Raw genomic sequence first — 56,605 nt, forward strand, 5'->3', positions numbered from 1 at the left:
TGCGGCCGCGCGGCTATCGCAGCCCGCGATGAGCGAGCAGGAGCGCAAATTCGACCCCGCAAAGGCGACGTCCTTCTTCACCGGGCGCGGGCATTCGGGCTGGCTGGGATTGAAATATTCCGACCATGGCGACGACTGGGTCGAACTCGAGCTTCCCTGGCGCGAGGATTTGCTCGGGGAGGAAGGCCAGCGCGTGCTCGCCTCGGGCCCGATCCTCAGCCTGATGGACATGGCGAGCGGCATGGCGATCTGGCGCGCGATGGACGAATTCACCGCCATCGCCACGCTCGACCTGCGGGTCGATTACGTCCGCCCCGCGCGCGAGGGCGCGAGCGTGTTCGGCCGCTCGCAATGCTATCGCGTCACCCGCAGCGCCGCCTTCGTCCGCGGCCTGGCGCATGATGGCGACGCCGACGATCCGGTGGCGCACATCCAGGCGGTCTTCATGAAGATCGCACCCACGGCGAGGCTCTGAGATGGCGGACCATCCCGAAATCGACGCACTCACCCCCTACGCCCGTTCGCTCGGCATCACGCTCGACCGCTGGGAGGATGGCACGCCAACCCTTTCGGTACCGTTCGACGAGACGGTCGAGGGCCGGCCCGACCATTATCACGGAGGGGCAACCGGCGGGTTGCTCGAGACCGCGGGCTATGCAGCGCTGCGCGCCGAGCTCGCGCGCCAGGATCGCGCCGCGATGCTCAAGCCGATCAACATCACCGTGCAATATCTCGCCGCGGGCAAGAGCCGCACGAGCTATGCGCAGGGGCGGATCACCAAGCTCGGCAGGCGCAGCGCCAACATCACCGTCGAAGCGTGGCAGGACGACCGCAGCCGTCCGATCGCCACCGCGGTGATGAACGTCTTCATGGCCGAGCCGGAAGGCTAGTTGCGCGGCTCCTGCGCCGCGGCCTCCTCGCGGCGATTGCGCGCTTCCGCCCGCCGTTCGTCAGCGCGCCGGCGGGCCTCCTCGATCGCCGCCTGGTCGACCACCACACCCCCGTCACCGATGGAAATGTCGAGCGGCACACCGTCGATCTCGGTCGAAAGCACCGCCTCGCCGTCGCGGATGCGGAGGCGCGAATTGCCGTCGCCCAGCGGGATGTCCTCGAGGTCGGGTACGTCGAGCGGCTCGATCGGGCCGCCCGGATCGTCCTGCTCGCGCGGCTCGGGACGGCTCGGCGCGGCTTTCACGTTCATCGCGCGGTTCATGAAGTCGCGCCAGATCCGCGCAGGCATCCCGCCCCCGCTGATCGCGCCCTTGAGCGGCGAGTTGTCGTCATTGCCGATCCACACGCCGACCACCAGGTCGCCCGCATAGCCGACGAAGAGCGCATCGCGATTGTCCTGCGTCGTGCCGGTCTTGCCGAAATTCGGGCCGCGCAGCATGGCCGCACGACCGGTGCCGTTGTTGATCGCCGAACGCAGCATCCTCTCCATGGACCGCTGGGTCGAGGAGGAGAAGCTCGAGGGCCCGTCCCACAGATTCTCGAAGAAGCCGCGCTCGGGCCTGGCGAAGGCGTGCGGCTCGATCGGGTATTCGTTGGCGGCCACCGCGGCATAGGCCGAGGTCAGTTCGAGCAGCGACATGGTCGAAGTGCCCAGCGCCAGGCTCGGGTCGCCCTCGGCGAGCGGCGAGGTGACGCCGAGATCGCGCGCGGTGGCGATGACCTTGTCGCTCCCGACTTCGCCGAGCAGGCGGACCGCGGCAACATTGCTCGATCGCGCGAAGGCTTGCTCGAGCGTGAGGCTCTCCGAATAGCGCCCGCCCGAATTCTTGGGGCGATAGCTGCCTTCGGTGATTTCGGTATTGGCGATCAGGTCGTCGGGGCTCCACCCGGCGCGCAGCGCCGCGAGATAGACGAACAGCTTGAAGGTCGAACCCGGCTGGCGGCGCGCCTGCGTCGCGCGGTTGAAGGGCGATTGCGCGTAATCCTTGCCGCCGATCATCGCCACCACCTCGCCATTGCGCCGCATGGCGACGAGCGCGACCTGCGCCCCGCCCAGCGGCGCGCCCTGCGTCACCTGGCGGGCGATGTTCTGCAGGCGGGCATCGAGCGTGGTGGTCAGCGTCTGCCTGGCATAGCCCGCCTCTGTCTGGTCGCGCGCCTCGGGCAGCGCCCAGTCCGCGAAATAGGTTCCGGTCGGCAGATCGTTGCGCGTGCGCACGTCGAGCGCAGGCGGCCTCATCGCGCGCGCCTCGGCCTCGGTCAGGTAGCCCGCGGCGACCATCGACTGGATCACGATCGCCATGCGCTTGCTCGCCCGGTCGTAATGCTGTGTCGGGGCATAGGCGCTGGGCGCCTGCAGCAGCCCCGCGAGCATGGCTGCCTGGTTGGGTTTGAGGTTCTCGGGCTTGCGGTAGAAATAGTGCAGGCTCGCAGCGCGCAGGCCGTAGACGTTGTCGCCGAAATAGGCGTTCGAGAGATAGCGGCTGAGGATCTCGTCCTTGGTCAGCCAGGCCTCCAGCCAGAAGGCGATCAGCGCCTCGCGCGCCTTTCGCGTCAGCGTCCGCTCGGGCGTAAGGAAGGTGAACTTGGCGAGCTGCTGGGTGATCGTGCTGCCCCCGCCCGTGCCGGTGAACGCGGCGCGGGCGATGCCGCGCGGATCGACGCCCCAGTGCGAGTAGAAGCGCCGGTCCTCGGTTGCGAGGAAGGCCTCGACCACATGCGGCGGAAGCTTCGCCACCTCGACCGGTTCGTCGGTGATCGCGCCGTTGCGTGCGATCGGCGTGCCGTCGGCGGCAAGCAGGGTGATCTGCGGTGCGGCGATGGGCTCGAGCGATTTCGAGAGCGGCGCGGTGATCGCCAGCCAGGCGAACAGCGCCATGAACAGGCCGAGCACGCCCGCGACCAGGCGGACCGCCCACCAGCGCTTGCGCCGTCCGCGCCAGTATTCGCGCTGCCAGAAGCGCAGGCGCTTGCGCTCCTCGGCCTCCAGCGCGGTGTCGAGCCGGTCGAGACGGTCGTCCCAATCGTCGTAGTCGAGCGCCTCGTGCGTCGCGTAATAGCCGCGATGCGCGGGGAAGTCCGCCTGCGGTTCGCTCTTGCGCCGGAAGGAATCGAAAACGCCCATTGCCTACTGTGTTAACGGAACAACACAGCTATGCATAGGGGACGTCCGATGATCCCTGCTTTACGAGGCTTTGCCGACCACGCTCTCGGGCAGGTCTTCGCCGAACACGCGCTGGTAGTATTCGGCCACCAGCATGCGTTCTTCCTCGTCGCACTTGTTGAGGAAGCTGAGGCGGAAGGCGAAGCCGACATCCTTGAAGATGGCGTAGTTCTGCGCCCAGGTGATCACCGTTCGCGGACTCATCACCGTGCTGATGTCGCCATTGATGAAGCCCTGGCGCGAAAGGTCGGCGACCTTGATCATGTCGGCGAGAATCTTGGGATCGATGTCGGGGTTCTTCGCCTCGACGATCTTCTGCTCGGTTTCGGCGGGCAGGTAGTTGAGGCCAACGACGATGTTCCAGCGGTCCATCTGGCCCTGGTTGATCTGCTGCGTCCCGTGATAGAGCCCGCTCGTATCGCCGAGGCCGACCGTGTTGGCGGTGGCGAAGAGGCGGAAGCCGGCATCGGGCCGGATCACGCGGTTCTGGTCGAGCAGGGTCAGCTTGCCCTGCTGTTCGAGAACGCGCTGGATCACGAACATAACGTCGGGGCGGCCGGCGTCGTATTCGTCGAACACCAGCGCCACCGGGTGCTGCAGCGCCCACGGCAGCAGGCCTTCGCGGAATTCGGTGACCTGCAACCCGTCGCGCAGCACGATCGCGTCGCGCCCGACGAGGTCGATACGGCTGATATGCGCATCGAGGTTGATCCGCACGCAGGGCCAGTTGAGACGCGCGGCGACCTGTTCGATATGCGTCGACTTGCCGGTGCCGTGATAGCCCTGCACCATGACGCGGCGATTGTGGGCAAAGCCCGCGAGGATCGCGAGCGTGGTGTCCGGGTCGAAGACATAGGCCTCGTCGAGATCGGGGGTGCGTTCGTCCGGCTTGCTGAAGGCGGGCACCTGCCAGTCGATATCGATCCCGAAAGTCTCGCGCACGTCGACGGTGGTGTCGGGCGCGGGAAGCACGGTTTTGGCGGAAGCGTCGAAGGTCTTGTCGGTCATATCGTTCATCGCGTCTGGCGGGTTAGACGGATGGATAGGTAGCTGCAAGCAACGAAATCGCTGGGCCGGTCAAGCCCGGCTCGACTCGCCGTTCGCGCGGTCGCATAGTCGGCACCGATGCTGCCGCCGACGCCGCTGTCCGAACGCTTTCGCCGCAAGCTCGTCGAGCGGGTGCGCGGCGTGTTCAACGACGTCCAGAACGGACAGCAGCCCGTCCCTCCCTCCGACGAGGCGCTGTTCGAACGCGACAGCCCGATCCGCATGGTCCATGCCGATATCGTGGCGATGATGGTCGGCGGGATCCGCGGCCTGCTGCTACAGATGCTCCACCCCCATGCGCTGCAGGGCGTGCTCGACCATTCGAATTTCCGCAGCGACATGCACGGGCGCCTGCGCCGCACCGCGCGGTTCATCGCGGTCACGACCTTCGGCCATAGGGACGACGCGCAGCAAGCGATCGCGCGGGTCAACCGGATCCACGCCGCCGTCGGCGGAGTATTGCCCGACGGCACGCCCTACTCGGCCTCCGATCCGCGCGTCCTCGCCTGGGTCCACGTCGCCGAAGCGACCAGCTTCCTCGCCGCCTATCTGCGCCATGTGCGACCCGAAATGCCGGGCAGCGAGCAGGACGAATATTACCGCCAGTTCGCCACCATCGCCCATGCGCTCGGCGCTGACCCCATCCCGACCGATCGCAGCGAAGCCGAGGCGATTTTCCACGAGTTGCGCCGCGACCTGTCGGGTTCTCCGGCAGCGCGCGAGATTGCCAACCTCGTCCTCAACCAGCGCCCGGCAGGCGCACCGCCAGCGGTGCAGACCCTGCTCGGGGCGGAAGCTGTCGCGCTGCTGCCGTCCTTCGCCCGCCCGATGCTCGGCCTCGAACGCCCCGGCCTGACGGGCATTCCGGCGCGTGCGGCGACCTGGGGCATGGGCAAGACGCTGCGCTGGGCCTTTCGCCAGAACTGATCGTTTCGACGGCGCGCCCGCACCCTTCGCCGCATCCGCCTTGTCTACATACCGACCGGTTGGTATGCCGCCTCTCGTGATACCGAATCGACCCTTCCGCCCCGCCCCACAGAATGCGCGCGATCGCCTGCTCGAGGCGGGCGTGAAGCTGATCCGCACGCAGGGCTTCGCCGCCACGTCGGTCGGCGAATTGTGCGCCGAGGCGGGCGTAACCAAGGGCGCGTTCTTCCATCATTTCGAATCGAAGGAAGCGCTGGGCGCGGAGCTTGCCGCATATTGGAGCCGGTCGACCTCGGGCTTCTTCACCGATGCGCCGTTCCGGCAGATCGAGGATCCGGTCGAGCGCATCCTCGGCTATCTCGACCTCCGCCTCGCGCTCATCGGCGGGCCGACCGAGGGGTTCAGCTGCGTCGCGGGCACGATGATCCAGGAGAGCTTCCGGACCAGCGAGCCGATCCGTGCCGCCTGCCGCGACAGCATCCTCGGCAATGCCGACCTGTTCGTCGCCGATTTCGCCGAAGCGATCGAAACATACGGCGTCGAGGCGGACGCCAGGAGCCTGTCGCTGCACATGCAGGTGGTGATCCAGGGCGCCTTCATCCTCGCGAAGACGCAGGACAGCGACGATGCCGCAGCCGCCATGGCGCGCGACAGCCTGATCCATCTCAAGCACTACATTTCGCTGCTGTTCGAAAAGGAAACGGTCCAATGAGCCAGATGATCTTCGTGAACCTGCCGGTGGCCGATCTCGCCCGCTCGAAGGCCTTCTACGAGGCGATCGGCTTCACCAACGAACCCAAGTTCACCGACGAAACCGCCGCCGGCATGATGCTGAGCGAGGCGATCCACGTCATGCTGCTGACGCATGACAAGTGGAAGGGATTCACCAGCAAGGCGATTCCCGATGCGAAGAAGTCCGCGCAGATGATGCTGTGCCTCAGCCGCGAGAGCCGCGAGGCTGTCGACGCCATCATCGCCGATGTCGCCGAGGCGGGCGGCAATACCGATTGCGATCCGCCGCAGGACTACGGCTTCATGTACGGCCGCAGCTTCGAAGACCCCGACGGCCACAATTGGGAAGTCATGTGGATGGACCCGGTCGCAGTCGAGAAGGGTCCCGAGGCCTTCATGGAAGCGGCGGCGGAATAGGCCGATGTCGATGATCGATCCGGATGCCGAAATCGAGATCAGCGGCTACCGCTGGGTGCCCGGTTTCGCGCAGGGCTTCGTCCGCGACCTGCGCCCGCGCTGGGCCTGCGAGGAGGCCGGTATCCCCTATCGCGAACGCCTGGCCAATGTGGCCGACAAGCCTGCGTGGCTGGTCGAGGGCCAGCCCTGGAGCCAGGTTCCGATCATGCGCCATGGCGAGATCGCGATGTTCGAAAGCGGCGCGACCCTGCTCCACCTCGGCGAGATGAGCGAGACCCTGCTGCCGCGCGATCCGCAGCGACGCGCCAGCGCGATCTCCTGGCTCTTCGCCGCCTTCAATACGGTCGAGCCGCCGATCTTCGAACACGGCAATATCTCGTTCTTCGCCAAGGACGAGGAATGGGCCAGGCTGCGCCGCCCCTCGCTCGAGGAATTCCTCGGTCGGCGGCTCGCCCCGCTCGAACGGCGCCTGTCGCAAAGCGACTGGCTCGGCGAGGCCTTCACCATCGCCGATATCGCCATGGTCACGACGCTGCGCGCGCTTTCGGGCAGCCGGGTAATGGACGCCCACCCCGCAATCACCGCCTATGTCGCGCGCGGCGAGACCCGTCCCGGGTTCAAGCAGGCGATGGCCGACCAGTTGGCTGCTTTCGCGCGCCATGCGGACAATACCGAATGAGATAACAGCCGAGGAGAGAGGCGATGTATGTGAACGGATTCGTGGTTCCCGTCCCCGAAGGCAACAAGGATGCCTATCGCGAGGTGGCGGCGAAATTCTGGCCGATCGCCAGGGACTATGGCTGCACCGGCCATTTCGAGGCCTGGGAAGCCGACGTGAAGGACGGCCAGCACACCGACTTTCGCCGCGCCGTCGACCTCCAGCCCGGCGAGAAGGTGGTATTCAGCTGGATGACCTGGCCCGACAAGGCCTCCGCCGACGCGGCGCATGAGAAGATGATGGCCGACGAGCGCATGGCAACCGAGTTCGGCGCCCCCGACGGCAGCGACATGCCCTTCGACGGCAAGCGCATGATCATCGGCGGGTTCGAAGTCATGTTCAGCGAGGAGGCCTGAGCCATGTCCGACGATCGCGGTGCCTTCATCTGGTACGAACTCATGACCACCGATCCCGAAGGCGCAAAGGCCTTCTACGACGAGGTGGTGGGCTGGTCGCTCTCGACCGGTCACGCAGGCGACGATTCCTACGGCTTCATCACGCGCAGCGATGGCGGAATGAATGGCGGCGTCCTGCGATTGGCAAAGGACATGACCGATCACGGGATGCGGCCATGCTGGATCGGTTACATCCACGTCCCCGATGTCGATGCCGCCGTGAGCGCGATCGAGGCCGCCGGCGGCAAGACGCTGATGCCCGCAACCGACAACGAGATGGCGGGTCGCTTCGCCATGGTGGCCGATCCCGACGGGTCGATGTTCTACGTCATGACGCCCAAGCCACCCCCCGGCAATCCCGACGCGAAGAGCGACGTCTTTTCGGTCGACCAGGCACAGCACGTGCGCTGGAACGAGTTGTGGGCCTCCGACCCGCAAGCGGCCGTGTCCTTCTATCGCGAGCAGTTCGGCTGGACGCAGGAAGGCGCCATGCCGATGGGCGATTTGGGCGACTATCTCTTCATCCAGCACGACGGCGTCGGGATCGGCGCGATCGCGCCCGTCATGCCGGGTGGCCAGGGCCCGCGCTGGAACATCTACATCGGCGTCGACGATATCGATCGCGCGATGACCGCCGTGACTGGCGGCGGCGGGTCCCTGCTCGGAGACGCGCAACAAATTCCAGGTGGCGAATGGTCGGCCCACTGCCGCGACCCACAGGGGGCGGATTTCGGCCTCGTCGGTCCCCGAAAATAGGAGTCTTGGCAAAATAGTGCGAGAATGTTCTAATTATGTTCTCATATGGGGAGACACCGCATGGCCGACTATACCTTCTTCACCAACCCGATGAGCCGCGGCCAGATCGTGCGCTGGGCGCTTCACGAAGCCGGCGCCGACTACGAGACCGAGTTCGTCGAATGGCAGGACAAGCAGCCCGCCTTCCTCGAGGCCAACCCGATCGGAAAGGTCCCGACGATCGTCCACCACCATGGCGACCATAGTCACGTCGTCACCGAAGCGGCGGCGATCTGCCATTACCTCGCCGAAATGCACCCCGACGCGGGCCTGCTGCCGCGGGCGCACGAGAAGGCCGACTATTTCCGCTATTTCTTCTTCGCGGCAGGACCGGTCGAGCAGGCGGTCACCGCCAATGCGATGGGCTGGCAGGTGCCCGAGGAGCGCACCGGCATGGCGGGCTTCGGCACCTACGACCGCGCAATGGACACATTCGAGCAGATGTTCTCAGACCGCGATTTCGTCTGTGGCGATCGCTTCACCATGGCCGACGTCTATGTCGGCAGCCAGGTCGACTGGGGCCTAAGCTTCGGCTCGATCCCCACGCGCCCGGCCTTCGAGGCCTATGCCGCGCGCCTGCGCGAGCGCCCCGCCTACAAGAAGGCGAAAGCCATAGACATGAAGCTGATCGAGGAGAGCCAGAATGGTTGAGAAGCTGACCACCGTGCTGTGGTACGATGGCGACGCCGAAGAAGCCGCGCGGTTCTATGCCGAGACCTTCCCCGACAGCGAGGTGGGAGAAATCTTCCGCGCCCCGGCCGACTTCCCCAGCGGCAAGAAGGGCGATGCGCTGACGGTCGAGTTCACCGTGCTCGGCCGCACCTTTTCCGGCCTCAACGGAGGCGACATGTTCAAGCCCAACGAGAGCGTCAGCTTCATGGTCGTGACCGAGGACCAGGAGGAGACCGACCGCTACTGGGATGCCATCGTGGGCAATGGCGGCCAGGAAAGCGCCTGTGGCTGGTGCAGGGACAAATGGGGCTTCAGCTGGCAGATCACCCCGCGCACGCTGCTCGAATCGCAAATGGCGGGCGGTGACGAGGCCCGGCGTGCCTTCGAGGCCATGATGGGCATGGGCAAGATCGACGTCGCGGCGATCGACGCCGCGCGCGCGGGGAACTGAGCCGGTGGCGCGCAGCATCATCGGGGCGGCCTTCGTTTCGCTCGACGGAGTCATGCAGGCTCCAGGCGGGATCGATGAGGATCGCAGCGGCGGCTTCGAGCATGGTGCGTGGCTGGCGCCGGTGGGCGACGAGGCGCTCGAGCAGGCGCTCGGCGCGCTGTTCGATGGCGAGTTCGACCTCCTGCTGGGCCGCCGCACCTACGATATTTTCGCCGCCTACTGGCCATACGCTTCGATGGACAATCCCATCGCCGCCAAATTCGCCGAATGCGACAAATTCGTGCTGACCGGGCGCGACGCCCCGCTCGACTGGGCGGGCAGCCACCGGCTTGCCTCGGTCGACGAGATAGCCGCGCTCAAGGCGGGCGACGGTCGCGACCTGATCGTCCAGGGGAGCTCGACGCTCTATCCGCAGCTGCTCGAACGCGGGCTGATCGACAGGCTGGTCCTGATGATTGCCCCGGTCCTGCTGGGCAGCGGCAAGCGACTGTTCGGCGACGACACGCCGCCGCGCACGCTGAGCCTCGTCTCACAGGTGACCGGCTCGAACGGAATGAACGTGGCCACCTACGAACCCGCGGGCCCGGTGGAACACGCACCCGCCGGTCCCGAAATCACCAGCGATGCCGAACTCGCGCGGCGGGCCGAAGTCGCCAAGGGAACCTGGTGATGCTTGATCTCCACGGACATCTGTTTTCTTCCTACACCTGGAAGGCGCTTATCGCGCTCTACGCCAACGAGACGCCCTTCACTTTCGTCGAGATGGAGGGCGACAAGCCGCTGCACCAGCAGTTCTGCGGCAAGGTCCACCCCGGCGGCCACATCCCCGTGCTGGTCGACGACGGTAATATCGTGGTCGAGGCAACCAGCATCGTCGAGCATCTTGCCGTCCACCATCCCGGCCCTGCCCCGCTGATACCGGCGCATCCGGCCGAGGCAGTGGTCGCGCGCATGATGGACCGGGTGTTCGACAATTACGTGATGGGCAATATGCAGCGTTTCGTCTCGAGCTGGTTCATCAGCCGGGACCGGCCCGAACAAGGCCTGCGCGAGACGCCCGATGCCGGCGAACAGGACGCCGCCCGCATGCGCCTCTACCAGGCCTACGACTGGCTCGAGGACTGGCTCGGCTCCAACAGGCTACCACCACACATCAGCCTGGTGAGCTGCGCCGCCGCACCGAGCCTGTTCTACGCCGACTGGATCGAGCCGATCGGTGCCAGCCGCCCGCGCCTTGCGGCGTTGCGCACCGAATTGCTCGCGCTTCCCGAGGTCGCGCGCTGCATCGACGATGCCCGACCCTATCGCGAATACTTCCCCCCCGGCGCGCCCGACCGCGATTGACGGAGAGCACCATGAACGAACTGAGCATTACCCGCTTCATCGACGCACCCCCGGCAAAGGTCTGGGAGGCCATGACCGAGCGGCAGGAGGAGTGGTTCTGCCCCGCGCCCTGGCGCGCGGAGGTGGTGACGCAGGAACGCCGCCCCGGCGGACGCTGCGACATGGTGTTCAAGGGACCGGACGGCGAGGAAATGCCGCAGAACGGAATCTACCTCGCCTGGGACGAAGGGAGGCGCTTCGTGACGACCGACGCCCTTACCGCCGATTTCGAGCCCGCCGGCCCCTTCATGGTCGGCAGTTGGGAGGTCGCGCCCGAAGGCAAGGGCACCCGCTACACCGCCACCGCGCGACACTGGACCGAGGAGGCCAAGAAGCAGCACGAGGACATGGGCTTCGAGCAAGGCTGGGGTGCCTGCGCCGACACGCTCGCCAAGTTGTGCGAGGAGTGATAGCCTCGCGCGTCGAGGGAGGGTTTATCCATGCGTGACGGCGGCTGCACCTGCGGCAAGGTGCGCTATCGCCTGACCGAGGACCCGATCGTGGTCCATTGCTGCCACTGCCGGTGGTGCCAGCGCGAGACCGGTGCATCCTTCGCGCTCAACGCCGTGATCGAGGCCGACAGGGTCGAACAGTTACAGGGCGAACCCGAATGCATCGACACGCCCTCCGAAAGCGGGCGCGGTCAGCCGATCTTCCGCTGTCCGTCGTGCAAGGTCGCGCTGTGGAGCCACTATGGCGCGGTGAAGGACAAGGCCGACTTCATCCGCGTCGGCACGCTCGACGATCCCGACCGCTGCCCTCCCGACGTGCATATCTTCACGCGGAGCAAGCAGCCCTGGGTGGTCATCCCGGAGGGGGCCGAGGCCTATCCGGTATTCTATTCGGGCGAGGACGTCGTCCGGATCTACGGCGAAGACGGTGCGCGGCGCTGGCGCGCGCTCAAGGACGGGTGACGGGATGAGGCGCTGGATCTACGCAACATTGGTCTGCGGAACGCTCGACATCGTCTATGCCTTCATCGCCTCGGCCACGCTCAAGGGGCGCGACCCGGTCACCGTGCTGCAAGGCGTCGCCACGGGCCCGTTCGGCGATGCGGCAGCCTCGTGGGGCCTTGGCGGGGCCGCATTGGGGGCCCTGACGCATTACGCCATCATGGCGGCGATGGTCGCCATCGGCTTCACACTCCATGCCCGCAAGCCCTTCACGACGATGCCGTGGTGGCTGGCGGGCAGCATCTACGGGCTGGCCTTGTGGTTCGTGATGTACGGCATCGTCCTGCCCATGCGCTTCGGCGCGCCTTTCCCCAACCCGGACCCGGTCGCGCTGGTGGTGTGGGGTCTGCCACACTGGCTCTGCGTCGCCTGGCCGCTCGCCTGGCTGACGCGTCGGCCGACCTAGGCGATCGCGCGCGACTTCCTGAGCGTCTGATAGGCTTCGACCACCCGGTTGAGCCGGCCTTCATACTGCCGGTCGCCGCCATTGCGGTCGGGGTGGTAGCGCCGCACGAGTTCCGAATACCGGCGGCGCAAGCGGGTGCGGTCGGTATCGAGCCCCAGCCCCATCGTCTCGAGCGCCTCCGCCTCCTCCTTCGAGAAGCGCCCGTCCATCGCCATTTCCGCTTCGCGCCGGGCGCGGCTCTTGATCCCCGCCGCGCGCGCCGAGATCGCCTCGAGCGGATCGTCGTAATCCGCCCAGCGCGGCATTCCGTCGACACCGCCGGTGGGACGAAAACTGGGACTTTCGGTGCGCCAGCCCGATCCGGGGGCCTGCGCGTGATAGATCTCTTCCGCGCTCATCCCCTCGAACCAGTCGTAGCCGGAGTTGAATTCGCGGACGTGGTCGAGGCACAGCCAGCGCCACTCGCCGGGGCCGTCGAACCCGTGCCCCTGCATGCCCGGAGCACGGAATTCTCCGGGCTCTTCGCAGGCGGGATGCGCGCAAATCCGGCCGGTGTTGTCAAATCTCCCGTGAAACTTAGTCTGGCGCATTCGGTATAGAATGGGGAGCAATCTGCGCTAAGGAAACCCCTGAAGAGGAGATTCGAACGCGTGTCAGGACCCGTCCAGCAGGAAATGGAACGCCTCTTGACCGAGGCATTCGCACCGACCCGGCTCGAGGTCATCAACGACAGCGTCAGCCACGCGGGCCATTCGGGCGACGATGGCAGCGGGGAATCGCACTTCACCGTCGTGATCGAGGCGCCGGCGTTCGCCGACAAGTCGCGGCTCGAACGACAGCGCATGGTCAACAAGGCGCTGGGCGACATTCCGGGTGAGCGGGTCCACGCGCTCGCCATCCAGGCCTCGGCCCCGACCAGCTAGGAGACGCGCGACCATGAGCCAGATCGACCAGGTCCTGACCCCGACCACGCACGATCTCGGCCAGTTCGAAGTCCGACGCGTCCTGCCTTCGCGGCCCCGGAGCATGGTCGGGCCGTTCATCTTCGTCGACCAGTTCGGTCCCGCGCAGCTCGATCTCGGCACCGGCATGGACGTGCGCCCGCATCCGCACATCAATCTCGCCACGGTGACCTGGCTGTTCGAGGGGGCGATCGACCACCGCGACAGCCTGGGGAGCTTCTCGACCATCCGGCCAGGTCAGGTAAACCTGATGACCGCGGGTCGCGGCATCGTTCATTCGGAGCGGTCGCCCGAAAGCGAGCGCGCCACCGGCCCCCGGCTCTTCGGCATGCAGACCTGGCTCGCCCTGCCCGACGGCCGCGAGGAGATCGATCCGGCCTTCGAGGCGGTCAGCGACCTTCCGGTCATCGAGGACGGGCGCGCCAAGGCGATCGTCATCATGGGCGAGCTGTGGGGCGAGCGCGCCGCGACCACCACCTATGCCGATACGATCTATGCCGAAATCCACCTTGCCCCCGGCGGCGCGATCCCGATCGAGGACGAGGCCGACGAGCGCGCGGTCATGCTGGTCGAGGGCGAGGCCACGATCGACGGGCATTCGTTGAAGCGCTACGAACTCGCGGTCCTCCAGCCGGGCCGCGACATGACGCTCGAAACCAAGACGGGCGGGCGGGTGATGCTGCTCGGCGGCGAGGCCTTCGAGACCCGGCGCCATGCCTGGTGGAATTTCGTCAGCTCGCGCCGCGAGCGGATCGAGCAGGCGCGCGCGGACTGGCGCGCGGGGCGCTTTCCCAAGGTGCCGGGCGACGAGGAGGAATTCATCCCCCTGCCCGAAGGGACGCCCAAGACCGTTACCTATCCGTGAGGGGAGACTTATGAGTTTCGAAGGCAAGACCGCCTGGATTACCGGCGCATCGAGCGGAATCGGCGCGGCGCTGGCCCGCGAATGGGCGAGCCGCGGTGCGCGCATCATCCTGTCGGGCCGCGACGAGGAACGCCTCGCCCAGGTGGCCGCAGACATCTCGACCGAGACGCTGGTGCTCCCCTTCGACGTGCGCGACGAGGCGGCGATGCGCGCGGCGACCGACAAGGCGATCGGCTGGCACCGCGGTGTCGACATCTTCGTCGCCAATGCCGGCGTTTCGCAACGCAGCGCGGCGCTCGAGACCGAGATGAACGTCTATCGCGAGATCATCGACATCGACCTGACCGCGCAGATCGCCGCGACTCAGGCGCTGCTGCCGCATCTGGTCGAGCGCGGGAGCGGGCACCTGCTGTTCATCAGCTCGATCGCGGGCAAGGTCGGCGTGCCCATGCGCACCGCCTATTGCGCCGCCAAGTTCGGACTGATCGGCTATGCCGACGCGCTCCGCGCCGAGCTCTCGCAGCAGGGCGTATCGGTCCATGTCGTGTGCCCCGGCTCGGTTGCGACCGATGTCAGCCGCAACGCGCTGACCGCCGACGGCAGCAAGCGCGGGCGCAGCGACAAGGTGATCGACAACGGCATCGCCCCTGCCGAGGCGGCGCAGCGGATCATCGACGCGGTGGCTGCAGGCCAGCGCGAGATCGTCGTCGCCGAGGGCATGGAGCAGGCGATGGGCGAAATGCGGCGCACGCCCGACCAGCTGCTCGACCAGGTCGCGGGCATGGTTGCGGCGGGCTATATGGAAAAGATGAAAGCGGAGGCCTGAGCATGACGCTCGAGCAGAAGCGCGTCGAGCTTGCCAACGGCATCCACCTCGACGTGGTCGACGAGGGGCCGCGCGACGCGCCGGTGCTGATCTTCCTCCACGGCTTTCCCGAAAGCCACCGCACCTGGCGCCACCAGATCGCGCATTTCTCCGGTCGCTACCGCTGCATCGCGCCCGACCAGCGCGGCTATCGCGGATCGTCCAAGCCGCGGGAGGTCGAGGCCTATACGCCCGACAAGATGGTCGGCGACGTCTTCCTCCTCGCCGATGCACTCGGCGTCGACAGCTTCACCATCGTCGGCCACGACTGGGGTGGCGCGATCGCCTGGGGCGTGGCCTATGGCGGGATGGCGAACAGCCGCGTGACGCGCGCGATCATCGCCAATGCGCCGCATCCGGTGCTGTTTCCCAAGCTGCTTTACACCAATCGCCAGCAGCGCGAGGCGAGCCAGTATTTCCGCGAGTTCCGCGATCCGGCCCATGATCCGATGATCCGCGAACACGGTCTCGCGCCGGTGCTGATGAAGGCGTTCGAGGGGCGCGAGGTGACGACCAGCATGGAGCCCGAGGAACAGGCACGCCTGCTGGAGGACTGGGCCGATCCCGCGGCCGCGTTCGGCATGCTCAACTATTACCGCGCCAGCCCGATGGCGGTGCTGCCGCTCGATGCGCCTTACGAGCTACCGGCGGACTATACGCCCTTCCCGCTACCCAGGCTGACCATCCCGACGCTGGTGATCTGGGCGATGGAGGACGAGGCGCTGCCCCCGACCAATCTCGACGGGCTCGACGAAGTCATCGAGAACCCCGAGATTGTGAAGGTGCCCGGCTGCGGACATTTCGTCCAGTGGGAGGCACCCGACGCGTTCAACGCCGCGGCCGACACCTTCCTCTCTCGAACGGCCTGATCAGCCCTTCCAATCGATCCAACTGCCGTGCGGATGCGCGGTGGCGAGCTTGCGCCGCATGTCTCCGTGCGGCCAGTAACTCACCGTCAGCTCGTGCCGGTGGGTGTCGCGGTTGGCCTCGAGGCTGACCCAGGCGAGCGGCGTCTCTTCGCGCGCCCTGTGCCCCGCCTCTTCCATCAGTTCGACGATCTGGTCGCGCTCCTCGCGCGGGACATATTGCCACACCACCGAGTGCATCAGCACCCGTGTCGTGCCTTCCTGCTGCGGCCGCTCGAGGCGATCGCGCAGGAAATCGACCGCGCGCATGCGGGCGATCTCGGGCGGGAAGACGTTCGCCGCCTCGATCGCCGCCTCGAGCCGGGCAAAGCGTTCAGTGAATTCGGGCCAGATATAGGCCTTCAGGCGCAGGGCCTGCATCTCATCTGTCAGATCGACAGGGGCGACATCGCACCCCTCGGCCCCGACGATGTCGTAGCCTTCCGTCGGCGGCGGGGGCCCACGCCACTCGGGTTTCAGCTGCATGCGCGCATTCTTCGGCCCGATCATGACCCCGCCGAGATCGTAGCGAAAGCGGCGCATCATCAGGTTGATCCCCGCGCTCGAGCCGATTTCGAGCAGGTCGAAATGCCCGGGCAGCCCGTGATCCACCAACCACAGGAAAGCCGCGGCAAAGCCCGCCGAGCGCCCAGCCTCATTGGTCTGCGGCGGGCCATCGAGCCACGGCATAAGGAACGGTTCGTGCCGCTCGATCGCATCGGCGATCAGGTCGGTCGCATTGGTCGGGCCCAGCCCTTCGTAGATCGGTGCCAGGCTGGGTTCGTCTCCGCGCAGATGGAGCGCGTGCAACCCGCCAGCGACGCGCAACGGCAGGGCATCGGCGAGCGCAGGGCCCGCCCAGCGACGCACCCGTCGCATCACCGCACCCCCGCGTTCGCTGTCGAGCAGTTCGCATAGCGCCTGACACACCAGCGCCGTGATCGGTGCGCCGTTGTCGCGACAATAGGCGACCTGGTTCTCGAAGGCCCGAAACACCGCCTCGGATCCGGTGGCCCCCGGTTCGATCACCACATATTCCGCCTGGTCGATCGGCATTGCCCTTTCCAAGCCTGCTGCCTATCTGCGCTTCCCATGAACGATTGCCTGACCTTTGCTGTTCCCAAGGGGCGCATTCTCGACGAAGCGCTGCCCGTGATGGCTCGTGCCGGCGTGGTGCCCGAGGATGGGTTCCACGACAAGGCCAACCGTTCGCTGACCTTTGCCACAACGCGCGAGGACATGCGGCTGATCCGCGTTCGCGCCTTCGACGTGGCGACCTTCGTTGCGCATGGCGCGGCGCAGCTCGGCATCGTCGGCTCCGACGTGATCGAGGAATTCGACTATGCCGACCTCTACGCGCCGGTCGATCTCGACATTGGGCACTGCCACCTCGCCGTGGCCGAACCCAAGGAAGGTGCCGCCAGCGTCGATGGCGCCAGCCATCTGCGCGTCGCGACCAAATACCCCAACCTGACCCGCCGCCATTTCGAGCGACAGGGGATCCAGGCCGAATGCGTCAAATTGAACGGGGCGATGGAAATCGCCCCGGCGCTGGGCCTTGCCGGCCGGATCGTCGACCTGGTTTCGAGCGGCACCACCTTGCGCGAAAACGGCCTCGTCGAAACCAGCCGCATCCTCGACATCTCGGCGCGCCTGATCGTCAACCGCGCCGCGCTCAAGACCGATCCGCGCGTCGCCGCACTGGTCGAGGCCTTCCGTACCGATGCGGCGCGGCGCGAGGCTGCCTGATGCAATTGCTGCACACCACGGACGAGGACTTCGCGAAGAAGTTCGATCGGATCGTCCGCGATCGCCGCGAAAGCGATGTCCAGGTCGGGCGCGATGTCGCGACAATCATCAACGAGGTGCGCGAGCGCGGCGACGAAGCGCTGGTCGACTACACCGCGCGCTTCGATGGCCACGGCCTCGGCGAGGATCGCGACTGGCAGATCTCGGCGGAGGAATGCCGGGCCGCGCATGAGGCGCTCGATCCGGCGCTGCGCGACGCGCTCGAACTCGCGGCTGTGCGCATCCGCGCCTACCACGAAGGCCAGTTGCCTGCCGACCGCGATTATACCGACGAGATCGGCATGCGGCTCGGTGCGCGGTGGAGCGCGGTCGATGCGGCGGGTCTCTACGTCCCCGGCGGGCGCGCAGCCTATCCTTCCTCGCTGCTGATGAATGCCATTCCCGCCAAGGTGGCGGGCGTCGAGCGGCTTGTCGTGACCACGCCCACACCCAAGGGCGAGGTCAATCCGCTGGTCCTTGCCGCGGCGCATATCGCCGGGGTCGACGAAATCTGGCGTGTCGGCGGAGCGCAGGCGATTGCCGCTCTCGCCCATGGCACCAAGCGGATCGCAAAGGTCGATGTGATTGCAGGCCCCGGCAATGCCTGGGTGGCCGAGGCCAAGCGCCAGCTCTATGGCGTGGTCGGCATCGACATGGTCGCCGGACCGAGCGAAATCCTCGTCATCGCGGACCAGGACAACGATCCCGAATGGATTGCCGCCGACCTGTTGAGCCAGGCCGAGCACGATCCGACCAGTCAGTCGATCCTCATAACCGACAGCGGAAGCCTTGCCCGGCAGGTCGAGGATGCGGTCGACCTCGCGCTGATGAAATTGCCGACCGCCAAGACCGCCCAGGCCAGCTGGGATGCGCACGGCCTGATCGTCGTGGTCGACAGCCTCGACCAAGCCCCGGCTCTGTCCGACCGCCTCGCGGCCGAGCATGTCGAGCTGATGGTTGACGATCCGCAAGCGCTGTTCGACCGGCTCCGCCACGCGGGCAGCGTGTTCCTCGGTCGCCACACGCCCGAAGCCGTGGGCGATTATATTGCCGGGCCCAACCACGTCCTTCCCACCGGTCGCCGCGCCCGCTTTGCCAGCGGATTGTCGGTGCTCGATTTCATGAAGCGCACCAGTTTCATCGACGCCTCCAAGGCCGCGCTTGCCGCGATCGGCCCGGCAGCGGTGAGGCTGGCGGAGGCAGAAGGCCTTCCCGCGCACGCCCTGTCGATTTCCACGAGACTGAAATGACCCAGAACCCCAAATCCCAGGCGCGCAGCGCCGCCCGCCTCGGTGCCGTCCAGGCGCTCTACCAGCAGCAGATGGAAGGCACCAAGCTCGCCAAGCTGCTCGACGAATTCCACCAGCACCGCCTCGGCCGCGTGATCGAGGACGAGGAATATGCCGAGGCCGATGTTGATTTCTTCGACGACATCGTCAGCGGCGTCGAAGCCCGACGCGCAGAGATCGACGAGAAGCTGACCGCGCGCCTCGCCGAGGGCTGGACGCTCGCGCGCCTCGACAAGACCATGCTCCAGATCCTGCGCGCCGGCGCCTACGAACTCATCGCCCGGCCCGACGTGCCCAAGGCGAGCGCGATCAGCGAATATGTCGACGTCGCCAAGGCCTTCTTCGACGATCGCGAGGCGAAGTTCGTCAACGGCATCCTCGACGCGGTCGCCAGGGAAGCCGGGCGCTAAAGGCGAACAACGATTCCATTGCGGGCGCTTTGCCAACCGCTATCTTCCTCGAATGACCGAAGCAGAAGCCAATCTTCGTGATGCCATCGAGCAAAACTACTCGGCGTTCGCTTGCATACCTCGCCCAGGGAAGCTTTGTACGTCGCCCTATCGCGATGCAGACAAGATCTGGCGAACACTCACGTCGGCACCACTACGCGAACTAGGAGATAAGCAGATTGGCCCTTATTGTGGTTGGGCGATCACAACAGCAGGCGACGACCGCGATTATCGGCATTTTCTGCCTCGCATCTTTGAGCTTTCAGTCACAAACCCATCTTGGCTGGGAACAGAGCCGCCAATCATAGCCGAAAAGTTGAACTTGGCTCATTGGCGATCATGGCCAAGCGATCAACAGGCATCGGTTCTCCAATTTTTCTATTCCGCCTTTCTCGCAGAGCTTGAGAAGCATCCCGACGAGGGAATAGGTGTGCCCGATTGGATCTGCGGACTTGTGACCCTTGGTGAGCCGGCATCACGAGTGATGGAGCGGTGGATCGCTTCCCCCGCGATAAATGCGCAACTTCAGATGGCATCCTTCATTGTCGATCAGGCAAGGGATTTGAGCTTGTGGGCGAAGGTAAGCGGTCCGTTCTGGGATGACGTGAGCGTAGATGTCCGTCGAGAACTGGCTGAACAACTTAGGGCGGACCAGACGAAGCGCTACTTGCATGCAGCGGCGGGCAATGTTTCAGATGAAGACCGGTCTGCCCTTTTGGAACCCGCGCTCTCGGAATTCGAGAAGTTCTGATGCCTGCCTTGCACCGACTTGCAGACATCCCTCCCGTGGCGCGCTAGGTCCATAGCATGAACGAAGGCACCTTCGTCGCCGCGCTGCGCGCGCTGGCCGGTGATCCCGCCGCACGCGGGCTCGAAGACGATGCCGCGGTTCTCGAATTCGGGGGCGAGAGCCTCGTCCTGACGCACGATACGCTCGTCCAGGGCGTGCATGTCCGCGAGGACGAGGACCCGGCCGACATCGCTTGGAAACTGGTCGCGGTGAACCTGTCCGACCTCGCCGCCAAGGGCGCCGAACCGGTCGGCGTGCTCGTCTCGCACATGCTCGGCGAAGGCGACGAGCGGTTCCTGACGGGGCTGGGCGAAATACTCACAGCCTATGACGTCCCTCTGCTCGGCGGGGACACCGTGCGCATCGATGGGGCCCGCAGCTGGGGGTGCACCGCCATCGGCCTCGCCACGCATACGCCGGTTCCCGATCGCCGCGGAGCGCAGGTCGGCGACGCGGTCTACGTCACCGGCGTCCTTGGCCGGGCGATGCTTGGGCTCGAAGATCGCGGTTCGGGCAGCGCGAACGACCTCGCCTACCGCCGCCCGCGACCGCTGCTCGCCGAAGGCCGGATGCTGGCGCCTGTCGTCACCGCGATGATGGACGTTTCCGACGGATTGCTGCTCGATTGCTGGCGCCTGGTGAAGGCGAGCCGGTGCACGATCGAGTTGGAACGCGACAGCATTCCCGTCGCCGACCCAGCCCGGGCGGACGACTGCATCCGGTGGGGCGACGACTACCAATTGCTCTTCACCGCGCCCGTCGATGCTCCGCTGCCCGTTCCCTCAGCCTGCATCGGGCGGGTCGCCGAGGACGGCGGTCACGAGCTCTGGATCGACAACGAGATCGTCACCCCCGAAGACGGGCTCGGCTACCAGCACTGAGCGCTTGCGCGGGAGGCGGTCGATAAGCGCGGATTGCTGCGCAATTCGGCCTTGTCACGCAACATAGGCCCCTTATACCCACGCCCCACATGCTCCGGCGTTTCCCGCGCAGGATCGCATAGACATATAAGATCAATCGGGAGGGGAATTTTTCAGTGGACCTTGTTCTCATAGCAATTGTGCTGGGACTGCTTGCCGTCGTCTACGGCTTCGTCACCAGCCGCCAGGTGCTGGGCTCCGGCGCCGGCAACGAAAAGATGCAGGAAATCGCCGGCGCCATCCAGGAAGGCGCGCAGGCCTATCTCAAGCGCCAGTACACCACCATCGCCATCGTCGGCGTCGGCGTGGCCATACTCGTGGGCGTGTTCCTCGGCATCATTCCGGTGATCGGTTTCGTCATCGGCGCGATCCTGTCGGGCGTTGCAGGCTTCATCGGGATGAACATCTCGGTGCGCTCGAACGTGCGCACCGCCGCCGCCGCACAGAGCGGGCTGCAGCAGGGGCTCACCCTCGCCTTCCGCGCGGGCGCCATCACCGGCATGCTCGTGGCAGGCCTCGCGCTGCTCGCGATCGCGGTATTCTTCTGGTACCTGACCGGCCCCGCCGGGCATGCTCCCAACAGCCGTGAAGTGATCGACGGCCTTGTGGGCCTCGCCTTCGGTGCCTCGCTGATCTCGATCTTCGCGCGCTTGGGCGGCGGTATCTTCACCAAGGCGGCCGACGTCGGTGCCGACCTCGTCGGCAAGGTCGAGGCAGGCATCCCCGAAGACGATCCGCGCAACCCCGCCGTGATCGCCGACAACGTGGGCGACAACGTCGGCGACTGCGCCGGCATGGCTGCCGACCTGTTCGAGACCTATGTCGTCACCGTCGGTGCGACCATGGTCCTCACCGCGCTGCTGTTCGGCGAACGCCTCGGCGACCTGCTGATGCCGATGATGGCGCTCCCGCTGCTGATCGGCGGCGCGTGCATCGTCACCAGCATCATCGGCACCTACTTCGTGAAGCTCGGCAAGGGCAGCACGAATGTGATGGGTGCGATGTACAAGGGCTTCCTTGTTTCGGCCATCCTGGCAATCCCGCTGATCTGGCTCGTCATGAGCTACGCGCTGGGCGGTATGGGCACCGAGCTCGGCGGTTCGGCCATCGGCGTCGACCCGGGTGCTCCGCTGGCGGAGGAAGGCACGGCAGAACAGGTCATCGCCTTTACCGGCATGGACCTCTTCATCTGCGCGCTGATCGGCCTCGCCATCACCGGCCTGATCATCTGGATCACCGAGTATTACACCGGCACCAACTATCGTCCGGTCCGTTCGATCGCCAAGAGCTCGGAAACGGGCCACGGCACCAACGTGATCCAGGGCCTCGCCATCAGCCTTGAATCGACTGCCCTGCCCACGCTCGTGATCGTGGCCGGCATCATCGCCACCTTCCAGCTCGCCGGTCTGATGGGTATCGCCTATGCGGCCACCGCCATGCTGGCACTTGCGGGCATGGTCGTTGCGCTCGACGCCTATGGCCCGGTGACGGACAATGCGGGCGGCATCGCCGAAATGGCCGGTCTCGACGACAGCGTTCGCGAGAAGACCGACCTGCTCGACGCGGTGGGTAACACCACCAAGGCCGTGACCAAGGGCTATGCCATCGGTTCGGCTGGCCTCGGCGCACTGGTCCTCTTCGCTGCATACACGACCGACCTCGCGGAATTCTTCCCCGATGCGGACGTCGATTTCAGCCTCGAGAATCCCTACGTGATCGTCGGCCTTCTGCTCGGCGCGCTGCTCCCGTACCTCTTCGGTGCGATGGGCATGACCGCCGTGGGCCGCGCCGCGGGCGACGTGGTGGTCGACGTGCGCGAGCAGTTCGCCAACGACAAGGGCATCATGGCCGGCACTTCCAAGCCGAACTATGCCCGCACGGTGGACCTCGTCACCAAGGCCGCGATCAAGGAGATGATCGTACCCTCGATGCTCCCGGTCCTCGCACCGATCGTGGTCTATTTTGCGATCTTCTTCCTCGCAGGCCAGGAAAACGCCTTTGCCGCCGTCGGAGCGCTGCTCCTCGGAGTGATCATCGGCGGTATCTTCGTCGCACTCTCGATGACCGCCGGCGGCGGCGCGTGGGACAATGCGAAGAAGTACATCGAAGACGGCAACCACGGCGGCAAGGGCTCCGAAGCCCACAAGGCCGCGGTGACCGGCGATACCGTGGGCGATCCCTACAAGGACACCGCGGGCCCGGCGGTGAACCCGATGATCAAGATCACCAACATCGTCGCCCTGCTGCTGCTGGCAGCTCTCGCGGCGGGCTGATCGCTTCATCATCGTAGCCAATCGGGGCGGCGGCATCCACGGGTGCCGCCGCCCTTAATCTTTTCAGCGCATTAACCAGCTTTAAGCGCCTTTGCGCCATAGGGGTGTCTCCGTAGCGGAGGGTACCCTTGTCGAATATCGCCGACCTTGTTGAGAAGCCGACGGTCGGCATACCCGTGAGGGCATTCGGGCCAGCGCCCCTCCCCGACGGGTTTTCGGTCGTTCCTTGGCGTACGATGATCGCTCCTCTGCTCGCCGCAGGCTGGGCCGATCTCGCGCGGGACGCGGCGACTGCCAATCCCTTCCACGAGCACTGGTTTCTCGCACCGTCGCTCGCCCAGTTCGACCCCGACGGGAAGATCCTACTCGCGACATTGGTCGAGGACGGGCGGCTGGTCGCGCTCATGCCGCTATGGCGCGATACCGACTACAGCGGTCACTACCTGCCGCATCTGGCCAACTGGATTCATCCCAACTGCTTCTGTGGCGAACCGCTGGTAGCACGCGGCCATTCGACGTCCTTCTGGCAGCAGCTTCTCGCGTGGTGCGACCGCAACCAGCGCGCGAGCCTGTTCCTCCACCTCGCCTGCCTGCCGACCGATGGCTTGGCCTTCGGCACATTGCGCGATTTGTGCGCGGATTCGGGCCGCAGCTTCGCCCCGGTCAAGCTTTTCGAGCGGGCTGCCCTGCGCAGGGGCGTCTCGCCGGACGAGCATCTCTCCCGGACGCTGGAGAAGAAGCGCCGCAAGGAACTGGCCCGCAAGCGGCGTCGGCTCGAGGAGATCGGCAAGCTGGAATTCTCGCGCAGCACGCAGTCCGAGGGGATCGACGACTGGATCGACGGCTTCCTCACCCTCGAACGTTCGGGCTGGAAGGGCGACCGGGGATCGTCGCTCGCCAGCGCGCCGCAGACCGAGGCATTGTTCCGCGAAAGCTTGTTCGGCGCGGCCGTCGAAGGGCGCCTCGAGCGGCTGTCCCTGCAGCTCGACGGGAAGCCGATAGCCATGCTGTGTAACTTCATCGCCCCGCCTTTCAGCTTCGGCTTCAAGACGGCATTCGACGAGGCCTATCGCAAATATTCGCCCGGAACGCTCCTGCAGGTCGAAAACCTCGCTTTGCTCCATCGCGCGGATATCGAGCTGTCCGACAGCTGTGCGGTGCCGGGCAATCCGATGATCGAACAGATCTGGTCGGACCGCCGCGAGATGGCGATGGTGTCGATCGGCATCGGCGGAACGCTGCGGCGCGCGATCGGCGCCCTGCTGACCGGGATCGAACTCCGCCGCGAGGAGGCACGGCGATGACCGTTCACGATCCGAAACTGTTCGACACCGCCACGGGCGTGTTCCCAAAGCAATCGCGCGACGCCTTTGCCCGTGCCTATCCCGAAACCCCACATGTGCTGCGCCACACGCTGCAGGACGACCCGCGCATGGCGCTCGATGCGCTGGCCGAGCTCGCCGAAGCGCTCCCCGAGAGCTCGATCGAATACAATCGCGGCAACCTGCCGATCGGCGTCGACGGAAAACCCGGGGCGACGGACCTCGCGATCGGTGAGACGATCCGCCATATCGCCACCAGCGATAGTTGGGCAGTGCTCAAGAACATCGAACAGGCGCCGTCCTACCGCGCCCTGCTGATGGACCTGCTCGACGAACTGCGCCCGGTGATTTCGGCGACCACGGGCGAGCTGCTCACCCCGCAGGGTTTCATCTTCGTCTCGAGCCCCGATGCGGTCACGCCCTATCATTTCGACCCCGAACACAACATCCTGCTGCAGCTCAAGGGCAGCAAGGTGATGACGCAGTTCCCCGCGGGCGATGCCCGCTATGCTCCCGACGAAGTCCACGAAAGCTACCATCTCGGCGGCCCCCGCGAACTGCCCTGGAACGATGCCTTCCTGGCCGAGGGCACGCCCTTTGCGATCGGGCCGGGCGAAGCGGTCTTCGTGCCGGTGATGGCCCCGCATTTCGTGCGCAACGGGCCGGAGAGCTCGATCTCGCTGTCGATCACCTGGCGCAGCGAATGGAGCTATGCCGAAGCGGGCGCGCGGTGTTTCAACGGAACGGTGCGCAAATTCGGCCTGACGCCGCGCCCGCCGGGTCGCTGGCCGGTGCGCAACCAGGCGAAGTCGCTTGCCTACCGGGCATGGCGCAAGGCATCGAGACCGCGTAGCTGATCGCGGGATGGGAGCGAACGTGTCTGGGGAGGGATGGCTCGACGAGGCGGCAATCTTCGATACGCTCGCCGCCACGGACGCGCCGCATCGCGCCTTCCTGCGCAGCGCGTGGTTTGCCGACGCACCTGTCCGGTTCGCAGCCCGGAGAGGCGATGGTTCGCCGCTCGCCGCATTCGCGCTGGTCGAGCGCCGCAAGGGCCCGCTCGTCCTGCGCGAAGTGGGTGGCTCCTACTGGCCATTCCGCGGCGTCCCGGTAGCACCGGGCATAGTCCCCGAAGACCTTGCCCAAGCTCTTGCTGCCGACGCCAGCTATCTCGGTCACGCATGGCGGCTCGGCCCAGCCGAAGCGGGCGATCCCGCACTCGACACGCTTGTCGCCGCCGCCCGGCTGGCAGGATGGCACGTGCTGACCCGTCCTCTAGGCACCGTTTTCGTGCTCGACCTTGCCGTGCTCACCGCTTCCGGCGACTGGCCCTCCGCCAAGACGCAGCGCAAGAACCGCTGGCGCAAGCGTCGGCTCGAGGAGGAAGGCGGCGCGCTGCACACCGAAGTCTTCACCGGCCGCGACTGGACCGCCGGACAGCGCGACGCCATGGCCGCGATCGAGGCAGCCAGCTGGCTCGGGACGCTCGCGGATGGTGGCGACACCAAGTTCCGCGACCCGGAGATGCGCGCCTATTGGGAATCGCTCTGCAGCGACCCAGTCCTCGCCGCCATGCTGTTCGGCAGCATGATGTGGATCGGCGAGGTCCCCGCGGCCTTCACCTTCGGCGTCGAGGCGGGAGGCGTACGCTACTACATCGCCAACAATTACGACGAGCGCTTCACCAATTTCGGCCCCGGTCGCGTGCTGCTCTACGAGGATTTCGCCCGCGCCGCCGAAGCTGGGGTGACGACGATCAGCTGGGGCCTCGGCGACGCCGGCTACAAGAGCGAAATGGGGGCGCAGGCGGGGCCTCAAATGGTCGACCTGCTGTTCGTTCGCGGCCGCATTCCGGCCGCAGTTCTCCGACACTGGTGGGAGCGTCCTGCATGAACCGCTCGACTGCAGTCATAGTCGCAGCCGCCGTGCTGCTGGCGCTCTTCGCCGGGCTGGCGATCTACGAATATGCGGCCTTCGGCTGGCATTTCGCGCGCGAAGAGGTGCCCGGCACGAGCGCGTGGCACTGGCTGCGGACCCTGCTCATCGCGCTCGCCTCGCTGGGTTTGGTAACCAGCCTGTCGCGGATGCCGATCGTCGAGCGGTCGAGCGCGCAGGTCGGCGGGCGAGCCACCCTCCTCGCCTACGGCATTGCGCTACTCGCGGTGGGCGCAACGCTGGTGCTGGTCGCCGACCCTCGCCTCTACCAGCGCATGAGCGCCGAGGATTCGGCCATCGAATGGAGCACTGCGCTCGCCCTGTTCCTCGCCTGCGGATTCATGGTCCTCCGCCAGCGCCAGCTGATGCGCGAACCCATCGGCACGCCGTGGCGCTGGCTTCACGTCCTGCTCGGGCTCGGCTTCATTTCGCTGTTCTTCCTCATGGGGATGGAAGAGGTCAGCTGGTTCCAGCGCCAGATCGGCTTCGCCACGCCTGCGAGCGTCGCGGCGGAAAACTGGCAGGGCGAATTCAACCTCCACAATCTCCAGACCGACATCACCGAGTTCGCGCTCTATTCGGCCACCGGGGTGTTCCTCATGCTGCTCCCGCTGGTGCGCGAACGGCTGGCGACATGGCCGCTCGTCGCCCCGCTGCTTCCCCTCCTCCCCGATCGGACCGTGGCCGCGCTCTCGGCGCCGATGCTGGTCTTCACCTACAGCCACTGGGACCTGCCGCCGGTGCAGGCGGCCTTCTGGACCGGCCTCTTCGCCTGCATCCTCTTCGCCCGCAGTTCCGGCGCACGGGGCGAGCGCCTCCTGTGGTCGCTGCTCGCCGCGCTGGTCGTGATCGGGCAGCTCGTCCATCTCGCCTTCGGCCACACGATGGTCGCGATCTTCGACAGCACCGAATACCGCGAGTTCTTCTTCAGCATCGGCCTCGCCGCCTATGCTTTCCGGCAATGGCGCACCGGCGGACGCTTGACGCAAACGTAAACCGCCCGCAAGACCGAGGGCGTGACCGAACCAAAAACCCCCGAAGAGCTCGTCGCCGGCCTCGTCCGCCTGCTGACCGTCACCCGCACCGGCGAGGACGCATTCACCGGCCGCAAGCAGCCCGGCGGCGTCGGCCGCGTGTTCGGCGGCCAGGTCATCGCCCAGGCGCTCCAGGCGGCACAGGCGACCGCGCCCGAGGGGATGGAGGCGCATTCGCTCCACGCCTATTTCCTCCGCGGCGGCAAGGAAGGCGTCGACATCGCCTATCGCACCGCGCGCGATTTCGACGGGCGCAGCTTCGCCAACCGCCGCGTGGTCGCGAGCCAGGAGGACGAGGACGGCTCGACCCGCCCGATCCTCAACCTCACCGCCAGCTTCCAGCGCCCCGAGGACGGCCTCAGTCACGACGACGTGACCATGCCCGAGGTCGCCCCGCCCGAGGAGCTCGAGAGCGACATGGATGTGCGCGCCACCGTGGCCGAGCGCGCCGGCGAGCGGATGAGCGAGGCGCAGCGCGCGCTGTTCCTGCGCCCGCGCCCGATCGACATGCGCAGCTGCGGCCCGCTCCACTGGATGAACCGCGAGCCGAGCGAGCCGCGCGCGCACAGCTGGTTCCGCACCGTCGCCCCCCTGCCCGACATCGCCGAGAACGCCGCGCTCCACCGCGCGGTGATCGCCTATGCCAGCGACTACACGCTGCTCGGCACCAGCGCGCTGCCGCATGGCCTGAGCTGGATGCGCGGCGAGCTGGTCGGCGCGAGCCTCGACCACGCGATCTGGTTCCACCGCCCGGCGCGCGCCGACGAATGGCTGCTCTACGCGACCGACGCCCCGTGGAGCGGCGGCGGACGCGGCTTCAACCGCGGTCGCATATTCAACCGCGCGGGCGAACTGGTCGCAAGCGTCGCGCAGGAAGGCATGATGCGCAAGCGCGTCCGCAAGTAGCGGAGCGGACAAAGGTGACAGCGTGTCACTTTCGCGTTTCCAGACAAGTATCTGGTACGGAACGGTATTTTTCGACTTCCCGTGAGGGTGACACGGGGAGCGAGGCGCAAAATTCCGCCCAGTACTCAAGGCGGAGCGGTTCGGGAGTCGACGGGGGGAAAGAGCCGAGGCGAAAGTAGCAAAGGCCGGGAGTGTAGGAAAATTGTGTGGCGATGGACCAGGGCGAATCGGAATGAAGTCGGAAAAGCGGCCGTAAAGTGAGCGTCTGGTTCTAGGAATCGAAAGGCAAGCAGCGGAAGCGCATGAGATGATTTGGGACGATGATCGGTCGGACCCTGAGACATGCGCTTGGGCCATGCCCCTCTCTCATTCGCCCTTAGAGAGTTCCTTCTCCATCTGCGAATAATGGAGCAGCTCAGAACACCTTCCTCAACTCGAGTTCGACAATGCGGCCTATGGGGTCCCGGTATGCAGCCTGATACTGGTGCGGCGCATAGCCAGTCGGATCGGCGACCACTTGGCGGTCGTTCGCGAGATTGTTGATCGTCAGCGACAAGCGCGTCTGTTTGGACCAGGGTTGATCGCTCAGCATCTCACCCAGATCCACGAACCCGCGCAAATTGACCAGCGTAATGGGTGAGAAACGAAGGGGAGACACCGTCGCGCTGTCGCTCGTCGCAAGCGTGCTCGCTCCACGATAGAGCGCCGAGACGCCGAGACCGGCGCCGCGGCGGCTAAGGGTCAGGCTCGCATCGAATTGATGGCGCGGTCGTCCGCCTCCAAGACCGATGGCACCGCCCTGCAAGAGGTCGATGGTAGCGAGGCCCGGACGGATCGTGACCCTGTCCTGAAAGACAACGGTGTGCGCGGCATTGCCCTGAAGTCGCCAACCAGCTGCAACGGACGTTTGGACATAGGTTTCGACCGCCGCACCCTCTTCCGGGGGCATTCTTGGGGCAGATGCGGCGGCCGAACTGGTGTCGTCGTAGAGGGGTATCGAGAAGCCGAGCCCGTAGCGAAGCTCCTTCTGGTCCTGCCGATTGAAGTTCACCGGCCTGCTGTCGATCCGGACGAGGCGTCCCTGCGGATCGCGTTCGAACCGATCGGGAAAGGCGGCAAGGATCGCAGCGCTCGCTGGGGGGATCGCCGCGACGAAGTCGCGTCGCGAAACCGAACGATAATCGGCGAAGACCTGCATGTTCGCCGCCTGCCAGACCGATGCATTCGCCGTGAACTGGCGCACCCTTTCATTCAGCGGGCGCAGCGCCGGATTTCCGCCGGTTACGATGGATGCCGAAACGGTTTCCCCACGGATAAAGTCGAATGAAGCGACATCGTCATAGATTATGACGGGATCCGCAAGCAGCTCGATAGCTGGTGGCATTTGTGTTCTTGTGGTCGAGCCGGTGAAGCTCAGTCCCGCGGCTGGCTGCCACAATCCCGAAAGCGTCGATCGGCGCGAGTTCGGCAGCCCCTTGAGATAACCGACGACGAGTTCGAGACCCGCCGATGCCTCGCCCAAGGCCGGAAGAAATCCCGCCCGCCTACTGGCCAGAGGCAAATCCAGTCCCAGCTCGACCCGCTTCTCATCGCGCGAATAGCCGCGCTTCCGATCCTGCCCGGGCAAGGATTCTGTCGAATCCAACCGTGCGAAGACGACTTCCGATGCCCCTCGGGCCCTGACGGCCCCCGCAGGTCCTTCCAGGATCGGTCCCGACACCGACAAGCGGACCGAAGCGTCCCTCTGGTTCGCGCTGGAAACATCCAGGCGGCGCGAAAGGAAGGGATCGATCATGCCGGAACGGTAGTTGAGACCGGCGGGCAATGCGCGCGGGCCGAACTGGTCCGCCTCCTCGCGCTCGTTGCGATAGGTCCGTTCCGCCAGCGTGAACTGGCCGGTCAATCCCGCCAGCCAGTTCCCTTGCGTTACGTTGAGGGAGAAATTGCCGCCAACGCTCCTGCGCTCGCTGCGCTGCGTCAGTGGCGCTTCGCCGTATAGTGCCAACAGGCGATCGGTATTGTCGGGTAGCCGTTCGATAAACAGACCGTAGGGCAGTCCGCTGAACGCTTCATCGGTTCCCGATCGGCCCCTCAGCGAATAGGTTCCGCTCAGCCAGGGGGCGAAGCGTGTCGAGCCGATGAGGGTAGCGTCCCATTCCCTCGCATCTGGCCGTAACGTCCTGAACTGCGTGGGGTCGAGCGGCGACACAAAGTCGGCATCGGCGAAGCCCGTCGGAACGCGACCGGCAATGGTTCGGTCGCTCTCTAACAGGCGGCCCGAATTGCGCATTCTCAGGGTCAGGTTCGTCCGGTCGCGCCCCTTGATCCGAGTCAGCGTCGCTTCGCCGCGTTTCTCACTCCATGCTCCTTCGGTCGCCAACTTTGTCGATGCGGCGAGTGTCAGGCTGCGGAGTTGGTCCTTCAAGGTAAGGCTGTAGACGCCACGATTGGCTTCGCGCCCGACCCGCTGGCCAGCTCCCCTAGGAAGGATTTCGAGATTGGCGATGGCTTCCGCCGGGTAGTCGGCCAGATCGTCGAGGTCGGCGACTGGCTCGCCATCGACCAGCAGGATGATTTCGTCGTCGCCGTTTTCAATCCGGATTTCATCGATGAATTCGCCGACGGTCGAGCTACCGCGCCCGGCGACATCGGCTTCTTCATAGCTGCGCTCGGGCACGATGCCTCGCAACGCCGCGTGCACTGCGCGATCCCCGGTGACGACAATGGTGTTCTCCTGCGGGGCAAGGGCAGGCTGCTCGGCAAACGCCGAGCTGGAGGCTATCAGCGCCAATGCCGAACCCGATCCCGCTAGAGTTCCGAACGATCCGGCCATTGATGCCACCCCAAAGGAAAAATTGGGGCGGCAAGCAATATCGCCCACCGCCCCGAGGCCGATCCCAGAGACTATTGGGATTTTTGAACCTACCGATTAGAGTTCCTTGCTCGTTCCATTGAACGTCACGAACAGGCCGCCCGTCTCGCTGATCAGATCGACAGCAGTGACGACACCCGGATTGTTGCCCGGGCACGCTGCGCCGAGATCGGGAGCGGTTTGCCCGCTCGTGGTCGAGGCGCCGAGACCGGTGAGGTTGTAGCCGGTATACTGGTTCGACTTGCGCGCATCATAGGCGACGCCCGAAAGCACGCTCGAGTTCTTCGGCACCGTGATCTCGTGGTGGACGACGTTGCCCGACTTGCCGGCGACAGTGTCCCATTCGCAGGTCACGTCATAGGTCGTCTCGGTCTTGTAGCTGAAAGTGACCCCGTTGGCGTTCGCCTGGGCAGCGGCATTGTTCCAGCCGAATGCCAGCTGTACGTCACCCTTCCCGACGAAGCCGGTCCCGGTGGCCGGGTCGAACGTCACCGAAGCGATGGCTGCGGTCGAGAGAACGGCCACCGCGCAAGCGGCACCGATTGCGAATTTGCGAAGCATGTTTTTAATCCCTTGAAAGAATGTCAGGCCCACGGGACGCTTGTGACTTGTGTCCCCCCACGGGATGCAGAAGAGATACGCTGCTCGCCGCGACGGAAAAATCTGTCCAAGGGTTAAGAGATTCCTAACTAAAGTTAGGTGTCCGATTTCGGGGCGCTTCTGTGCATGAGGAGCGCGAGTTCGGTCCGGGTTTTCACGCCCAGCTTCTGATACGTCGAATAGAGATAGACCTTCACGGTCCCCTCCGACATCGCCAGCGTCTCGGCAATTTCCCTGTTTCTGAGGCCGAGCGAGACCTGATCGGCGACCTGCCGTTCTCGTCGGGTGAGCGAACCAAGTGGGTCGGGACTTTGGCCATCAATCGAAAGGCTCAGCGCGCGATGCAGCAGGTCACGCGGGATTGCCCTTTCACCGTTACGAATGGCCCGAAGCGAATGCAGTAACGCATCCTCGGCACCATCCTTCAAGACGATCCCATTGACCCCGTTCCGCACCGCATCGATCAACAGGCGGTCGTCTAGCTCCGCGGTCAAGAGGACCACTGGGCGCGTATCGCCCGAAGAGCGCATGTCGATGAGGCATTCGACGCCGCTTTTCCCCGGCATGCGGATGTCGAAAATGCACATGTCGGGATCGTGGCGCTTCACCGCCGCGAGGGCATCGTCTCCCCGGGACGTCGTGGCGACGATCTCGAAATCTGTATCACGAAGGACCGCGCTCACGCCTGCGCGCATGAACGAGTGGTCGTCGGCGAGAAGGACGCTTGTCACGCCGCACCCACGAGCGGCAATCCGATGGTCAAAATGGTGCCCTCATCGCTGGTATCCAGCTCGATCGTTCCCATCATTTCGTCCACCCGCTCGGCCAAGGTACGCGGCGGCCTTCCATGCCACCCTGCCGGGAATCCCGCCCCATTGTCGCGAATTACCACCTGCATCCGTTCCCCTTCGACCCGGCCGATTGTCTGGATCCGCGTAGCCTTCCCGTGACGGACCGCGTTGGCCACGGCTTCGCGCAATATATGCGTAAGCTGACGCTGGAACCGGGAATCGCCGGCGCGCAGCGCGTCGAAATCGAAATCCAGGTCCGCCTTCCATATCGCTTCCAACTCGATCGCAAGCTGCGAAAAGGGGTCTGCCCCGGAAACGCGATGAGCGATGGGGTAGCCGTCGCTATCGCGAAGCTGCTCGATCAGAGCCCGGACTTGCCGTTGCTCGGTCCTCAATGCCTGCTTGAGCGCATTGATTTCCGGCAGCGGGTCTCCGCCCGACGCGATGAAGCGCCGCAGTCCTTCCAGCTGCATTCCAACGGCGGCAAGCGACTGCGCGATCGTATCGTGCACGTCCCGCGCCACGCTTTCCTTGAAGCGAACGACAGCTGCCTCCTGCGAAAGCGCCATGGTTGCATGTCGATCGAAGGCTGCTCCCACTTCCTTGCTGACGTATTCGGCCAGTTCGAGGTGATCGACGGTCATTCCCTCGATCCCGAACAGGAGGATCTCGCCACGGCCCAGAACGCTCCTGCAAGGGAAGGTCAGCCCCTCCGTCTGACCGAAGACATCGCTCCGATCTTCGATTCCCGCAGGTCGGTAGAGAGATAGCCGCGAGTCGGTCCTGAAAATTCCACGATTTCCAGCCAGATCGAAAATGCGCGCATGATCGGTGAAGGGAAGTTTGGTCTTGGGCGCTCCTCGCACAGGGAATTCGGCGTCGTCGGGGAGGCCGGCGGTCGCCAGTTCGTGCCCCGGCTCCTCGTCGTCGAACCACAGGATGGCACCCTTGGCCGCACCGAACTCGGCCATTGCATATGAAAGGGCTTGATCGATCGGCAACTGCCGGTCGCCCGCGGCGACGGGCAAGCGGGAGACCATCGGGGCTTGGCGCTGGAGACCGAACCAAGTGAGCACCACCCCCAGCACCACCATGTAGGCAACCCGCCGACCGAACCGATAGCTATCGAAGTCGATTGCTGCAGCTTCCATTGACAGCCCTACGACAAGATACAACGTCGTTACGAGGGTGCCGGTCGCCAGGGTGATGCGCCAACCCCAGCGAATTGTGGCCGACATCAGGAGGAAGGCGAAAAAGGCAAGGAAGGGACTAGTGAACTCGTCCACCGCACCTTCGGTGAAGTAGATCGCGACGAGAAACGCAGTTCCATCAAGGACATGCATGGTCCAAGCGAGCCGATAGTCGAACCACCAGCTTTTCCAGGCCACGGCAACAAGGGCCAGAGCCAATGCTAGGTAGGAGGTGAGGATTACGTAGCCGAGCGTGCTCGACCGCACCGGCTGGCTGGGATCGATCCACAGTGCGAACAGGAAGATGCCCGCCAGCAGCAGGCGACAAACCGCAACGACGCGACCCGATTTGTAGCGGAAGGCCTGCGCGATGGCAGAACCCGGCAGTCGAAACATCATGTGCTCGTTATGGCTGTTCTCATGCGATTTCGTCTTGGCGCTTCGGATTGGCAAGGGACAAATGAATTCGCCGTATCAAATTAGGGCAGTCGGCATCGTTGACAGTACTCGTCGCTGCTCGTTACCGGATCGCTTGTGAGGCAAGAGCAGCACGAATGCCGCCTGCTCCGAATTCTTCGCCATCGGCACCAACACATAGCTGCCGGTCTGGTCCTCGGTGCCTTCAGAAACTGTCGAAACGTTCGAAATGGGGCGCAAAGCGGACCGGCAGCATTAGCTTCCAGCGGACTGACAGCCTTGGGGCCGGAAGGAAACTGTCCGGTTTTGGCAGTCCCAGATCGGAAAGCTGACGCGCCTACTTTACGAGCGCAGTCCACTCCAACCCGAATTTGGCGAGGTATTTCCGAAGGCGATCTGAATCGTTGGTCGATGTGCGTTGTTCACGTGAGGCGGCAAAGAGGGTGCGCCCTGCGTCGGAAAGATTCGTCGAGCGTCGACACACCTCAATCACATATTCCAGTTGTACCCTGTCAAATGGGTCAATCGTTGCCACGCGATCCTTTCCGAGCAAGTCCGTCAAAACGACTATCTCTGCCTTGTCGCCTGACCAGAACCGTGCAAGGCGGCCCGTTTCGAAGTCCACTGCCTCGCGGTCGATCCTGCCGGTGGGGCAAAGTGTCGCCATGCGGGTGACGCTGGCAGCGAGATCGCGGAAATTGCCCTGCCAGCGGGCGGAAGGGCTCTCGGCAAAAGCGAGATAGCGGTCCCGTGCCTCCTTGTTGAATGTGACTCGCGTCCCCTCGCGTTCGGCGAAGCGCTCAAGTTCGTAGTCGAGGTTGGGTTCGATATCTTCGCGCCGCTCGGCGAGCCCGGGCAATGCGAAGGTCCAAAGATTCAGGCGTGCAAACAAGTCTTCGCGGAAATTGCCAGCGGCGACTTCATCCATGAGGTTGCGGTTGGTTCCGGCGATCAGCTGGAACTCGCTCTTTGCCTCAGTGTCCGCGCCAACCGGAAGGAAGCGCCCCTCCTCGATCGCGCGCAGGATCATGGCTTGCTCGTCCAGCCCCAGTTCGCCAATCTCGTCCAGGAACAGGAGGCCTTTGTCGGCACTTTTGAGCAAGCCGGGCCGGTCCTGCACTGCACCCGTGAAAGCACCTTTCTTGTGGCCGAACAGCGCTGACATTGCGCTGTCGCCCTTCAGCGTCGCACAGTTGACCTCCACGAAGGGCCCCTCGACCTGGTGGCGCAGTTTCTTGAGCTCGTAGACCTTGCGCACGAGCTGGCTCTTGCCTGCGCCGGTCGGTCCCATGAGGAGTATCGGTGCGCGGCTGCGAACCGCGACCTGTTCGATTTCCTCGATCATCCGGTTGAAGGCCGCGTTGCGGGTTTCGATCCCGCTCTTGAGGAAATTGGTGCTTTCTACACTCGCCTCAGCGAAGCGGCTGGCGATGGAATCGTACCGCGACAGGTCGAGATCTATCGAGGCCCACGTGCCGATCGGTTGCGGCGCTCCCTTTTGAGGCTGTGTCTGCAATAGCTTGCCGGGCAGATAGCGCGCCTCGGTCAGCAAAAAGAGACAGATCTGCGCCACATGGGTCCCGGTGGTAATGTGGATCAGGTAATCGTGCGTGTCCGGATCGAATTCGAACTCGCGCGCGAAGTCGAGCAGCTTTCCATAAACCTCCTCGAAGTCCCATGCGTCTTCGAAATCCATGACGTGGGGGACGACTTCGGTCTCGGGCGATACGTCCCGAATATCCTGCATCACAAATTCGGCGAGGCGTCGGTGATAGCTGCCGTGGATCAGCACAAACCGATCCACTCGCAGGTCTTCCTGCATGCAGATGCTGACCGTGGGCCGCCACTTGTTCCAGCGTGACGGACCAAACTTTGCGGCATCGAGTGTTGAACCGAGAAAACCAATGACAGTAGTGGGCTTCATTCCTGTTTTGATAATATTTTATCATCTGCGATACAAGTAGATAGCTTTTTCGCAGTTCTGCGATGCGCTGTTGAGAGGATCGAGTCTAAAGAATCGTATATATTTCAAAGTGCTATAAGAAATCTGCAGCGAGCGAATAAAAGATGGCACGCCTCATGCTTTATCCAAACCGTCGGGTAAGTCGAACACCCGGCGAGACGCGGGAAACGGGCGGCCGGAATGGGCCGGCCGCCCAAAGCCCGATGAAGTTTCATGATGGAGTTGGACTTTGGCCAACAGGACGCTTTTTTCCTCGGCGCTCTCGTCCTTTGGGGCGAAGCTTCTGCCGCGCACGGACACGGTGAACCAGGCTGGCGGCAACGCCTATGCCTATGGTCCCGAAGCCCTGCTCGCGCAGCTTGCGGCGACCGGCACGTTGTCGGACGGTTTCTACGCCGATGCGCAGGACCAGCTTGCCAAGGTGCTCGAAGCAGCCTGGGCGGTGGATGCCGAATGGGTAGCCAAGTGTGCGATCTATGCTCGCCAGTCGGGCGCGATGAAGGATATGCCGGCATTGCTGACGGCAGTGCTGTCGATGTCCGATCCGGACCTGATGGTCCCGGTGTTCAAGCGCGTGATCGATAACGGCCGCATGCTGCGCAACTTTGTACAGATCATGCGATCGGGCCAGACCGGGCGGACGTCGCTTGGCTCGCGGCCGAAGCGGCTGGTGCGTGAATGGCTGGAGAATGCCTCGACCCGCCAGCTGATGCAGGCGGCGACTGGGAATGATCCGAGTCTGGCCGATATCGTGAAGATGGTTCACCCGGCTCCGGCTTCGGCAGAGCGGCGTGCCTTCTACGGCTGGCTGATCGGCAAGCCCTATGATGTCGCGGCGCTGCCGAAGGAGATCGCCGAATTCGAGGCGTGGAAGGCGGACCGTTCGCGGCCCTTGCCCGATGTGCCCTTCGAATGGCTGACTGCCTTCGAGCTCACCGCGAAACAGTGGGCCGTGCTGGCCGAGCGTATCGGGTGGCAGGCCTTGCGGATGAACCTCAACACGCTGGCGCGTAAGGGAGTGTTCCAGATCGACGGAGTGACCGGGATGGTTGCTGAGCGGCTCGCCGATCCCGATGCCATCGCACGGGTCAAGCCAATGCCCTACCAGTTGATGACCGCACTGACTCAGGTCGGTGACGGCGTCCCGCTGGCGGTGCAGGCCGCGCTTGAGAAGGCTCTGGACCTGTCGCTTGCGAAGGTCCCGGTGCTGGAAGGCAATGTCGTGGTGTGTCCGGACGTGTCGGGCTCGATGAGCTCGCCTGCGACCGGTTACCGCAAGGGCGCGACTTCGGTCGTGCGCTGTATCGACGTCGCTGCGCTGGTATCGGCCGCGATGTTGCGGAGCAATTCGCAGACCCGCGTTCTGCCGTTCGAAGTGGACGTGGTGAAGCTCAAGCTTGATCCCAAGGCCCGTGTGGCGGTGAATGCCGCCAAGCTGGCAGGGGTCGGCGGCGGCGGAACGAATGTCTCGGCCCCGCTTGCCTTGCTGAACCGCGAGAAGGCGATGGTCGATAGCGTAGTCATCGTCTCGGATAACGAGTCCTGGTTCGATGCGCCGCGTCCGTGGTCCTATGGCGATGCTTCGGCGACGATGAAGGAGTGGAACAAGCTGAAGGCCCGTAACCCGGGCGCGAAGCTGATCTGCATCGACATCCAGCCTTACGGCTCGACGCAGGCGAAAGATCGCAAGGACATCATGAATGTCGGTGGTTTCACCGACGCGGTGTTCGACGCAATGGCGCGCTTCGCCAACGGCGATGCGAAAGATTGGGTCGAGATCGTCAACGAAGTGGAGATTTAAGGAAGGAACACACAAGGTCGCGGCGAATGCCGGAAGGACTACATATGTCGCGGGTTCGAGCCCCGCCCGACGGGAAACCGGCGGTAGCTCAGTTGGTAGAGCGTCTTTCCGAACTCTGGTCGCCGCGACCTTCGAAAATGAAATTTTATTTTGGAAAGCAGCCGTGGCGAATGCAGTCTGGGACTACATCCTCCACCATGAAAGGCCCCGTCGGGAAAAGCGCTCCATCGTCGCGCAAGCGGTCTGGAGAGATCGGGTTCAAATCCCGCTTGGAGTAGTAGCTTAAGGGCCGTCGTCTCGACATTTCTCGTCGCCACGACTGTTTTCCAAATTCACGGCGAATGCCGGGTCAGGACTACATCCTTGCACGATGCAGGTCGCGGGTTCGAATCCCGCCGGGTCCACCAGATGCGGGCCCGTAGCTCAGCGGATAGAGCGGCGCCCCTCGGGGCAACGTCTTGCCCAAACCTCGTCGCCGTGAACCGAGTATCGATTAACGCTGGCGGATGCCGGTGGGACTACATGGGTAGAGCGCCTGCGAAAGCAGGAGGTCGGCGGTCCGAGTCCGCCCCCGGGCAACCGGAGTAGCTCAGTAAAGCGTCTCATCAATCACTCGCCGCCAGCACACCGCGCTCACGCAGCGAAGCGATAGCGCAGAATTACATAAGCGCTGGCGAATGCCGGTCGGGACTACATCGGTAACCAGGCGGTTCGAACCCGCCCCCGCATGGCAACATGCGGAGAAGTCTCGCCAAAACTTGTCGCCAGCACCTATGAAGAAGCATGAGGAGGTCGCGATGACCCAGACGACGTATGAATATCAGGAGGTGGACGGCGGGTCGCCGATCAAGATGTGGACCCGCGGTGTTCCCGTTGACGACAAGGCGCGCGAGCAGCTGACCAAGGCGGCGAAGATGCCGTTCATCTTCAAGCATGTTGCGGCCATGCCCGACGTCCATGTCGGGATCGGCGCGACCGTGGGTTCGGTGATCCCGACCAAAGGCGCAGTGATCCCGGCCGCGGTCGGTGTCGACATTGGCTGCGGGATGATGGCGGCGCGCACCTCGCTCGTCGCAAGCGACCTCCCGGACAACCTTGCCGGTATTCGCTCCGCGATCGAGGCGGCGGTGCCGCATGGCCGCGATGTGGGCCGGGGTAAGCGCGACAAGGGTTCGTGGGGCGATCCGCCTCGGGCCGTGGTCGATGCCTGGGCGAAACTAGCCGAACGGTTCGGCCGGATCGTCGCCAAGTACCCGCGCCTCAAGAACACGAACAACCTCGTGCATCTGGGGACGCTGGGAACCGGCAACCACTTCATCGAGCTTTGCCTCGATACCGAGCAGCGCGTGTGGGTCATGCTCCACTCGGGCTCGCGCGGGGTGGGTAACGCCATCGGCACGTTCTTCATCGAGCTGGCCAAGCAGGACATGCGCAAATGGCACATCAACCTGCCCGACCAGGACCTCGCGTACTTCCCGGAAGGGACCGACCATTTCGACGACTACGTCGAAGCGGTCGAGTGGGCGCAGGACTTCGCAGCGCTAAACCGGCGCGTGATGATGACGCATGTGCTCGATGCCTTGCGCAGCCAGATCGCCAAGCCGTTCGATGCCGAATGCGAAGCGGTGAACTGCCATCACAACTATGTGACGCGCGAGAACCACTTCGGCGAAAACGTGCTCGTCACCCGCAAGGGTGCAGTGCGGGCGGCGAAGGGCACGATGGGGATCATCCCCGGCTCGATGGGGGCGAAGAGCTTCATCGTGCGCGGGCTGGGCAATGCCGAGAGCTTCGACAGCTGCTCGCACGGCGCAGGGCGCGTGATGTCCCGGACGCAGGCGAAGAAGCTGGTGACTCTCGACGAGCATATCGCCGATACCGCCGGCGTCGAATGCCGCAAGGATGAGGGCGTGATTGATGAAACGCCCAAGGCCTACAAGCCGATCGAAGCCGTGATGGCCGCGCAGGCCGATCTGGTAGAGATCGTCCATACGTTGAAACAGGTGGTGTGCGTGAAGGGTTAGCGCCCTTCACGTCGCTACCGCCAAGTGACCAAAGATAATTTCGATGCAGGATACGCTGGCCATCGCGCCCGACGTGCGCGCCGATATCGAGGCCCGTCTCGCCAGTGCAGCGAGTGAGGACGGCGTGCGCCTGCTGATGGCAGTGGAATCCGGTTCGCGTGCATGGGGCTTTCCATCGCCTGACAGCGACTACGACGTGCGCACTCTCTACGTCCGGCCTCGCCGTGACTATCTGGCGCTCAAGCCGGTTCGCGATGTGGTCGAACGGCCGATTGTCGATGACATCGATCTCAATGGATGTGATATTCGCAAGGCGCTAGGCCTTATGCTCAAGCACAACGCAGTGCTGTCCGAGTGGCTCGAAAGCCCCATCCGCTACATTGTTGACGATCCCGTGGTGGAGCAGTTGGCCGATCTTGCTAGCCGTCACTTTAGCCCTCGTGGCTACGCGTTGCATTACGCGAGCCTTGGTAGGAGCTCGGTAGATCGCTGGCTCGGCCCAAACGGCGAGATCGCCGTGAAGCGCTATTTCTACGCGCTGCGACCGGCGCTGTCCGTACGTGCGCTGCGCCTCGATCCGTCGAGGCGCCCGCCGATGAGCATGGTGCCGCTGATGCAGGCGGCTGACTTGGATGGGGTCCTGGTCGATCAGGTCGATGAACTGATCGCTCAAAAGGCGAAAACCAACGAAGCGGGAAACACCATCAGACTGCCCGATATCGAGCGATTGGTAATAGGTGAGCTCGAACGCGCTGGCGAAGTGCCAGAGCGCACCGATAAGGCGAACTTTGCGGACGAGGCCGAAGCGCTTTTCCTTGAATTGGTAGAAAAAGAATGATCACCATCGACGGCTCAGAAGGTGAAGGCGGCGGACAGGTGCTGCGGTATTCTGCGGCCCTGTCGCTCCTGACCGGCGAGCCATTCACCATCCGGAACATTCGCGGTCGCAGGGCCAAGCCCGGCCTGATGCGGCAACATGTCACCGCGCTGGAAGCGGCCTGCGCCATCGGCGGAGCGGAATGCTCCGGGCTGACGGTTGGTGCGAGCGAACTGACCTTTCGGCCTGGCACTGTTGCACCCGGCGAATACCATTTCGCCGTCGGCACTGCCGGTTCGACCGGGTTGGTGCTCCAGACCGTGCTGGTGCCGCTGATGCTGGCCGATGCGCCGTCACGGCTGGTGATCGAGGGCGGGACACATGCGATGGCGGCGCCGCCTTTCGAATTCCTGCAAAAGACGCTGCTGCCGGTGCTGGAGCGGATGGGACCAAAGCTTTCTATCACGCTCGAGCGTCACGGCTTCTACCCGCGCGGCGGCGGGCGCATTGTTGTGGAGATCGATCCAGCGCCCTTGCACCCGATCGAATGCGTAACGCGCGGCGCGTTCAAGGCGGGCAAGGTAGAGGCCTTGATCGCCGGGATTCTGTTCGACATCGCTGACCGCGAACTGAAGGCGGCGCGAAAAGTGCTCGCTGAATGGCCGGAAGAAGCCTTCACGCCTGTGCAACTCCCGGCCGAGAATGGCCCGGGAAATGCCCTGCTGATGGAAGCCGAATTCGAACATGTCACCGAAGTCATGTCTGGCTTCGGCAAACTTGGAGTGCCTGCGGAGCGCCTGGCAAAGACAGCGGCCAAGCGAATGGCGGGCTATCTGGCGTCGCAGGCCTTTGCCGGACCTTACCTCCAGGACCAGTTGCTGCTGCCGTTCGTAATGGCGGGTCGTGGAGCGTTCACCACAGTCAAGCTCAGCGAGCACACCCGCACCGCTGTGAACCTGATCGAACGATTTTCGGGGAGGGGTTTTCGCTTCTCGGAAACCGCTGATGGAGCACATCTTGCAGAGGTTTGCTGACCGGCGCGAATGGGGCCGGAAACCGACTGGCAGCTTTCAGTGCGAGAAAATGGGAAAGCAGCCTCTCAAGTGGGCGAAGGTTTCTAGAATTTACTAGTCAGCAGTTCGTTTCCATTAGCATGAATACGGGCCTGCAAGCTCAATCACCCGGCTCTGCTACTCCCACGAGATCACGCCGTCCGCCGAACGCCAGCTCGCTGGCCGGATCATTTTCTCATGGGCGATTCGGACTGACCTTATCTCCGCCTCGATCTCGCGCCGCCAATGCGCGAGGAAATCGAACAGCACCGGAAAATCCGGTGCTGCATCGTATTCCTGCCAGGCATAAATCTGCAGGAGCGAGGGGTAATCCGGCATGAAATAGCAGATTTCTGCCGTGGTCAGCCCGTATCCTTCCAGCTGAACCAGGAAAGCGCGGTCGGTCATTGCAGTGTGGGCTGGCTGTCTGGGCCGTCGAGCGAGCGCAGTGCCGCGAATACATCGTCAACGGAAACCGGAGCTTTGAGTTCGGGAGGCTGGCGCATTGCAGGATGATTTTCGACGGCATGCCGATCGGACGCCCAGGAAGCCAGGATGGCTCGCTTCACTTCGGGCTCAAGCGAGGGATGATGCGCTACATCGAACGGATGCAGGTAGCGCGCCAATGGTTGCGACATAGGAACATCCTCCTTTCTGCCTTGCCGCTGATCACTCACTGCGGATTGCTCCGCTCACCATATTTTGTGAGTCCATTTCAGACCGTCAAGTCCCTGATAAGGCGTACGGAAAGTGCCCATTGGCAGTCGCAATCGGCGAGTGCCAAAAAATTTGGTTTGGACCTCTTGAAGCCGTTTTCAGCAAAACTAGATCGCGCACTGCCTCCTGCCGATCATCCGGGGGAGGCGCTGTAAGTCATTTCGCTTTGTAATGGAGGTTATGCATGCATTTCCGACCTTTGCACGATCGCGTGCTGGTTCGCCGCATCGAGGCCGAAGAAAAGACTGCCGGCGGCATTATCATCCCCGACACCGCCAAGGAAAAGCCGATGGAAGGCGAAGTCGTCGCCGTGGGCCCTGGTGCGCGTGACGATTCCGGGAAGCTGGTGGAACCCGCCGTCAAGGCAGGCGACCGCGTCCTGTTCGGCAAGTGGTCCGGCACCGAAGTGCGGATTGATGGCGAGGACCTGCTCATCATGAAGGAGAGCGACATTCTCGGCATCATCGAAACCACCGCCGAACTCAAGAAGGCGGCGTAAGCAATCAACCCAATCTTCAGTTCAATCGAAAGAAGAGAAAGGAGCAGGCCAAAATGGCTGCGAAGGAAGTAAAGTTTGCGTCTGACGCGCGTGATCGCATGCTGCGTGGCGTGGATACGCTTGCAAATGCGGTCAAGGTAACTCTCGGCCCCAAGGGGCGCAACGTGGTGATCGAGAAGAGCTTCGGCGCTCCCCGCATCACCAAGGATGGCGTCACCGTTGCCAAGGAAATCGAACTCAAGGACAAGTTCGAAAACATGGGCGCGCAGATGCTGCGCGAAGTCGCCAGCAAGCAGAACGACAAGGCGGGTGACGGCACGACCACCGCCACCGTTCTGGCCCAAGCCATCGTGCGCGAAGGTGCCAAGGCGGTTGCTGCCGGCATGAACCCGATGGACCTGAAGCGCGGTATCGACCTCGCCGTCGGCACCGTGGTCAAGGACCTCGAAAGCCATGCTAAGAAGGTGTCGGCCAACAGCGAGATCGCGCAGGTCGCAACCATTTCCGCCAATGGCGACGAAACCGTCGGCCGCATCCTTGCCGAAGCGATGGAGAAGGTCGGCAATGAAGGCGTGATCACGGTCGAGGAAGCCAAGAGCCTCGAGACAGAGCTCGAAACGGTCGAGGGCATGCAGTTCGACCGCGGCTACCTCTCGCCCTATTTCGTGACCAATGCCGAAAAGCTGAAGGTGGAACTCGAGGATCCGTACATCCTCATTCACGAGAAGAAGCTGTCGAACCTGCAGGCGCTGATCCCGCTGCTCGAACAGGTCGTGCAGTCGGGCAAGCCGTTGCTGATCATCGCGGAGGACGTCGAAGGCGAAGCCCTTGCTACCCTTGTGGTCAACAAGTTGCGCGGTGGCCTGAAGGTCGCGGCCGTCAAGGCACCCGGCTTCGGCGATCGCCGCAAAGCCATGCTGGAGGATATTGCCATCCTTACCGCCGGCAATGTGGTCAGCGAGGAACTTGGTACGAAGCTCGAGAACGTCACGATCGGCATGCTCGGCCGGGCCAAGAAGGTCATCATCGACAAGGACAACACTACCATCGTCGATGGTGCCGGCAACAAGGCCGACATCGACGCCCGGGTCAGCCAGATCCGTGCCCAGATCGAGACCACGACCAGCGACTACGACCGCGAAAAGCTGCAGGAACGCGTGGCGAAGCTGGCTGGCGGCGTCGCCGTCATCCGTGTCGGTGGTGCCACCGAGGTCGAGGTCAAGGAGCGCAAGGACCGCGTCGACGATGCGCTGCACGCGACCCGTGCCGCTGTCGAGGAAGGCATCCTGCCGGGTGGCGGTATCGCCCTGCTGCGTGCGCTCAAGTCGCTCGAAGGGCTCAAGGCCGCCAATGACGACCAGCAGTCGGGTATCGACATCGTGCGCCGCGCGCTGCGCGCACCGGCTCGCCAGATCGCCGAAAATGCGGGCGAGGACGGTGCCTATATCGTTGGCAAGCTGCTCGAAGGTGACGATTACAACCACGGCTTCAACGCCGCGACCGGCGAATACGAAGACCTGGTGAAGTCGGGCGTAATCGATCCGGCGAAGGTCGTTCGCACGGCGCTGCAGGATGCAGCTTCAGTCGCCTCGCTGCTGATCACCACCGAGGCATTGGTGGCGGAACTGCCTAAGGACAACGCGCCTGCCCCGATGCCGGCGATGGACTTCTAATCGCGAGAGGAGAGCGCGGTATCGTACCGCGCTCTCCAATCCGCGAACACCAGGCAGTTAGCAATGCCAGTTCGGCACCTGCTCACGCGGCCTGACACCGGGCAGGTTCTGAACGGGGCTTAACGGATCAATCGGTCGAATGAGAGAGGAGGAGTCTATGGCCGACAGGTATCTGGAGTATCTTTCACGCGAACATGCACGGCTGGAGGATAAAATCCGGCAGGAAAGCAAACGACCCCGGCCTGACGAAGTTTTGATTGCCCGCCTTAAGAAGTTGAAACTGGCGCTCAAGGACCAGATGCAATCCTGGGCTGGTACTCGCCCGAGTCCCGATCAGCTGACCGCGTAAAAAGGGGCTGGGCTTACTCATTTTTTCTCCTGGAAGAGGACCAGGCGTGCCTGTGTCGGTGCGCCTGGTCCTTGTTTGCAAGATACTGAAAGAACGATTGAAAAAACTTTTTCGGGAAATCTTGAAACCGATTGAGCGGCTTCTAATTCTATCAGTGCCGGATGCCATAATGGGTCCGGCTGGACAGAGGGCGTCGGCTCTTGGTTCCCGGCGTCTCTCATGCCCAGATTGCTCAACAAGGAGGATTTGGAAATGAGAACTGCATTTGATTTGACCCCCTATCGCCGCTCGACCGTCGGCTTTGATCGCCTGTTCGATGCGCTCGAAAACAGCTTCCGCGCCGAGTCGCAGGACAGCTATCCGCCGTTCGACATCGTTCGCACCGGCGAAGACAGCTACCGGATCACCCTTGCGGTGGCCGGATTCCGTCCGGACGAGATCGACATCACCGCACAGCAAAACCAGCTCGTTATCACTGGTCAGAAGACCGAAAAGGACGAGGAAGGTGTCGAGTTCGTGCATCGCGGTATCGCGGCCCGCGCGTTCGAGCGCCGGTTCCAGCTAGCCGATTATGTCGAGGTGCGCGAGGCCAGCTATGAACACGGCATGTTGACGATCTCGCTCCAGCGGATCGTCCCGGAATCGCTCAAGCCGCGCAAGATCTCCATCGGAAGCCGCGAGCATGTCAACGACGACACGCCGCAGCTGACCGAAGACAAGGCGGCCTAAGCCGCAATAATCGGGCAAATGCTCGGCGGGGTGGGTGTGCGCACCTGCCTCGCTTGATGGGCTGTGCCCCAACCAGTCGGATGAAAGGAGGAATGTCGAGACGGCTATTCGCGATCTCATTCCCTGGAAGATCCAGGGCCAGGACATCGTTCCCCGGCAGGAGGAGCGGGTCGATCATCCGGTGATGTCGCTTCACCGGGATATCAATCGCTTGTTCGACGATATGTTTCGCGGGTTTTCCATGCCCTCGCTGCCGTCCATCGGACGCAGCATTGGCTGGCCGCGTGTGGAGTTGTCGGAGAACGACAAGGAAATCCGTGTCATGGCCGAACTGCCGGGCATGGAGGAAAAAGACATCGAAATCAGCCTAGACGATCATCAACTGGTGATCCGGGGTGAGAAGAAGTCCGAGACCAGCGACGAGGAACGCGGCTATTCCGAACGCAGCTACGGCCGCTTCGAGCGCCGCATCGGTCTTCCCTCGCAGATTGACGAAGACAAGGTCGAGGCCGCTTTCCGCAACGGTGTTCTGACCGTTAGAATTCCGCGTACCTCAGAAGCGGCAATAGGCCGCAAGACGATCCCGATCAACGCCAGTTAATGGCAGCCAAGAGGGCCGGTCCTGCCCATGGGACCGGCCCTTCTTTGTGCATCAACTTCCCGGTTCGAGTTCGAGCCTGACCGTTCGCACCTCGCCGCCGCGCATCAACGTCAGTTCAACGCTTTGCCCGACCCGAAAGTCGTCAAGGCGGGCGAGCAGGTCGCCGACCCGCGAAACAGGTTTGCCGTTCATAGCGGTAACGATGTCCCCGGGAGCCACGCCGCGCCTTGTGCGCTGCGCTGCGACCAGACCGGCGCGCTCGGCTACCGACCCGGGATCGACCCGCAGGACAAAAACACCCTCGATCCCTGAAGCGCGCTTGAGCCGGTCGTTGATATCGTCGTCGCTTTCGAGGCCAAGGCTGGGCCGCGTATAGCGCCCCTCGGAAATGAGCTGCGGCACAACGCGCATCACCGTGTCGACCGGCACAGCAAAGCCGATTCCTGCCGATGCCCCAGAGGGACTGTATATCGCGGTATTGATCCCGATTAGTCGGCCAGCGGAGTCGAGTAGCGGGCCACCCGAATTTCCCGGATTGATTGCGGCATCGGTCTGGATCAGGTGCCGAATGTCGGGGCCGTTTTCGTTCGGCAGCGAACGATCCAGTGCCGAGACAATGCCCTTGGTCAAGGTCCAGTCCAGGCCGAACGGATTTCCGATCGCGAAGACATTCTGTCCGACCTGCAGGTCGCTGCTCGTGCCTATGGGCACCCGGGCAGGCGCAGTGAAGCCTGCACCGCCAATTTTTAGGACAGCAAGATCGTGTTGTGGGCTCACACCGACCAGAGTGGCGGAAAACTGGCGACCGTCGGCAAGCTGTATTTGTGCTTCGGATGCACCCTCGATGACATGGAAATTGGTCACAATATGGCCGGCTCCATCCCATACGAGACCGGAGCCAGATCCGCGCGGCACGCTGTAGACATTACGTGTCCAGAAATCGGCAACTCGCTGCCGTGTCGATATGAAGACAACGGACTCTCGGGCATTGCGGAACAGGTCGATAGTGGCGCGTTCATCTGCGCCAAGGTCTCCGCGCGGAGTGACCATGCGTGGCTCGGCCACCGGACCCAATTGGCTGAAGAGTAACGATGCTGTTGCAGCTAGAAGCAGGGCGTTCATTATGATCAAAACCACTATCCACGGACGCGAATTTGACATTGGCTTCGTCAACGTTTGTCTCATCACGGATAAATAGCGCCGGTTGTGCCAGGATCAACGCAATGCCTCGTCATTATTCGATCGACAAGAATGTCGGCAAACCAACCATAATCGGACATTGGCGGTGCGCATAACCAGGGCAAAGCTGCCTGTCCGCTTTCAGGCATCGTTTGGGAGAGCCTGAACGTCCGACATGAGGGCGCATTGCCGACCTGCTGAAATGGGGCCGGTTTCGGACCGTCCGCTTCCGGCAGCTGATTGCCAGCTTCAGACATCACCACGATATCTAAGCCGGAAGCCAACCTTAAATCGGCCGAGAACAGCGCAAAATGTTTGGTCACCCCAGCTTCGTCTCCGCCTAGGTGACGAATTGGTTCGGGGACCCGTCTTCATCTCGAGAGGGTGGCCAAGGATATCGTGTCGAGCCGGATGTCAGGCAATCGAGGCGCTGGTTCCTGGCCAATGCGCTGCTCCCTGATTGGAGAAAGTGCAGGCTCGTCAACGAAAATGATACCGGACCGAAGAGGTCAGTAGAGAATCTCCTCGTAATGACACTTTACGAATCACCCCTATGCATGCAGATTTACTTAGTCCAACCGAACGACAAGCAAAGGAAGTTTCGATTCGATAGCGATGCGAATGGTGGTTCTGCCAGGCCACCGACCATCTTCATTACGTGATAACCTAAAAGATGACCTCCGACACACAAAACAAGCTGCGCTCGGCTCTGGAGCGGGCTGCCTGGCAGCCGAAGGAGTGGATTCCTGCGCTTCGTCTACTCGCGGATGAATGCGGAGCGAGCCATGCTCAGTTGATCGGCATCGGTGGGCCCGCGATGGTCATGTTCAATTGGATTTCCGACTTCAGTGAGGGATTGGCGAGCGTGCTTCACGACGCCGCACTCCACGACCCTGAAAACAACTATCGAGTGCTTGCAGGGATGTCCGCCGCCGAATGTGCGGTAGTCGATGAGGAGGACTATGCCCGAGCCACGAAAAAGCTTTCAGGGAGCGAGTATCTGAAACTCGTTCGGCGGCACTCAATTCAAAATGGGCTGCAAACGAACCTCAGGAAGACACAGGACGGACTCATCGGCCTGGCGACACTGCGGCGAGAGCGAACCTCGCCCGAAGAGAGGGAGCGGTTCGAGAATATCATTCCCCTTGCACACACTGCGGTCAAACTTCAGGCCGCATTGGGCCATCAGGGCGCCCAGATCCTGGCAGGCAATTACGAAACGATGAGCCAAGCGGCGTTTGTGATCGATGGGAACGGGATGGTTCAGGCGCTTACTCCCGCCGCCGAGACCGCCCTTACGGCCCCCGGGTCGTTTCGGCTCGACAGGCAGAAGTTGTATCTGAGCGATCCGGAGGACGACCGAGCTCTCCAGAAGGCTCTCGCTAGCGCCCTTCTTTCAGGCGACAGGACTCTTTCAGCGCACTCGTCACTGGTCATCGGCAGCGCCACTCCGAGCCCCTCAATAGTGGACGTTATTGCCATGCCCAAAGAGGATTGGGCAATGCCATTCGGTCCTCGCGCGGTCGTGACGCTGGGTCGACAGCATTTTCGTAGTGACCGGATTGCGCTCTTGTGCGCCGCGTTCGGCTTTACCGAGGTGGAAGCCAAGGTGGCGGACTTTCTATCACGCGGAAAATCGCGCAGCGAGATCGCGGACCTGCGCGCTACCAGCGATGAAACCATCAAGAGCCACATCAAGAGCATTTACGCGAAGGCAGAGGTCTCACGTGAAAATCAGCTCGCTGCGAAAGTTCGCGACTTGCTCGACGGAAGTCCACAAGACCGCTGAATTCACAAGTCGCAGCTGCAATCGCCTATCTTTCACCGCGCACCTGGCCCGAACCCTTTGGAACTCCATGCCAAGGTGCCAAAAATGAGGGGGCAGCAACGCCACCCCCTCAGGTCAGAGACTCCTGACGAGCCCTCGGGTCGCAGAAGAAAGTTAGGCAAATGTTTTTCTTTTTAATCCCCTGATTGGGGGAGGCGCCGGGCCAATCCTTGCGTTACCTCCGAATCGAGGGAACCGGACGACCTTTGGACGCGCCACTCGGTTCAAATCCCCGGGGCAGACCCGAAGGTCAGGGGCGAGTCTCTCCCAATGAGAGCCCTCTAAACATAGAGTGACCTTGCGACAGTCATAGTCGTGAGAAAATCACATGCTGCGCGCGGAATGTAAGATTCCGATTCGCGTGTATATTTATATATCATACCAAAGACATCCCGATTCAATAATTGACGCCCCAGAGATTCACCATGTGAATGGTGATTTGTGGCCAGTGCAGCGCTGAATCCGCAGAATACTGCCGATAAATCACCCTCATCATGGCGAAAATGCTAACTGTCCCGATTTGGTGCGGATTTCAATTTGCGATTTACTGGGGTTCAAAGCAAACGGTTAATCAGCTAGCAACCATGGATATCGAGTCGCGTACCAAGAAAAAGAACAAACAGAATACTCTCGCTGACAGCGTCGAATGATGCGGAGCAGAGAAGAAAACGATGCAGACGCGACACGAGGAGGGGGCGTGCTAATCAGATTCTCTATAGGGGCAGCCCTTGTGCTGTCTGTGTGCGGGGGGACCGCCGCAACGGCGCAGGACCTGGTCCACGAGCCCATCAGCCCGACTTTCGGAGGCAACCCGTTCAATTCGAATCATATTCTCGGGATCGCCAACGCGCAGAACAAGAACAAGGATCCGAACGCCACCAGTTCGAACTCTCAGGCCGACATCTTCGCGCGCCAGCTCCAGTCCCGGTTGCTATCCGCGCTTTCATCACAGATCGTCGACGCGATCTTCGGCGAAAACCCTCAGGAAAGCGGAGTAGTCAGTTTCGGCGGCCAGACGATCGAATTCTTCCGTTCGCTCGATTCCGTAACCCTGATCATCACCAACGACGAGACCGGCGAAGTGACGCGGATTGTCGTGCCCCTGTTTGTCGAGGTGAACTGATGAAGGGTTTCGTGAAACTCGGGATGGCCATCGTTGCGCCATTGGCCTTGGGCGGCTGCATGTCGGTTACCGGAAGCGGCCGGGATTTCCTCCCGACCGACACTTCGCTCGCCTATTTCCCCAAGCGCACGCAGACACAGGTCCTTCTGCAACAACTGCCCGGCCCGCAACGTCAGGTTGCGGTGGCAGTCTATGGCTTCACCGACCAGACAGGCCAGTTCAAGCCCACCGAGGCTGGGCAGACGCTGTCGCGCGCCGTGACGCAAGGTGCCAGCTCGATGCTGGTGAAGGCGCTGCAGGATGCCGGAGATCGGAAGTGGTTCACGATCGTCGAGCGCGAGCGTCTCGATAACCTGCTCAAGGAACGCCAGATCATCTCCGAAATGCGCAAGCGCTACCTCGGCGAGGAAACGACCAATGCGCAGGCGTTGCCGGCATTGCTGTTCGCCGGGGTGCTGCTCGAGGGGGGTATCGTCGGTTACGACACCAACACCGTGACAGGAGGCGCGGGAGCGGCCTTTCTCGGCATCGGCGGGCGAACGGAGTATCGCCAGGATACCGTCACCGTCTATCTGCGCGCCGTCTCGGTCCGCACTGGCGAGGTCCTGACAACCGTCAATGCGTCGAAAACGATCGCCTCACGCGCCATCGGCGCGAGTGCCTACCAGTTCGTCGCTTTCAAGGAACTGCTCGAGTTCGAGGCGGGGTTCACCAGCAACGAGCCCGACCAGGTCGCCCTGCAGCAGGCCGTCGAGAAGGCTGTCTACGGACTGATCATGGAAGGGGTTGAGCTGGACCTATGGAAATTCGGCGACATGCAAGCGGCTGAACCGATCATGTCGCTGTATCGCAACGAACGCGACGGAATCTACGAGGCGCGCGATGTCCAGCGTGCCGTGCGCAAGGCGGGCTCTTTGTCCGATATGCGCGTCGTCGACGTCGAGGAGGAGGACGAGGGACCCTGAGCAATAGTGCTTGGGTCCACAGGGGCGGGTGCGGAGGACCCGTGAGGAGAGGAAAAGGTGCCGCAATAAAGGCGCTGGAATAAGTCGCAAAAAGAAGCACGCACCTGAGCTGCCACTCGAATGCGTGCAGTGTGTAGGCCGTGATAACCTTGCGTATGCCGGGCGTCTTTGTGCGCCTTTGGCAGCGATGGTTATCGCCTTTTGAAAAAGGTGATGCAACCATGAAGAAGACTATTCTGACCAGTGCGTCCATTTTGGCACTGTCCGTCGCAAGCCCCGCGCTTGCCCAAAGCAACACGAGCGACGTCGATCAGTTCGGTACTGGCAACGGTGCCACGGTCACGCAGACCGGGACCGGCGCGAGCGACTCAACCGTCAATCAGAACCTGAATGACGCAGGCGCCGGCGGCGGCAACACCGCCGAAGTCGACCAGGGCGACGGCACCAATTCTTCGGTCATCAATCAGGATGGCGAGAACAATGCGGCCGACGTCGATCAGTTGGGCGACGCGTCTTCACTGATCAACCAGGATACCGCCGACTATGGCGGTGCGATCGGCAACCGCGCAAATGTCGTGCAGGACGGCGCGAGCACCTCGATCGTCTCGCAGCTCGGCCAGGACAACGAGAGCAACATCAGCCAGACCGGCGAAGGGAACTACTCCTACGCCGACCAGGGGGGGCCGCCGCCAGCTGAAGCCAACAAGACCGGCGACGCCAGGAGCCTGACCAATATAACCCAAACCGGCACCGACAATTCGTCTGAAACCCGGCAGCGCGCTGACGACGCTTTCATCAGCGTCACCCAAGGCGGTTCGGGCAATGTTTCGACCGTCTTCCAGGGAGCCGGCACGAACAATCCCGCGGACGAGAACGGGGATCGTTCCTCGGCCACGGTCGGCCAGTATGGCGACGACAACCGTTCCGACATCCTGCAGGGCAATGACGACGTAACCGCGACGGTCTATCAGGATACGGCAGGTGTCGCGTCGGGCGGCCTTCCCTCGAACGATTCCGTGATTACCCAGCGCGCTCGCTTTGGCAGCGCCAATGTGAACCAGACGGGCGTTGGCAACGACTCCAGCATTTCACAGGGTACTGCCGGCAGGTCGTCGGTGGCCGATGTCACGCAGAGCAACATGACCGGTGGCGCTCGTAACAGTTCGACCGTGACGCAGGCTGCGGTGCGGTCGGACGTGACGATCGATCAGGACGGCACGGGCAATACCTCGAATGTCAGCGCCAACGGAGCGAACCGGGGCGGCGGCTTCGGGATCATCACCGTCACGCAGACCGGCGAGGACAATGCCTCCGACGTCCAGCAGAGCGGCAATTCGAACGCCGATATCGACCAGCTGGGCGCCCGCAACAGCTCGCTGCTGACCCAGTCGGGTGCGGCATCGACCGTGGGCGTGCTCCAGACGAGCGATGACAATACCTCGATCATCGACCAGTCGGGCGATGGCTCGTCGGCCAGCATCAGCCAGACCGGCGGATCCAATGGTTTCGGGCCGCGCGAGTGGGACGGGACTGCGATTCCGCCGACCGATGCCGGCACGGACTATCCGAACAACGTTTCGCTGGTTGACCAGTCGGGCAACGGCTCGACCATCAACGTCGCCCAGGACGGCGTCATCAACCGCTCGAATGTTGTGCAGAGCGGCGATGGTGCCATGGCCGATGTTTCGCAGAGCGGTGTCTACAACACCTCGATCCTCAACCAGTCGGGCGACGGTTCGGCAGCGACGGTGATCCAGGGCGGCCCGCATGCCCGCAATACTTCGGTGGTGGACCAGGGTGGCAGCGGCAACACCGCCAACGTCACGCAGCTCGCCTCGGACCTGGCTCCGCCGAGCCGTTCCCCGACGCAGGAGAGCTTCGTCAACCAGTCTGGCATCAACGTGACTGCAAACGTGCTGCAGGTGGGCGACGAGAACCTGTCGACCGTCGACCAGTCGGGCGAGGACAATTTCGCTTCGGTCGATCAGAACGGCATCGGCAACCAGTCCAACGTGGTGCAATCGACCTCCGCCGACGCATTCCCCAACATCGTGGCCGGTGCGTTCGTCGACCAGGATGGCTCTTACAACGTTTCGGACATCAACCAGTCCGGCGGTGGGACGGGCAACTGGTTCTTCTCGAGCACCGGAAATCCGAATGTGGCGCCGGGTGCTTTCGTGACCCAGTCGGGAACGGGCAACATGTCCGATGTCGACCAGACCAACCTGTCGAACCTGGCAGAGGTCGGTCAGTCGGGTAGCGAGAACGACTCGACGGTGCTCCAGACCGGAGTGAACAACTACACGGTGGTAAGCCAGACGGGCTCGGACAACGTCTCGGACGTCAATCAGTCCAGCTTGCCGGACTCCTCTGCGCTGGCGGGTGCATTCGTAACGCAGGATGGCGCACGCAACGATGCCTCGATCGACCAGGATGGTACGGGACTTGGCAGTCTCACGACCTTCTCCCCCGACGCATCGCTGACCCAGACCGGCAACGACAATGTCGGTTCGATCACCCAGTCGGGTGCCGGCGACCGGGCCTACATCAGCCAGATCGGCGACATGAACCAGTCGTCGATCCTGCAGAATGCAGGCGGCCTCAACAATCTCGCCACTACCAACCAGACCGGCGAGAGCGGGCTTTCGGAGATCACCCAGAGTGGTGAAGGCAACGATGCGCTGCTCAATCAGGGCGGACTCGATAACGAAAGCTACATCACCCAGTCGGGCATCGGGAACATCGCCGATGTGACGCAGGGCGGTGTGGGCGATGTCTCGACCATCAACCAGACCGGCAATGGCAACACTGCGACCGTCGGCCAGAACAACTGAAACTGAGGGGCGCGCCCGACCGGGTGCGCCCCTTTCCACTTCGAGCGCGCGACAAACAAGCGCGCCATTCCACTGCGGGCGCAAATCCCAACGAAGGAACTCAAGATGAAAAAGGTAATGCTCACCAGTGCTTCGATCATGGCGCTTGCCATGGCAGGCCCGACATTCGCCCAAAACACCAGCGATATCGATCAGACCGGCAACGACAATGCGGCCGCGGTTGCCCAAACCGGCAGCAACGGCTCAGATATCGATCAAACAGGCGACAACAACAGCGCCAGCGTCGACCAGAACGGTTCGGGCAACAGTTCGAGCATCGATCAGGATGCGTTCTTCGGCTATGCCGATGTGACGCAGGACGGTGCCGACAATTCCTCGACCATCGACCAGGACGATCCCGACACCGCACCTGGCGAGGACGGTACCATCGGCGTCTCCAACTTCGATCCCGACGCTACTGTCAGCCAGGTCGGGAACTCCAACATCTCCGGCATCACCCAGACGATCTCCGCTGGCGGGGGTTTCAATCAGACGGCAAGCGTCGACCAGACCGGCGACAACAACCTGTCGAACATCGACCAGAACTCGGATGGCCCGGGGTACACGGGCGGCCTTCGCGCCAATGTGACGCAGACGGGCGATGCCACGTCGGATATCATCCAGACGGGATCGAACGGTGGCAAGAACATGCGGGCCATCGTGACGCAGGATGCCTCGACTTCGAATATCATTCAGACCGCAACCGACACCAGCGGGTTCAATCCTTCCGCGAATGCCGTCGTCAATCAGTCCGGCGGTTCGCTGTCGAACATCACCCAGACGCTGAACGGTGATCTGACGGGAGATCTCAACGCCAATGTCACCCAGTTCAACGGCGCTACTTCCAACATCACCCAGACTGCCAATGGTGCGGAATCGCTGACGCAGGACGCCATCGTGACGCAGGACGGTGCCAGCACTTCCAACATCACGCAGACGTTCAACAACGACGGTTCGAACAATTTTTCGGCGACCGTCAATCAGAACGGCAGCAGCAATCTGTCGAACATCACTCAGCGTGACGAAGGCTACGGCATTATCGGCAACGCCGACGGTGGTCTGGTCGCCGACGTCAACCAGACCGGTGACGACAACACTTCCGATCTCGTCCAGGAGAACAAGAGCGCGTTCGCCGATATCGACCAGACCGGCGATGCCAATATCGTCGATGCCTTCCAGGGCACGGCGGGCAACGATTTGATCGTGCTCCAATCGGGCGATGCCAACACGTCGACCTCGACCCAGCTGGGTCTGAACAACTATGCCGATGTGACCCAGGCCGGCAACGGCGCGACCTCGAACATCAACCAGACGGGCCGCAACGATCAGGCGTTCGTCGATCAGCAGGTCGGCTCGGACGGGTCAAGCTCGACGATCAACCAGACCGGTGCCGGCGGTCCGCGTTCGGAAAATGTCGCACTGGTCACCCAAAGCGGTGCAACGAATGGTTCGACAATCAACCAGAGCGGTTACAACAGCGTAGGCGACGTTCTGCAGAGCGGTGCGGGCAACAGCAGCACCGTGACCCAGAACGGCGCAGCGGAAGATGCCGGCCATCTCGCCACGGTGACCCAGTCGGGCGACGGCAACTCGTCGGGCATCAGCCAGAACGGCACGTTCAACACCGCCAATGTCGAGCAGTCCGGGGGAAGCAACAGCAGCTCCGTGACTCAGTCGACCAACAACTATGCCGCAAACATCCTCCAGTCGGGCGACAGCAACACGTCGACCGTCACGCAGTTGGATGGCGCCCTGATCGGCAATACCGCCAGCACCGTAAACACGGAGCAGTCGGGCAATGGCAATATGGCCACGGTCACCCAGCGCAGCATCAATTCGGAAAGCAACATCCTGCAGTCGAATGACGACAACACGGCAACTGTCACGCAAGGCTTCTTCTCGCGTCGGCAGCAGAGCGACCTGACCCAAAGCGGCGCAAGGAATACCGCGACGGTCCAGCAGGGCGTTGATCGTACCGGACCGTTCGACGATGACAATGTGAGCACCGTGGTGCAGAGTGGTGACGACAACGACGCCACCGTGCGCCAGTTTCTGGGCGAAGGCACCAGCAGCCTGACCCAGAGCGGCAATGGCAACACGGCGCTTACCGAACAGGGAGCAGACCAGAACTTCGGCTACGGTGCCTTCAGCGCGACTGTCATCCAGTCGGGCGATGGCAACTCGTCGGAAGTCTACCAGCCGGCTGCTGACAGCAGTGCCTATGTCGA

58 protein-coding genes (1 of these 58 cut by a window edge) are annotated in these 56,605 nt (G+C 63.4%); 45 read left to right on the forward strand and 13 right to left on the reverse strand.

What is annotated here, in order from left to right; all coding sequences use genetic code 11:
- Positions 1–28 precede the first annotated feature (28 nt).
- Both K3181_RS10235 and K3181_RS10240 read left to right on the forward strand, forming a co-directional pair.
- Positions 29–475 carry a PaaI family thioesterase gene (locus K3181_RS10235; RefSeq protein WP_221603018.1) on the forward strand — a complete coding sequence of 149 codons (447 nt, stop codon included), beginning with the start codon at positions 29–31 and terminating at the stop codon, positions 473–475.
- A 1-nt stretch (position 476) separates the two neighbouring features.
- On the forward strand, positions 477–890 hold the full coding sequence (locus tag K3181_RS10240; protein ID WP_221603019.1) for a PaaI family thioesterase: 414 nt from the start codon (positions 477–479) through the stop codon (positions 888–890).
- On the opposite strand, the gene K3181_RS10245 is transcribed toward K3181_RS10240, so the two are convergent.
- The gene (locus K3181_RS10245) at positions 887–3,076 is read right to left on the reverse strand and encodes a transglycosylase domain-containing protein (RefSeq protein WP_221603020.1); all 2,190 of its coding nucleotides are present in this window, start codon (positions 3,074–3,076) and stop codon (positions 887–889) included. The genes K3181_RS10240 and K3181_RS10245 overlap by 4 nt on opposite strands.
- 60 nt (positions 3,077–3,136) lie before the next feature.
- The gene (cobS, locus tag K3181_RS10250) at positions 3,137–4,132 is read right to left on the reverse strand and encodes a cobaltochelatase subunit CobS (protein ID WP_221603021.1); all 996 of its coding nucleotides are present in this window, start codon (positions 4,130–4,132) and stop codon (positions 3,137–3,139) included.
- A 108-nt stretch (positions 4,133–4,240) separates the two neighbouring features.
- On the opposite strand from cobS, the gene K3181_RS10255 reads away from it, so the two are divergent.
- From K3181_RS10255 to K3181_RS10315, 13 genes are all read left to right on the forward strand, one after another.
- Entirely contained in the window at positions 4,241–5,089 is an 849-nt protein-coding gene (locus K3181_RS10255; protein WP_221603022.1) for an oxygenase MpaB family protein, read from the forward strand.
- 76 nt (positions 5,090–5,165) lie between these two features.
- Positions 5,166–5,801, forward strand: a complete 636-nt coding sequence (locus tag K3181_RS10260; RefSeq protein WP_221603023.1) for a TetR/AcrR family transcriptional regulator — start codon at positions 5,166–5,168, stop codon at positions 5,799–5,801.
- Positions 5,798–6,238 (forward strand): VOC family protein, encoded by a 441-nt coding sequence (locus K3181_RS10265; protein WP_221603024.1) that lies wholly within the window; start codon positions 5,798–5,800, stop codon positions 6,236–6,238. Before K3181_RS10260 ends, K3181_RS10265 begins: the two co-directional genes overlap by 4 nt.
- 4 nt (positions 6,239–6,242) lie before the next feature.
- Positions 6,243–6,917, forward strand: coding sequence for a glutathione S-transferase family protein (locus K3181_RS10270; RefSeq protein ID WP_221603025.1), 675 nt, complete (start codon positions 6,243–6,245; stop codon positions 6,915–6,917).
- A gap of 23 nt (positions 6,918–6,940) precedes the next feature.
- Entirely contained in the window at positions 6,941–7,312 is a 372-nt protein-coding gene (locus K3181_RS10275; RefSeq protein WP_221603026.1) for a DUF1428 domain-containing protein, read from the forward strand.
- A 3-nt stretch (positions 7,313–7,315) separates the two neighbouring features.
- On the forward strand, positions 7,316–8,107 hold the full coding sequence (locus K3181_RS10280) for a VOC family protein (protein WP_221603027.1): 792 nt from the start codon (positions 7,316–7,318) through the stop codon (positions 8,105–8,107).
- Between the two features lie 60 nt (positions 8,108–8,167).
- Positions 8,168–8,797 carry a glutathione S-transferase family protein gene (locus tag K3181_RS10285; RefSeq protein ID WP_221603028.1) on the forward strand — a complete coding sequence of 210 codons (630 nt, stop codon included), beginning with the start codon at positions 8,168–8,170 and terminating at the stop codon, positions 8,795–8,797.
- A complete protein-coding gene (locus K3181_RS10290) occupies positions 8,790–9,269 on the forward strand; it encodes a VOC family protein (protein WP_221603029.1) in 480 nt (159 codons plus the stop codon). Before K3181_RS10285 ends, K3181_RS10290 begins: the two co-directional genes overlap by 8 nt.
- Before the next feature lie 4 nt (positions 9,270–9,273).
- Positions 9,274–9,939 (forward strand): dihydrofolate reductase family protein, encoded by a 666-nt coding sequence (locus tag K3181_RS10295; RefSeq protein WP_345725488.1) that lies wholly within the window; start codon positions 9,274–9,276, stop codon positions 9,937–9,939.
- Positions 9,939–10,613 (forward strand): glutathione S-transferase family protein, encoded by a 675-nt coding sequence (locus tag K3181_RS10300; protein WP_247715069.1) that lies wholly within the window; start codon positions 9,939–9,941, stop codon positions 10,611–10,613. The genes K3181_RS10295 and K3181_RS10300 overlap by 1 nt, the downstream gene beginning before the upstream one ends.
- Before the next feature lie 11 nt (positions 10,614–10,624).
- Entirely contained in the window at positions 10,625–11,062 is a 438-nt protein-coding gene (locus K3181_RS10305; RefSeq protein ID WP_221603031.1) for an SRPBCC family protein, read from the forward strand.
- A gap of 30 nt (positions 11,063–11,092) precedes the next feature.
- Complete coding sequence (locus tag K3181_RS10310; protein ID WP_221603032.1) at positions 11,093–11,566, forward strand: GFA family protein; 474 nt, start codon at positions 11,093–11,095, stop codon at positions 11,564–11,566.
- 4 nt (positions 11,567–11,570) lie between these two features.
- A complete protein-coding gene (locus K3181_RS10315; protein ID WP_221603033.1) occupies positions 11,571–12,011 on the forward strand; it encodes a hypothetical protein in 441 nt (146 codons plus the stop codon).
- On the opposite strand, the gene K3181_RS10320 is transcribed toward K3181_RS10315, so the two are convergent.
- Positions 12,008–12,601, reverse strand: a complete 594-nt coding sequence (locus K3181_RS10320; protein ID WP_221603034.1) for a DnaJ domain-containing protein — start codon at positions 12,599–12,601, stop codon at positions 12,008–12,010. The two genes, K3181_RS10315 and K3181_RS10320, sit on opposite strands and share 4 nt — an antisense overlap.
- Before the next feature lie 60 nt (positions 12,602–12,661).
- Here K3181_RS10320 and K3181_RS10325 point away from each other — a divergent pair, with 60 nt between their 5' ends.
- Genes K3181_RS10325 through K3181_RS10340 form a run of 4 tightly spaced genes read left to right on the forward strand, consistent with a single transcriptional unit; the run spans position 12,662 to position 15,572 of the window.
- Positions 12,662–12,934: a BolA family protein gene (locus K3181_RS10325; RefSeq protein WP_221603035.1), complete on the forward strand. Its 273-nt coding sequence runs from the start codon at positions 12,662–12,664 to the stop codon at positions 12,932–12,934.
- A gap of 13 nt (positions 12,935–12,947) precedes the next feature.
- A complete protein-coding gene (locus K3181_RS10330) occupies positions 12,948–13,838 on the forward strand; it encodes a pirin family protein (RefSeq protein ID WP_221603036.1) in 891 nt (296 codons plus the stop codon).
- A gap of 10 nt (positions 13,839–13,848) precedes the next feature.
- Positions 13,849–14,664 (forward strand): SDR family NAD(P)-dependent oxidoreductase, encoded by an 816-nt coding sequence (locus K3181_RS10335; protein WP_221603037.1) that lies wholly within the window; start codon positions 13,849–13,851, stop codon positions 14,662–14,664.
- Between the two features lie 2 nt (positions 14,665–14,666).
- Positions 14,667–15,572 carry an alpha/beta fold hydrolase gene (locus tag K3181_RS10340; RefSeq protein ID WP_221603038.1) on the forward strand — a complete coding sequence of 302 codons (906 nt, stop codon included), beginning with the start codon at positions 14,667–14,669 and terminating at the stop codon, positions 15,570–15,572.
- Here K3181_RS10340 and K3181_RS10345 read toward each other — a convergent pair whose 3' ends face one another.
- Positions 15,573–16,664, reverse strand: a complete 1,092-nt coding sequence (locus tag K3181_RS10345; protein WP_221603039.1) for a DUF2332 domain-containing protein — start codon at positions 16,662–16,664, stop codon at positions 15,573–15,575.
- 36 nt (positions 16,665–16,700) lie between these two features.
- Here K3181_RS10345 and hisG point away from each other — a divergent pair, with 36 nt between their 5' ends.
- The 11 genes from hisG (at position 16,701) to K3181_RS10400 (ending at position 28,314) form a co-directional block, all read left to right on the forward strand.
- Entirely contained in the window at positions 16,701–17,357 is a 657-nt protein-coding gene (gene hisG / locus K3181_RS10350) for an ATP phosphoribosyltransferase (protein WP_221603040.1), read from the forward strand.
- The gene (gene hisD / locus K3181_RS10355; protein WP_221603041.1) at positions 17,357–18,646 is read left to right on the forward strand and encodes a histidinol dehydrogenase; all 1,290 of its coding nucleotides are present in this window, start codon (positions 17,357–17,359) and stop codon (positions 18,644–18,646) included. Before hisG ends, hisD begins: the two co-directional genes overlap by 1 nt.
- On the forward strand, positions 18,643–19,095 hold the full coding sequence (gene nusB / locus K3181_RS10360) for a transcription antitermination factor NusB (protein ID WP_221603042.1): 453 nt from the start codon (positions 18,643–18,645) through the stop codon (positions 19,093–19,095). The genes hisD and nusB overlap by 4 nt, the downstream gene beginning before the upstream one ends.
- 52 nt (positions 19,096–19,147) lie before the next feature.
- Entirely contained in the window at positions 19,148–19,885 is a 738-nt protein-coding gene (locus K3181_RS10365; RefSeq protein ID WP_221603043.1) for a hypothetical protein, read from the forward strand.
- Positions 19,886–19,941: 56 nt separating this feature from the next.
- Positions 19,942–20,805: a thiamine-phosphate kinase gene (gene thiL, locus K3181_RS10370; RefSeq protein WP_221603044.1), complete on the forward strand. Its 864-nt coding sequence runs from the start codon at positions 19,942–19,944 to the stop codon at positions 20,803–20,805.
- Positions 20,806–20,960: 155 nt separating this feature from the next.
- Positions 20,961–23,117: a sodium-translocating pyrophosphatase gene (locus K3181_RS10375; protein ID WP_221603045.1), complete on the forward strand. Its 2,157-nt coding sequence runs from the start codon at positions 20,961–20,963 to the stop codon at positions 23,115–23,117.
- A gap of 236 nt (positions 23,118–23,353) precedes the next feature.
- Positions 23,354–24,421 carry a GNAT family N-acetyltransferase gene (locus K3181_RS10380; RefSeq protein ID WP_221603046.1) on the forward strand — a complete coding sequence of 356 codons (1,068 nt, stop codon included), beginning with the start codon at positions 23,354–23,356 and terminating at the stop codon, positions 24,419–24,421.
- Positions 24,418–25,296: a cupin-like domain-containing protein gene (locus K3181_RS10385; protein WP_221603047.1), complete on the forward strand. Its 879-nt coding sequence runs from the start codon at positions 24,418–24,420 to the stop codon at positions 25,294–25,296. The genes K3181_RS10380 and K3181_RS10385 overlap by 4 nt, the downstream gene beginning before the upstream one ends.
- A gap of 19 nt (positions 25,297–25,315) precedes the next feature.
- On the forward strand, positions 25,316–26,332 hold the full coding sequence (locus tag K3181_RS10390; protein ID WP_345725489.1) for a GNAT family N-acetyltransferase: 1,017 nt from the start codon (positions 25,316–25,318) through the stop codon (positions 26,330–26,332).
- Positions 26,329–27,369 carry a hypothetical protein gene (locus K3181_RS10395; RefSeq protein WP_221603049.1) on the forward strand — a complete coding sequence of 347 codons (1,041 nt, stop codon included), beginning with the start codon at positions 26,329–26,331 and terminating at the stop codon, positions 27,367–27,369. The genes K3181_RS10390 and K3181_RS10395 overlap by 4 nt, the downstream gene beginning before the upstream one ends.
- A 21-nt stretch (positions 27,370–27,390) precedes the next feature.
- Positions 27,391–28,314 (forward strand): acyl-CoA thioesterase, encoded by a 924-nt coding sequence (locus tag K3181_RS10400; RefSeq protein ID WP_221603050.1) that lies wholly within the window; start codon positions 27,391–27,393, stop codon positions 28,312–28,314.
- A 415-nt stretch (positions 28,315–28,729) separates the two neighbouring features.
- On the opposite strand, the gene K3181_RS10405 is transcribed toward K3181_RS10400, so the two are convergent.
- From K3181_RS10405 to rtcR, 5 genes are all read right to left on the reverse strand, one after another.
- Positions 28,730–31,147, reverse strand: coding sequence for a hypothetical protein (locus K3181_RS10405; protein ID WP_221603051.1), 2,418 nt, complete (start codon positions 31,145–31,147; stop codon positions 28,730–28,732).
- 96 nt (positions 31,148–31,243) lie between these two features.
- Positions 31,244–31,747, reverse strand: coding sequence for a hypothetical protein (locus K3181_RS10410; protein WP_221603052.1), 504 nt, complete (start codon positions 31,745–31,747; stop codon positions 31,244–31,246).
- 134 nt (positions 31,748–31,881) lie between these two features.
- Positions 31,882–32,517, reverse strand: a complete 636-nt coding sequence (locus K3181_RS15820) for a response regulator (RefSeq protein WP_221603053.1) — start codon at positions 32,515–32,517, stop codon at positions 31,882–31,884.
- Positions 32,514–34,166 (reverse strand): sensor histidine kinase, encoded by a 1,653-nt coding sequence (locus tag K3181_RS10420; protein ID WP_221603054.1) that lies wholly within the window; start codon positions 34,164–34,166, stop codon positions 32,514–32,516. The genes K3181_RS15820 and K3181_RS10420 overlap by 4 nt, the downstream gene beginning before the upstream one ends.
- Positions 34,167–34,521: 355 nt before the next feature.
- Positions 34,522–36,108 (reverse strand): RNA repair transcriptional activator RtcR, encoded by a 1,587-nt coding sequence (gene rtcR, locus K3181_RS10425; RefSeq protein WP_221603055.1) that lies wholly within the window; start codon positions 36,106–36,108, stop codon positions 34,522–34,524.
- 268 nt (positions 36,109–36,376) lie between these two features.
- On the opposite strand from rtcR, the gene K3181_RS10430 reads away from it, so the two are divergent.
- From K3181_RS10430 to rtcA, 4 genes are all read left to right on the forward strand, one after another.
- Positions 36,377–37,948 (forward strand): vWA domain-containing protein, encoded by a 1,572-nt coding sequence (locus K3181_RS10430; RefSeq protein WP_221603056.1) that lies wholly within the window; start codon positions 36,377–36,379, stop codon positions 37,946–37,948.
- A gap of 797 nt (positions 37,949–38,745) precedes the next feature.
- Positions 38,746–39,972, forward strand: a complete 1,227-nt coding sequence (locus K3181_RS10435) for an RtcB family protein (RefSeq protein ID WP_221603057.1) — start codon at positions 38,746–38,748, stop codon at positions 39,970–39,972.
- Between the two features lie 43 nt (positions 39,973–40,015).
- The gene (locus K3181_RS10440) at positions 40,016–40,810 is read left to right on the forward strand and encodes a nucleotidyltransferase domain-containing protein (protein WP_221603058.1); all 795 of its coding nucleotides are present in this window, start codon (positions 40,016–40,018) and stop codon (positions 40,808–40,810) included.
- On the forward strand, positions 40,807–41,823 hold the full coding sequence (rtcA, locus tag K3181_RS10445; RefSeq protein WP_221603059.1) for an RNA 3'-terminal phosphate cyclase: 1,017 nt from the start codon (positions 40,807–40,809) through the stop codon (positions 41,821–41,823). The genes K3181_RS10440 and rtcA overlap by 4 nt, the downstream gene beginning before the upstream one ends.
- A 156-nt stretch (positions 41,824–41,979) precedes the next feature.
- Here rtcA and K3181_RS10450 read toward each other — a convergent pair whose 3' ends face one another.
- Both K3181_RS10450 and K3181_RS15655 read right to left on the reverse strand, forming a co-directional pair.
- A complete protein-coding gene (locus K3181_RS10450; RefSeq protein ID WP_100868481.1) occupies positions 41,980–42,249 on the reverse strand; it encodes an usg protein in 270 nt (89 codons plus the stop codon).
- Positions 42,246–42,455, reverse strand: a complete 210-nt coding sequence (locus K3181_RS15655; protein WP_232730328.1) for a hypothetical protein — start codon at positions 42,453–42,455, stop codon at positions 42,246–42,248. Before K3181_RS15655 ends, K3181_RS10450 begins: the two co-directional genes overlap by 4 nt.
- Between K3181_RS15655 and K3181_RS10455 the strand changes: the two genes are divergently transcribed.
- The 6 genes from K3181_RS10455 (at position 42,354) to K3181_RS10480 (ending at position 46,409) form a co-directional block, all read left to right on the forward strand.
- Positions 42,354–42,713 carry a hypothetical protein gene (locus tag K3181_RS10455; RefSeq protein WP_221603060.1) on the forward strand — a complete coding sequence of 120 codons (360 nt, stop codon included), beginning with the start codon at positions 42,354–42,356 and terminating at the stop codon, positions 42,711–42,713. The genes K3181_RS15655 and K3181_RS10455 overlap by 102 nt on opposite strands.
- A 29-nt stretch (positions 42,714–42,742) precedes the next feature.
- Complete coding sequence (groES, locus tag K3181_RS10460) at positions 42,743–43,057, forward strand: co-chaperone GroES (protein ID WP_188822545.1); 315 nt, start codon at positions 42,743–42,745, stop codon at positions 43,055–43,057.
- Positions 43,058–43,110: 53 nt separating this feature from the next.
- The gene (gene groL / locus K3181_RS10465; RefSeq protein ID WP_039337605.1) at positions 43,111–44,730 is read left to right on the forward strand and encodes a chaperonin GroEL; all 1,620 of its coding nucleotides are present in this window, start codon (positions 43,111–43,113) and stop codon (positions 44,728–44,730) included.
- Between the two features lie 157 nt (positions 44,731–44,887).
- On the forward strand, positions 44,888–45,079 hold the full coding sequence (locus K3181_RS10470; RefSeq protein ID WP_221603061.1) for a DUF465 domain-containing protein: 192 nt from the start codon (positions 44,888–44,890) through the stop codon (positions 45,077–45,079).
- 252 nt (positions 45,080–45,331) lie between these two features.
- Positions 45,332–45,808, forward strand: a complete 477-nt coding sequence (locus K3181_RS10475; RefSeq protein ID WP_221603062.1) for an Hsp20 family protein — start codon at positions 45,332–45,334, stop codon at positions 45,806–45,808.
- 61 nt (positions 45,809–45,869) lie between these two features.
- A complete protein-coding gene (locus tag K3181_RS10480; RefSeq protein ID WP_221603489.1) occupies positions 45,870–46,409 on the forward strand; it encodes an Hsp20/alpha crystallin family protein in 540 nt (179 codons plus the stop codon).
- A gap of 51 nt (positions 46,410–46,460) precedes the next feature.
- Here K3181_RS10480 and K3181_RS10485 read toward each other — a convergent pair whose 3' ends face one another.
- Together K3181_RS10485 and K3181_RS10490 are read right to left on the reverse strand one after the other, a co-directional pair.
- Positions 46,461–47,531: a S1C family serine protease gene (locus K3181_RS10485; RefSeq protein ID WP_232730322.1), complete on the reverse strand. Its 1,071-nt coding sequence runs from the start codon at positions 47,529–47,531 to the stop codon at positions 46,461–46,463.
- Between the two features lie 62 nt (positions 47,532–47,593).
- Complete coding sequence (locus K3181_RS10490; protein WP_221603063.1) at positions 47,594–47,911, reverse strand: hypothetical protein; 318 nt, start codon at positions 47,909–47,911, stop codon at positions 47,594–47,596.
- Positions 47,912–48,261: 350 nt separating this feature from the next.
- Here K3181_RS10490 and K3181_RS10495 point away from each other — a divergent pair, with 350 nt between their 5' ends.
- The 5 genes from K3181_RS10495 to K3181_RS10515 all read left to right on the forward strand — a co-directional run.
- The gene (locus K3181_RS10495) at positions 48,262–49,377 is read left to right on the forward strand and encodes a helix-turn-helix transcriptional regulator (RefSeq protein WP_221603064.1); all 1,116 of its coding nucleotides are present in this window, start codon (positions 48,262–48,264) and stop codon (positions 49,375–49,377) included.
- A gap of 685 nt (positions 49,378–50,062) precedes the next feature.
- Complete coding sequence (locus K3181_RS10500; RefSeq protein ID WP_247715070.1) at positions 50,063–50,539, forward strand: curli assembly protein CsgF; 477 nt, start codon at positions 50,063–50,065, stop codon at positions 50,537–50,539.
- Positions 50,539–51,504, forward strand: coding sequence for a CsgG/HfaB family protein (locus K3181_RS10505; RefSeq protein ID WP_221603065.1), 966 nt, complete (start codon positions 50,539–50,541; stop codon positions 51,502–51,504). The genes K3181_RS10500 and K3181_RS10505 overlap by 1 nt, the downstream gene beginning before the upstream one ends.
- A gap of 221 nt (positions 51,505–51,725) precedes the next feature.
- The gene (locus K3181_RS10510) at positions 51,726–54,338 is read left to right on the forward strand and encodes a beta strand repeat-containing protein (RefSeq protein ID WP_221603066.1); all 2,613 of its coding nucleotides are present in this window, start codon (positions 51,726–51,728) and stop codon (positions 54,336–54,338) included.
- 105 nt (positions 54,339–54,443) lie between these two features.
- Positions 54,444–56,605 carry the 5' portion of a beta strand repeat-containing protein gene (locus K3181_RS10515; RefSeq protein ID WP_221603067.1) on the forward strand. It continues 289 nt past the right edge of the window, so 2,162 of the gene's 2,451 nt are visible here — the first part of the coding sequence; the start codon lies at positions 54,444–54,446; the stop codon falls past the right edge of the window.

The sequence above is a fragment of the Qipengyuania mesophila genome, assembly GCF_019711655.1.
Taxonomy (GTDB): domain Bacteria; phylum Pseudomonadota; class Alphaproteobacteria; order Sphingomonadales; family Sphingomonadaceae; genus Qipengyuania; species Qipengyuania mesophila.

Excerpts from the sequence above, each read along its gene's own strand:
- K3181_RS10485 (WP_232730322.1), bottom strand. The coding sequence starts at position 47,531 with ATGAACGCCCTGCTTCTAGCTGCAACAGCATCGTTACTCTTCAGCCAA.
- K3181_RS10405 (WP_221603051.1), bottom strand. The coding sequence starts at position 31,147 with ATGGCCGGATCGTTCGGAACTCTAGCGGGATCGGGTTCGGCATTGGCG.
- hisD (WP_221603041.1), top strand. The coding sequence starts at position 17,357 with ATGCAATTGCTGCACACCACGGACGAGGACTTCGCGAAGAAGTTCGAT.
- groES (WP_188822545.1), top strand. The coding sequence starts at position 42,743 with ATGCATTTCCGACCTTTGCACGATCGCGTGCTGGTTCGCCGCATCGAG.
- K3181_RS10395 (WP_221603049.1), top strand. The coding sequence starts at position 26,329 with ATGAACCGCTCGACTGCAGTCATAGTCGCAGCCGCCGTGCTGCTGGCG.
- K3181_RS10435 (WP_221603057.1), top strand. The coding sequence starts at position 38,746 with ATGACCCAGACGACGTATGAATATCAGGAGGTGGACGGCGGGTCGCCG.
- K3181_RS10320 (WP_221603034.1), bottom strand. The coding sequence starts at position 12,601 with ATGCGCCAGACTAAGTTTCACGGGAGATTTGACAACACCGGCCGGATT.
- K3181_RS10410 (WP_221603052.1), bottom strand. The coding sequence starts at position 31,747 with ATGCTTCGCAAATTCGCAATCGGTGCCGCTTGCGCGGTGGCCGTTCTC.
- K3181_RS10285 (WP_221603028.1), top strand. The coding sequence starts at position 8,168 with ATGGCCGACTATACCTTCTTCACCAACCCGATGAGCCGCGGCCAGATC.
- K3181_RS10455 (WP_221603060.1), top strand. The coding sequence starts at position 42,354 with ATGATTTTCGACGGCATGCCGATCGGACGCCCAGGAAGCCAGGATGGC.
- K3181_RS10510 (WP_221603066.1), top strand. The coding sequence starts at position 51,726 with ATGAAGAAGACTATTCTGACCAGTGCGTCCATTTTGGCACTGTCCGTC.
- K3181_RS10245 (WP_221603020.1), bottom strand. The coding sequence starts at position 3,076 with ATGGGCGTTTTCGATTCCTTCCGGCGCAAGAGCGAACCGCAGGCGGAC.
- K3181_RS10450 (WP_100868481.1), bottom strand. The coding sequence starts at position 42,249 with ATGACCGACCGCGCTTTCCTGGTTCAGCTGGAAGGATACGGGCTGACC.
- K3181_RS10385 (WP_221603047.1), top strand. The coding sequence starts at position 24,418 with ATGACCGTTCACGATCCGAAACTGTTCGACACCGCCACGGGCGTGTTC.
- K3181_RS10330 (WP_221603036.1), top strand. The coding sequence starts at position 12,948 with ATGAGCCAGATCGACCAGGTCCTGACCCCGACCACGCACGATCTCGGC.
- K3181_RS10380 (WP_221603046.1), top strand. The coding sequence starts at position 23,354 with ATGATCGCTCCTCTGCTCGCCGCAGGCTGGGCCGATCTCGCGCGGGAC.
- cobS (WP_221603021.1), bottom strand. The coding sequence starts at position 4,132 with ATGAACGATATGACCGACAAGACCTTCGACGCTTCCGCCAAAACCGTG.
- K3181_RS10235 (WP_221603018.1), top strand. The coding sequence starts at position 29 with ATGAGCGAGCAGGAGCGCAAATTCGACCCCGCAAAGGCGACGTCCTTC.
- K3181_RS10475 (WP_221603062.1), top strand. The coding sequence starts at position 45,332 with ATGAGAACTGCATTTGATTTGACCCCCTATCGCCGCTCGACCGTCGGC.
- K3181_RS10315 (WP_221603033.1), top strand. The coding sequence starts at position 11,571 with ATGAGGCGCTGGATCTACGCAACATTGGTCTGCGGAACGCTCGACATC.
- K3181_RS10345 (WP_221603039.1), bottom strand. The coding sequence starts at position 16,664 with ATGCCGATCGACCAGGCGGAATATGTGGTGATCGAACCGGGGGCCACC.
- K3181_RS10265 (WP_221603024.1), top strand. The coding sequence starts at position 5,798 with ATGAGCCAGATGATCTTCGTGAACCTGCCGGTGGCCGATCTCGCCCGC.
- K3181_RS10280 (WP_221603027.1), top strand. The coding sequence starts at position 7,316 with ATGTCCGACGATCGCGGTGCCTTCATCTGGTACGAACTCATGACCACC.
- K3181_RS10300 (WP_247715069.1), top strand. The coding sequence starts at position 9,939 with ATGCTTGATCTCCACGGACATCTGTTTTCTTCCTACACCTGGAAGGCG.
- K3181_RS10290 (WP_221603029.1), top strand. The coding sequence starts at position 8,790 with ATGGTTGAGAAGCTGACCACCGTGCTGTGGTACGATGGCGACGCCGAA.
- K3181_RS10470 (WP_221603061.1), top strand. The coding sequence starts at position 44,888 with ATGGCCGACAGGTATCTGGAGTATCTTTCACGCGAACATGCACGGCTG.
- K3181_RS10240 (WP_221603019.1), top strand. The coding sequence starts at position 477 with ATGGCGGACCATCCCGAAATCGACGCACTCACCCCCTACGCCCGTTCG.
- K3181_RS10340 (WP_221603038.1), top strand. The coding sequence starts at position 14,667 with ATGACGCTCGAGCAGAAGCGCGTCGAGCTTGCCAACGGCATCCACCTC.
- K3181_RS10275 (WP_221603026.1), top strand. The coding sequence starts at position 6,941 with ATGTATGTGAACGGATTCGTGGTTCCCGTCCCCGAAGGCAACAAGGAT.
- K3181_RS10500 (WP_247715070.1), top strand. The coding sequence starts at position 50,063 with ATGATGCGGAGCAGAGAAGAAAACGATGCAGACGCGACACGAGGAGGG.
- K3181_RS10420 (WP_221603054.1), bottom strand. The coding sequence starts at position 34,166 with ATGATGTTTCGACTGCCGGGTTCTGCCATCGCGCAGGCCTTCCGCTAC.
- hisG (WP_221603040.1), top strand. The coding sequence starts at position 16,701 with ATGAACGATTGCCTGACCTTTGCTGTTCCCAAGGGGCGCATTCTCGAC.
- K3181_RS10440 (WP_221603058.1), top strand. The coding sequence starts at position 40,016 with ATGCAGGATACGCTGGCCATCGCGCCCGACGTGCGCGCCGATATCGAG.
- groL (WP_039337605.1), top strand. The coding sequence starts at position 43,111 with ATGGCTGCGAAGGAAGTAAAGTTTGCGTCTGACGCGCGTGATCGCATG.
- K3181_RS10270 (WP_221603025.1), top strand. The coding sequence starts at position 6,243 with ATGTCGATGATCGATCCGGATGCCGAAATCGAGATCAGCGGCTACCGC.
- rtcR (WP_221603055.1), bottom strand. The coding sequence starts at position 36,108 with ATGAAGCCCACTACTGTCATTGGTTTTCTCGGTTCAACACTCGATGCC.
- rtcA (WP_221603059.1), top strand. The coding sequence starts at position 40,807 with ATGATCACCATCGACGGCTCAGAAGGTGAAGGCGGCGGACAGGTGCTG.
- K3181_RS10495 (WP_221603064.1), top strand. The coding sequence starts at position 48,262 with ATGACCTCCGACACACAAAACAAGCTGCGCTCGGCTCTGGAGCGGGCT.
- K3181_RS10505 (WP_221603065.1), top strand. The coding sequence starts at position 50,539 with ATGAAGGGTTTCGTGAAACTCGGGATGGCCATCGTTGCGCCATTGGCC.
- K3181_RS10335 (WP_221603037.1), top strand. The coding sequence starts at position 13,849 with ATGAGTTTCGAAGGCAAGACCGCCTGGATTACCGGCGCATCGAGCGGA.
- K3181_RS10365 (WP_221603043.1), top strand. The coding sequence starts at position 19,148 with ATGACCGAAGCAGAAGCCAATCTTCGTGATGCCATCGAGCAAAACTAC.
- K3181_RS10255 (WP_221603022.1), top strand. The coding sequence starts at position 4,241 with ATGCTGCCGCCGACGCCGCTGTCCGAACGCTTTCGCCGCAAGCTCGTC.
- thiL (WP_221603044.1), top strand. The coding sequence starts at position 19,942 with ATGAACGAAGGCACCTTCGTCGCCGCGCTGCGCGCGCTGGCCGGTGAT.
- K3181_RS10305 (WP_221603031.1), top strand. The coding sequence starts at position 10,625 with ATGAACGAACTGAGCATTACCCGCTTCATCGACGCACCCCCGGCAAAG.
- nusB (WP_221603042.1), top strand. The coding sequence starts at position 18,643 with ATGACCCAGAACCCCAAATCCCAGGCGCGCAGCGCCGCCCGCCTCGGT.
- K3181_RS10310 (WP_221603032.1), top strand. The coding sequence starts at position 11,093 with ATGCGTGACGGCGGCTGCACCTGCGGCAAGGTGCGCTATCGCCTGACC.